The 53,533-nt window shown below is 65.3% G+C and carries 69 protein-coding genes and 1 tRNA gene (1 of these 70 cut by a window edge); 19 read left to right on the forward strand and 51 right to left on the reverse strand.

All coding sequences use genetic code 11. The annotated features are described in order from the left end of the window. Positions 1-153 precede the first annotated feature (153 nt). The 24 genes from GGQ96_RS05015 to GGQ96_RS05130 form a co-directional block, all read right to left on the reverse strand. Entirely contained in the window at positions 154-477 is a 324-nt protein-coding gene (locus tag GGQ96_RS05015; RefSeq protein WP_184112286.1) for a hypothetical protein, read from the reverse strand. Further along, positions 474-797, reverse strand: a complete 324-nt coding sequence (locus tag GGQ96_RS05020) for a hypothetical protein (RefSeq protein ID WP_184112287.1) — start codon at positions 795-797, stop codon at positions 474-476. Before GGQ96_RS05020 ends, GGQ96_RS05015 begins: the two co-directional genes overlap by 4 nt. Next, positions 794-1,255 (reverse strand): hypothetical protein, encoded by a 462-nt coding sequence (locus GGQ96_RS05025; RefSeq protein ID WP_184112288.1) that lies wholly within the window; start codon positions 1,253-1,255, stop codon positions 794-796. Before GGQ96_RS05025 ends, GGQ96_RS05020 begins: the two co-directional genes overlap by 4 nt. A 171-nt stretch (positions 1,256-1,426) precedes the next feature. After that, a complete protein-coding gene (locus GGQ96_RS05030; RefSeq protein ID WP_184112289.1) occupies positions 1,427-3,016 on the reverse strand; it encodes a hypothetical protein in 1,590 nt (529 codons plus the stop codon). 62 nt (positions 3,017-3,078) lie between these two features. Further along, positions 3,079-5,010, reverse strand: a complete 1,932-nt coding sequence (locus GGQ96_RS05035) for a phage tail protein (protein WP_184112290.1) — start codon at positions 5,008-5,010, stop codon at positions 3,079-3,081. Then, positions 5,010-5,399: a DUF6950 family protein gene (locus tag GGQ96_RS05040; protein ID WP_184112291.1), complete on the reverse strand. Its 390-nt coding sequence runs from the start codon at positions 5,397-5,399 to the stop codon at positions 5,010-5,012. Before GGQ96_RS05040 ends, GGQ96_RS05035 begins: the two co-directional genes overlap by 1 nt. Then, entirely contained in the window at positions 5,396-5,929 is a 534-nt protein-coding gene (locus tag GGQ96_RS05045) for a porin family protein (protein WP_184112292.1), read from the reverse strand. The genes GGQ96_RS05040 and GGQ96_RS05045 overlap by 4 nt, the downstream gene beginning before the upstream one ends. Further along, the gene (locus GGQ96_RS05050) at positions 5,926-6,585 is read right to left on the reverse strand and encodes a hypothetical protein (RefSeq protein WP_184112293.1); all 660 of its coding nucleotides are present in this window, start codon (positions 6,583-6,585) and stop codon (positions 5,926-5,928) included. Before GGQ96_RS05050 ends, GGQ96_RS05045 begins: the two co-directional genes overlap by 4 nt. Positions 6,586-6,688: 103 nt before the next feature. After that, entirely contained in the window at positions 6,689-9,046 is a 2,358-nt protein-coding gene (locus tag GGQ96_RS05055; protein WP_184112294.1) for a phage tail length tape measure family protein, read from the reverse strand. 105 nt (positions 9,047-9,151) lie between these two features. Further along, positions 9,152-9,598 carry a GTA-gp10 family protein gene (locus GGQ96_RS05060; RefSeq protein WP_184112296.1) on the reverse strand — a complete coding sequence of 149 codons (447 nt, stop codon included), beginning with the start codon at positions 9,596-9,598 and terminating at the stop codon, positions 9,152-9,154. Positions 9,599-9,642: 44 nt separating this feature from the next. Beyond that, a complete protein-coding gene (locus tag GGQ96_RS05065) occupies positions 9,643-10,086 on the reverse strand; it encodes a hypothetical protein (protein ID WP_184112298.1) in 444 nt (147 codons plus the stop codon). 57 nt (positions 10,087-10,143) lie between these two features. Next, positions 10,144-10,362: a hypothetical protein gene (locus GGQ96_RS05070; protein ID WP_184112300.1), complete on the reverse strand. Its 219-nt coding sequence runs from the start codon at positions 10,360-10,362 to the stop codon at positions 10,144-10,146. An 82-nt stretch (positions 10,363-10,444) separates the two neighbouring features. Next, on the reverse strand, positions 10,445-10,759 hold the full coding sequence (locus GGQ96_RS05075; RefSeq protein ID WP_184112302.1) for a hypothetical protein: 315 nt from the start codon (positions 10,757-10,759) through the stop codon (positions 10,445-10,447). A gap of 9 nt (positions 10,760-10,768) precedes the next feature. Continuing rightward, a complete protein-coding gene (locus GGQ96_RS05080) occupies positions 10,769-11,215 on the reverse strand; it encodes a DUF3168 domain-containing protein (protein ID WP_184112304.1) in 447 nt (148 codons plus the stop codon). Further along, positions 11,215-11,652: an HK97-gp10 family putative phage morphogenesis protein gene (locus GGQ96_RS05085; protein WP_221239830.1), complete on the reverse strand. Its 438-nt coding sequence runs from the start codon at positions 11,650-11,652 to the stop codon at positions 11,215-11,217. Before GGQ96_RS05085 ends, GGQ96_RS05080 begins: the two co-directional genes overlap by 1 nt. A 429-nt stretch (positions 11,653-12,081) precedes the next feature. Further along, the gene (locus GGQ96_RS05090; protein ID WP_184112306.1) at positions 12,082-12,447 is read right to left on the reverse strand and encodes a hypothetical protein; all 366 of its coding nucleotides are present in this window, start codon (positions 12,445-12,447) and stop codon (positions 12,082-12,084) included. Further along, positions 12,444-12,818 (reverse strand): DUF4054 domain-containing protein, encoded by a 375-nt coding sequence (locus GGQ96_RS05095; protein ID WP_184112308.1) that lies wholly within the window; start codon positions 12,816-12,818, stop codon positions 12,444-12,446. The genes GGQ96_RS05090 and GGQ96_RS05095 overlap by 4 nt, the downstream gene beginning before the upstream one ends. A gap of 41 nt (positions 12,819-12,859) precedes the next feature. After that, complete coding sequence (locus GGQ96_RS05100) at positions 12,860-13,591, reverse strand: hypothetical protein (protein WP_184112310.1); 732 nt, start codon at positions 13,589-13,591, stop codon at positions 12,860-12,862. Beyond that, the gene (locus GGQ96_RS05105; RefSeq protein ID WP_184112312.1) at positions 13,588-13,965 is read right to left on the reverse strand and encodes a hypothetical protein; all 378 of its coding nucleotides are present in this window, start codon (positions 13,963-13,965) and stop codon (positions 13,588-13,590) included. The genes GGQ96_RS05100 and GGQ96_RS05105 overlap by 4 nt, the downstream gene beginning before the upstream one ends. Further along, complete coding sequence (locus GGQ96_RS05110) at positions 13,962-14,402, reverse strand: hypothetical protein (protein ID WP_184112314.1); 441 nt, start codon at positions 14,400-14,402, stop codon at positions 13,962-13,964. The genes GGQ96_RS05105 and GGQ96_RS05110 overlap by 4 nt, the downstream gene beginning before the upstream one ends. Before the next feature lie 72 nt (positions 14,403-14,474). Further along, positions 14,475-14,678, reverse strand: a complete 204-nt coding sequence (locus GGQ96_RS05115) for a hypothetical protein (protein ID WP_184112316.1) — start codon at positions 14,676-14,678, stop codon at positions 14,475-14,477. Positions 14,679-14,681: 3 nt separating this feature from the next. After that, positions 14,682-15,626 (reverse strand): DUF2184 domain-containing protein, encoded by a 945-nt coding sequence (locus GGQ96_RS05120; protein ID WP_184112318.1) that lies wholly within the window; start codon positions 15,624-15,626, stop codon positions 14,682-14,684. A gap of 15 nt (positions 15,627-15,641) precedes the next feature. Then, complete coding sequence (locus GGQ96_RS05125) at positions 15,642-16,109, reverse strand: structural cement protein Gp24 (protein WP_184112320.1); 468 nt, start codon at positions 16,107-16,109, stop codon at positions 15,642-15,644. A 15-nt stretch (positions 16,110-16,124) separates the two neighbouring features. Further along, a complete protein-coding gene (locus tag GGQ96_RS05130) occupies positions 16,125-17,270 on the reverse strand; it encodes a DUF2213 domain-containing protein (protein WP_343058928.1) in 1,146 nt (381 codons plus the stop codon). Positions 17,271-17,337: 67 nt separating this feature from the next. On the opposite strand from GGQ96_RS05130, the gene GGQ96_RS05135 reads away from it, so the two are divergent. Next, positions 17,338-17,538 (forward strand): hypothetical protein, encoded by a 201-nt coding sequence (locus tag GGQ96_RS05135; RefSeq protein ID WP_184112324.1) that lies wholly within the window; start codon positions 17,338-17,340, stop codon positions 17,536-17,538. Here the strand turns inward: GGQ96_RS05135 and GGQ96_RS05140 are convergent. From GGQ96_RS05140 to GGQ96_RS05230, 19 genes are all read right to left on the reverse strand, one after another. Beyond that, positions 17,531-18,382: a hypothetical protein gene (locus tag GGQ96_RS05140; RefSeq protein WP_221239831.1), complete on the reverse strand. Its 852-nt coding sequence runs from the start codon at positions 18,380-18,382 to the stop codon at positions 17,531-17,533. The two genes, GGQ96_RS05135 and GGQ96_RS05140, sit on opposite strands and share 8 nt — an antisense overlap. A 3-nt stretch (positions 18,383-18,385) precedes the next feature. Then, entirely contained in the window at positions 18,386-18,997 is a 612-nt protein-coding gene (locus tag GGQ96_RS05145; RefSeq protein ID WP_184112326.1) for an HNH endonuclease family protein, read from the reverse strand. 61 nt (positions 18,998-19,058) lie between these two features. After that, positions 19,059-20,459 carry a phage portal protein gene (locus GGQ96_RS05150; RefSeq protein WP_184112328.1) on the reverse strand — a complete coding sequence of 467 codons (1,401 nt, stop codon included), beginning with the start codon at positions 20,457-20,459 and terminating at the stop codon, positions 19,059-19,061. A 199-nt stretch (positions 20,460-20,658) separates the two neighbouring features. Beyond that, complete coding sequence (locus tag GGQ96_RS05155) at positions 20,659-21,876, reverse strand: PBSX family phage terminase large subunit (RefSeq protein ID WP_184112330.1); 1,218 nt, start codon at positions 21,874-21,876, stop codon at positions 20,659-20,661. Further along, positions 21,845-22,189, reverse strand: coding sequence for a hypothetical protein (locus GGQ96_RS05160; RefSeq protein WP_184112332.1), 345 nt, complete (start codon positions 22,187-22,189; stop codon positions 21,845-21,847). Before GGQ96_RS05160 ends, GGQ96_RS05155 begins: the two co-directional genes overlap by 32 nt. Continuing rightward, complete coding sequence (locus GGQ96_RS05165; RefSeq protein ID WP_184112334.1) at positions 22,186-22,428, reverse strand: hypothetical protein; 243 nt, start codon at positions 22,426-22,428, stop codon at positions 22,186-22,188. The genes GGQ96_RS05160 and GGQ96_RS05165 overlap by 4 nt, the downstream gene beginning before the upstream one ends. After that, complete coding sequence (locus GGQ96_RS05170) at positions 22,421-22,957, reverse strand: hypothetical protein (protein WP_184112336.1); 537 nt, start codon at positions 22,955-22,957, stop codon at positions 22,421-22,423. The genes GGQ96_RS05165 and GGQ96_RS05170 overlap by 8 nt, the downstream gene beginning before the upstream one ends. After that, positions 22,957-23,286, reverse strand: coding sequence for a hypothetical protein (locus GGQ96_RS05175; RefSeq protein WP_184112338.1), 330 nt, complete (start codon positions 23,284-23,286; stop codon positions 22,957-22,959). The genes GGQ96_RS05170 and GGQ96_RS05175 overlap by 1 nt, the downstream gene beginning before the upstream one ends. Next, complete coding sequence (locus GGQ96_RS05180; RefSeq protein ID WP_184112340.1) at positions 23,283-23,492, reverse strand: hypothetical protein; 210 nt, start codon at positions 23,490-23,492, stop codon at positions 23,283-23,285. Before GGQ96_RS05180 ends, GGQ96_RS05175 begins: the two co-directional genes overlap by 4 nt. Continuing rightward, the gene (locus GGQ96_RS05185; RefSeq protein WP_184112342.1) at positions 23,489-24,232 is read right to left on the reverse strand and encodes a hypothetical protein; all 744 of its coding nucleotides are present in this window, start codon (positions 24,230-24,232) and stop codon (positions 23,489-23,491) included. Before GGQ96_RS05185 ends, GGQ96_RS05180 begins: the two co-directional genes overlap by 4 nt. Further along, positions 24,229-24,420: a hypothetical protein gene (locus GGQ96_RS05190; RefSeq protein WP_184112344.1), complete on the reverse strand. Its 192-nt coding sequence runs from the start codon at positions 24,418-24,420 to the stop codon at positions 24,229-24,231. The genes GGQ96_RS05185 and GGQ96_RS05190 overlap by 4 nt, the downstream gene beginning before the upstream one ends. A gap of 17 nt (positions 24,421-24,437) precedes the next feature. Continuing rightward, positions 24,438-24,587 carry a hypothetical protein gene (locus tag GGQ96_RS05195; RefSeq protein ID WP_184112346.1) on the reverse strand — a complete coding sequence of 50 codons (150 nt, stop codon included), beginning with the start codon at positions 24,585-24,587 and terminating at the stop codon, positions 24,438-24,440. Between the two features lie 289 nt (positions 24,588-24,876). Next, positions 24,877-26,067, reverse strand: a complete 1,191-nt coding sequence (locus tag GGQ96_RS05200) for a virulence-associated E family protein (RefSeq protein WP_184112348.1) — start codon at positions 26,065-26,067, stop codon at positions 24,877-24,879. Continuing rightward, positions 26,060-26,380 (reverse strand): hypothetical protein, encoded by a 321-nt coding sequence (locus GGQ96_RS05205; protein WP_184112350.1) that lies wholly within the window; start codon positions 26,378-26,380, stop codon positions 26,060-26,062. Before GGQ96_RS05205 ends, GGQ96_RS05200 begins: the two co-directional genes overlap by 8 nt. Then, positions 26,377-27,756, reverse strand: coding sequence for a DEAD/DEAH box helicase (locus GGQ96_RS05210; RefSeq protein ID WP_184112352.1), 1,380 nt, complete (start codon positions 27,754-27,756; stop codon positions 26,377-26,379). Before GGQ96_RS05210 ends, GGQ96_RS05205 begins: the two co-directional genes overlap by 4 nt. Further along, positions 27,753-28,082 carry a hypothetical protein gene (locus GGQ96_RS05215; RefSeq protein WP_184112353.1) on the reverse strand — a complete coding sequence of 110 codons (330 nt, stop codon included), beginning with the start codon at positions 28,080-28,082 and terminating at the stop codon, positions 27,753-27,755. The genes GGQ96_RS05210 and GGQ96_RS05215 overlap by 4 nt, the downstream gene beginning before the upstream one ends. A gap of 184 nt (positions 28,083-28,266) precedes the next feature. Then, positions 28,267-28,842, reverse strand: a complete 576-nt coding sequence (locus GGQ96_RS05220; protein WP_184112354.1) for a hypothetical protein — start codon at positions 28,840-28,842, stop codon at positions 28,267-28,269. Further along, entirely contained in the window at positions 28,839-29,297 is a 459-nt protein-coding gene (locus tag GGQ96_RS05225) for a hypothetical protein (protein WP_184112355.1), read from the reverse strand. Before GGQ96_RS05225 ends, GGQ96_RS05220 begins: the two co-directional genes overlap by 4 nt. Then, a complete protein-coding gene (locus tag GGQ96_RS05230) occupies positions 29,294-29,467 on the reverse strand; it encodes a hypothetical protein (RefSeq protein WP_184112356.1) in 174 nt (57 codons plus the stop codon). Before GGQ96_RS05230 ends, GGQ96_RS05225 begins: the two co-directional genes overlap by 4 nt. A gap of 101 nt (positions 29,468-29,568) precedes the next feature. Here GGQ96_RS05230 and GGQ96_RS21750 point away from each other — a divergent pair, with 101 nt between their 5' ends. From GGQ96_RS21750 to GGQ96_RS05300, 14 genes are all read left to right on the forward strand, one after another. Next, entirely contained in the window at positions 29,569-30,411 is an 843-nt protein-coding gene (locus tag GGQ96_RS21750; RefSeq protein ID WP_184112357.1) for a S24 family peptidase, read from the forward strand. A gap of 92 nt (positions 30,412-30,503) precedes the next feature. Continuing rightward, positions 30,504-30,851, forward strand: a complete 348-nt coding sequence (locus GGQ96_RS05240) for a hypothetical protein (RefSeq protein ID WP_184112358.1) — start codon at positions 30,504-30,506, stop codon at positions 30,849-30,851. Beyond that, the gene (locus GGQ96_RS05245) at positions 30,848-31,048 is read left to right on the forward strand and encodes a hypothetical protein (protein ID WP_184112360.1); all 201 of its coding nucleotides are present in this window, start codon (positions 30,848-30,850) and stop codon (positions 31,046-31,048) included. Before GGQ96_RS05240 ends, GGQ96_RS05245 begins: the two co-directional genes overlap by 4 nt. Beyond that, positions 31,045-31,305 (forward strand): hypothetical protein, encoded by a 261-nt coding sequence (locus GGQ96_RS05250; RefSeq protein WP_184112362.1) that lies wholly within the window; start codon positions 31,045-31,047, stop codon positions 31,303-31,305. Before GGQ96_RS05245 ends, GGQ96_RS05250 begins: the two co-directional genes overlap by 4 nt. Further along, positions 31,302-32,042, forward strand: a complete 741-nt coding sequence (locus GGQ96_RS05255) for a YqaJ viral recombinase family protein (RefSeq protein WP_184112364.1) — start codon at positions 31,302-31,304, stop codon at positions 32,040-32,042. The genes GGQ96_RS05250 and GGQ96_RS05255 overlap by 4 nt, the downstream gene beginning before the upstream one ends. Beyond that, on the forward strand, positions 32,039-33,124 hold the full coding sequence (locus GGQ96_RS05260) for a DEAD/DEAH box helicase family protein (protein WP_184112366.1): 1,086 nt from the start codon (positions 32,039-32,041) through the stop codon (positions 33,122-33,124). The genes GGQ96_RS05255 and GGQ96_RS05260 overlap by 4 nt, the downstream gene beginning before the upstream one ends. Next, on the forward strand, positions 33,121-33,315 hold the full coding sequence (locus tag GGQ96_RS05265; protein WP_184112368.1) for a hypothetical protein: 195 nt from the start codon (positions 33,121-33,123) through the stop codon (positions 33,313-33,315). Before GGQ96_RS05260 ends, GGQ96_RS05265 begins: the two co-directional genes overlap by 4 nt. Further along, positions 33,312-33,665 (forward strand): DUF6197 family protein, encoded by a 354-nt coding sequence (locus GGQ96_RS05270; RefSeq protein WP_184112370.1) that lies wholly within the window; start codon positions 33,312-33,314, stop codon positions 33,663-33,665. The genes GGQ96_RS05265 and GGQ96_RS05270 overlap by 4 nt, the downstream gene beginning before the upstream one ends. Beyond that, entirely contained in the window at positions 33,662-34,066 is a 405-nt protein-coding gene (locus GGQ96_RS05275; protein ID WP_184112372.1) for a hypothetical protein, read from the forward strand. The genes GGQ96_RS05270 and GGQ96_RS05275 overlap by 4 nt, the downstream gene beginning before the upstream one ends. Then, positions 34,056-34,418: a hypothetical protein gene (locus tag GGQ96_RS05280; protein WP_184112374.1), complete on the forward strand. Its 363-nt coding sequence runs from the start codon at positions 34,056-34,058 to the stop codon at positions 34,416-34,418. Before GGQ96_RS05275 ends, GGQ96_RS05280 begins: the two co-directional genes overlap by 11 nt. Then, complete coding sequence (locus GGQ96_RS05285; protein WP_184112376.1) at positions 34,415-35,287, forward strand: hypothetical protein; 873 nt, start codon at positions 34,415-34,417, stop codon at positions 35,285-35,287. The genes GGQ96_RS05280 and GGQ96_RS05285 overlap by 4 nt, the downstream gene beginning before the upstream one ends. A 163-nt stretch (positions 35,288-35,450) precedes the next feature. Next, entirely contained in the window at positions 35,451-35,939 is a 489-nt protein-coding gene (locus GGQ96_RS21315) for an XF1762 family protein (RefSeq protein WP_184112378.1), read from the forward strand. Positions 35,940-35,983: 44 nt separating this feature from the next. Then, entirely contained in the window at positions 35,984-36,175 is a 192-nt protein-coding gene (locus GGQ96_RS05295; RefSeq protein WP_184112379.1) for a hypothetical protein, read from the forward strand. After that, entirely contained in the window at positions 36,159-36,365 is a 207-nt protein-coding gene (locus tag GGQ96_RS05300) for a helix-turn-helix transcriptional regulator (protein ID WP_184112380.1), read from the forward strand. The genes GGQ96_RS05295 and GGQ96_RS05300 overlap by 17 nt, the downstream gene beginning before the upstream one ends. Here GGQ96_RS05300 and GGQ96_RS05305 read toward each other — a convergent pair. The 4 genes from GGQ96_RS05305 to GGQ96_RS05320 all read right to left on the reverse strand — a co-directional run bounded on the left by GGQ96_RS05305 (position 36,353) and on the right by GGQ96_RS05320 (position 39,861). Further along, entirely contained in the window at positions 36,353-37,651 is a 1,299-nt protein-coding gene (locus tag GGQ96_RS05305; RefSeq protein WP_184112381.1) for a tyrosine-type recombinase/integrase, read from the reverse strand. The genes GGQ96_RS05300 and GGQ96_RS05305 overlap by 13 nt on opposite strands. A 155-nt stretch (positions 37,652-37,806) precedes the next feature. Further along, positions 37,807-37,882 (reverse strand) — tRNA-Ile (locus tag GGQ96_RS05310). A 139-nt stretch (positions 37,883-38,021) separates the two neighbouring features. After that, on the reverse strand, positions 38,022-38,288 hold the full coding sequence (locus tag GGQ96_RS05315; protein ID WP_184112382.1) for a hypothetical protein: 267 nt from the start codon (positions 38,286-38,288) through the stop codon (positions 38,022-38,024). A gap of 130 nt (positions 38,289-38,418) precedes the next feature. Then, positions 38,419-39,861, reverse strand: coding sequence for a M20/M25/M40 family metallo-hydrolase (locus GGQ96_RS05320; protein WP_184112383.1), 1,443 nt, complete (start codon positions 39,859-39,861; stop codon positions 38,419-38,421). Between the two features lie 186 nt (positions 39,862-40,047). On the opposite strand from GGQ96_RS05320, the gene ettA reads away from it, so the two are divergent. Continuing rightward, entirely contained in the window at positions 40,048-41,727 is a 1,680-nt protein-coding gene (gene ettA / locus GGQ96_RS05325; protein ID WP_184112385.1) for an energy-dependent translational throttle protein EttA, read from the forward strand. Between the two features lie 219 nt (positions 41,728-41,946). On the opposite strand, the gene GGQ96_RS21320 is transcribed toward ettA, so the two are convergent. The 3 genes from GGQ96_RS21320 to GGQ96_RS05340 all read right to left on the reverse strand — a co-directional run bounded on the left by GGQ96_RS21320 (position 41,947) and on the right by GGQ96_RS05340 (position 46,747). Further along, positions 41,947-44,400: an alpha/beta fold hydrolase gene (locus GGQ96_RS21320; protein WP_184112387.1), complete on the reverse strand. Its 2,454-nt coding sequence runs from the start codon at positions 44,398-44,400 to the stop codon at positions 41,947-41,949. A 56-nt stretch (positions 44,401-44,456) separates the two neighbouring features. Beyond that, complete coding sequence (locus tag GGQ96_RS05335; RefSeq protein WP_184112389.1) at positions 44,457-45,293, reverse strand: TrmH family RNA methyltransferase; 837 nt, start codon at positions 45,291-45,293, stop codon at positions 44,457-44,459. A 116-nt stretch (positions 45,294-45,409) separates the two neighbouring features. Beyond that, entirely contained in the window at positions 45,410-46,747 is a 1,338-nt protein-coding gene (locus GGQ96_RS05340) for a dicarboxylate/amino acid:cation symporter (RefSeq protein WP_184112391.1), read from the reverse strand. Positions 46,748-46,856: 109 nt separating this feature from the next. On the opposite strand from GGQ96_RS05340, the gene GGQ96_RS05345 reads away from it, so the two are divergent. Continuing rightward, positions 46,857-48,113, forward strand: a complete 1,257-nt coding sequence (locus GGQ96_RS05345; protein ID WP_184112393.1) for a M24 family metallopeptidase — start codon at positions 46,857-46,859, stop codon at positions 48,111-48,113. Positions 48,114-48,252: 139 nt separating this feature from the next. Here GGQ96_RS05345 and mqo read toward each other — a convergent pair whose 3' ends face one another. Beyond that, positions 48,253-49,962 (reverse strand): malate dehydrogenase (quinone), encoded by a 1,710-nt coding sequence (gene mqo, locus GGQ96_RS05350; RefSeq protein ID WP_343058929.1) that lies wholly within the window; start codon positions 49,960-49,962, stop codon positions 48,253-48,255. Between the two features lie 310 nt (positions 49,963-50,272). Between mqo and alaS the strand changes: the two genes are divergently transcribed. Together alaS and GGQ96_RS05360 are read left to right on the forward strand one after the other, a co-directional pair. After that, complete coding sequence (alaS, locus tag GGQ96_RS05355; RefSeq protein WP_184112397.1) at positions 50,273-52,933, forward strand: alanine--tRNA ligase; 2,661 nt, start codon at positions 50,273-50,275, stop codon at positions 52,931-52,933. A 129-nt stretch (positions 52,934-53,062) separates the two neighbouring features. Next, positions 53,063-53,533, forward strand: partial view of a hypothetical protein gene (locus GGQ96_RS05360; RefSeq protein WP_184112399.1) — the 5' portion only. It continues 204 nt past the right edge of the window; only the first 471 of its 675 coding nucleotides appear in the window; the start codon lies at positions 53,063-53,065; its stop codon lies off the right edge, out of view.

Genomic DNA, 53,533 nt, shown 5'->3' on the forward strand with positions numbered 1-53,533 from the left:
CCCCCCGACAGCACGCCGGGGTGAGGTTGAGACACGGGTCACTTCTCGGTGGAAATTTATGCCTTCGCCGGGTCAGCTCTCAGTGGAAATCAACATTGCTAAAGCTCTTGCCCGGCGCGAAAGGCCGAATAGCGTCGAAGAGAGCGGGGCGGGTCATAGCTTGCCCCTCGCCTGGAGCCACCGTTCGGCCTGCTCATTAGCGCGAGCGTTGGCATGATCGTGCTTCCAGTCCCGCACGGTGCGGCCGATCAGGAAGCCGACAGCGCCGAAGGTGACGAGCGTTGTCGCCCAGCCGTCGAACGGGCTAGATTGGCGCTCCCAGATCACGGCGATCGTTAGAAAGCTTCCGCCCCCCATGGCTCCGAGGCTGACGCGCTCCATCGCATTGAGGGTGCCTCGGAAGCGGGTGATCTTGACGACCACGATCAGCGTCAGGACCAGCCGGCCCAGGGTGTTGACGATGTCCCAGGCGATCATGCCGCCCCTCCTTCACCCAGCAGCTTCTCAAGCCAGCGCTTGCCCCAACGGATGATGACCGGGACAAAAGCATTCGCGCCGGTCGCGCCGATGTACGTGAAGAAGCAGATTGCCCGCAGGTTTGCGATCTCGATCCCGGCGACATCACCGACGAGATACGGCACTCCAAATGCAGCGAAGCCCGAGCCGACGAACAGCGTCATCACGATCTCGGACCAGCGCATGGTCCGCCAGGGCATAAAAGACAGCGCGGTCACGGAGCCGGCTAGGGCTGCCATGGCTATATAGACCATCCGCGCATGTTCTTGCTGTTCATTCACGGCCGCGCCGCCTCGCTGGCAGCGCGCACCAGCCTGCGAAGATCAAAGCCAGCAAACAGCCGATCGCGTACCCCATTTTGCCCCACCATGAAAAAGCACGCGAGTTGCGCGAGCAGCAGCTTGTCCAGCCAGAAAAGGTATGTGCTGGTGCTCAGGAGCGGGTGGACGAGGTGAAAGCACACCTGCGTCGTCGCGAGCGCCCAGATGGTCCATCCGAACCAGAAGCGGTTGACGAACACGATCGCCGCCATCCCTAACAGCGTGTCGATCATCATCCAGATTTCGACGGCATGACGCTGGACAACGGCCGGCGCGTGGTACGTCCACTCGCAGAGCAGCCAGTTGCCCAGCACCATTGCCGCCAGCGTCACAGCAGGACGCCGCTGATCTACACGCGCATGCGCCGCGAACCCGAGGGCCGCGACGCACAGAGCGAGATAGATCAGCTTCTCAGCCATGGCCGGGAAGGCCGGGGCCGTGGCCGCCGCTGTCGTCTGCCGGCGGGTCCGTCTTCACAGGCGGAGTGGGGGCCGGGGCAGGCGTGGGCGAGGGGGCAGGTTCGTCAGCCATGACGCAAATCTCCTGTTCGCTGGGGTGCGCCAACACGCATTCCTGGATGGGGAAGGGGGTCACTCGTCACCTCGAAAGTACCGGGTGCGGAGATTGCCCGAGAGGATAGCATTGACGACCGACGACGTGACGCGGCCGTAACCAGCCTGATAGCCAGCGCTGCTGAAATGGTTCTGGTCGCTGCCGGCATAGAGCGCGTCCAGCTTCTGCGAGGTGTCGGCAGGCTCGACCCCGTAGCGAAAGAACGCCCACTCAGCGTCGGCAAAGATCGCGGTCGGGAACTGCGCGACGAGATCGCGCATCGCGGTGTTGTAATGGCTGAACGTCGGGCATCCCAGCACCGCCTTGCCGCCCCCAGTCCAGTCGCGCAGGATCGTGTCTGGATTGCCCGAACCGGTCAGGCCGAGCGAGGCGCGGATCGTGGATGCCAGGACTGGAGCGCTGTTGTAGACCGGGTACGACTGCGGCACATCGGTGCGGAGTTGATCGGCCAGGTTGACGCGACCGCTATGCGGGTGGGGGCTGCTGTAGACCACCGAAAGACGGCCTGCGTCAGCGTCGGCCTTCAGCATCTCACGCATCCGGGAGATCATGAGCGGCAGGGTGTGCGCCATGACGAACAGCCGGAAGTAGGCGTCGTTCATGCCCCCGACGTACGTGCGGATCTTTTCAGGCGCGCTGCCCTTCGCATTGGCGAACTGCGCGGGCATGTCGAGCGTGCCAGTGCCAGCTTGGCCAACAATTTCACTGACGTAGGTCACACCAGACTGGCGCTTGCGCGCGTTAAGCAGGTCGACCAGGATGCGATTGGGGGCGTCAGTTTCGGTGCCGCCCTGTGCGATGCTGATCGACGATCCACCGCCGAGCACACGCACACTGCGGCTCGCATAGGGGTCCGAGACGAGATAGGGGACCAGTGGGGCCAGTGTATCGACCATCGCAGTCGACCCGCTCGCCATCGCCGCATCTTCCACAGCGGTAATGACGATCGAACCGCCACCTGCTGAATACATCGCCGTGAAGATCTTACCCGCCGCCAGCGTGCCCTTGCCGATCGGCTGGCCGCCGCCATTGACTACCTGGCGCGAGAAGTCGCTGCCGTCCGTCGCTTTGCCCGCAAGGGTCACGACATCGGCGGTGTTGGTGACTATGCTGACAAACTTGAACAGGTTGCCATCGTTGATGTTGGCAATGTTGGTTCGCAGGGTATTCGGGTCGCCGTTGACCGGGATCGCGGGCGTGTTCTTCAGAACCAGCGCGACCAGCAGCGACGAAACCACAGCAGCGCTTTCGGCGCGGTTAACCAGCGGCTGCACGACGGTGGTGACGCCCTGATAGAACGATACCGCCAGACGCGGACCGCCCCCGACATATTCATAGACCCCGTTTGCTGAATCGGTCGCAGAGCCGTTGTTGTTGTTGACGTACACCAGCTTTCCGCGGTTCGCGGTGTTGCTGTAAAATGCGTCGCGGTCGGCAGTGGTGGCGACCATCGTCAAACCGGCAGATGCGGCGGCAACGGCGAGGTCGATCAGCGCGAAAAGCGCACGGATATCCGACTTGGCTGGATCGTTGGGACCGGAAGCGGGCACGCCATCGGTAGCGAAGTCCCGAAACGCGTTAGCCCCACCGGTCTTGATATCGCCCACGTCTTTCTCCGGTCCAGCGTCGCGGTCACGCTAGGCAGGGGAGGGTGCGCGGCTTACCGCCGTCAGCCCGTGGTGGTGTCTACGACTGCGCTCGCCGACCAAGGCGATAGACGGCCGTCACCAACGCTGTAGGCGACCTGCACGTTGATCTGGTTCGACAGCGGCACGAACTCGGTCAGGAACGATACGCCAGGGCCGGGGTCGGCATCGGCATACTCGCGCTCGTTCCAGCTTCCTGAGGTGCCGACGCGCCACCGGGCCGACCATGTGAGGTCGTCGCGATCGGGTCCGGTGGCTGCGATCAGGACGCGGGCACCGGTGGCTGTCTGGCCCGGCGTGGGGTCGACGGGCTCATCGCCCTCTGGCGTCTGGCCCACTGCGCTGTACTGAGCCGTGGCGCTGATGATCACGGGCATGTCGAGGGGTTCGCGGGCGATCGTGTCGCCGGTCGGGGCCGGCTCGCCTTCCTCGCGCGCCGGGTCCCACTCGTCGATGTCGGGTGTGGCGGCTATCCATGATGCCTGGATCGCCCCGCTCTGTAGATCACGGGACAGACCAGTAATCTCCGCCGGGCCGCTATAGGCCACGATCTCGTCCTCGGTGCCCAGCATCTCGGCCGCGATTAGGTTGACGTAGCGCTCGCTGAGTATGGCCGAGCCCGCCGCCAGCGTCGTGAAGGTGCCGCGCTTAGGGGCCATAGTCTGCATCATGCGCCGCTTACCAAGTCGGCGGGCTTGCGAGTGAGACGGCACCTGATTGGCCAAGTCCTCGGACCGCACCGCCCCACGCGCCAAGATGTCCGCCTCATCGGCCCAGGGCGTGGTGTCGACGGCGTTGAAGTCGTGATCCGCAGAGATGTACGTCAGGCCGATCTCATTGACCGCATTCTCGTCCTCGATCCCGTCTTCGTCGGTGTAGGCAGTGATGATGTCCGGCCCGACCGTAACACGCGGCTCGTAGTAGCGGCCGGAATAGACCACCAGCGCGCCATCCTCGCGTGGGCACATCCAACCGTCGAAGCAGGCTAGCAGCGCGGCAATGACGGCCTTGTGCTCGGAGCCATCGCCGGCATGGCGGTGCGATACGCAAGACCTGTAGCGCGGCTCAGTGCCGCCATCGCGCAGCGGCATGGCAACGTCCGCGTCATTCGCTGCGGCTGTCCAGTAGGAGAGGGTAGGGGCGAAGTGACGTGCCCACGTCTTGCCGTTTCGAACGAGCTGGTAGTGCGCCAGATGAAGCACTGCATTCTCGGACCACCGCCACGTCAGGGGATCGTCGACACGTTGCGCCGGATCGCGCCAGTCGAACACCGGTTGCGCGCGGATCACCAGTCCAAGCGGCGTGTTATTTGGCCCGCCGTTAGCATAGGTCGCGCTGAAATTCTTCTGCTTGACCGCAGCGGACAGCATGTACCCGGTGACCACGCCATCCCCGCGATGCGCGCTGGTCCAAACCTCGGGCACCTTGGCGATGACAAGCGCGTGCGCTGTCTCCGTCGCCGCGCCCAGATTCGCACCGATCTGGATGATGTTGCTGTCACCATAGAGGCCGTCAGCCTCACCTTGGACGTACCCGTTGGCGAGGCGCGTGACCTTCTTGTCCCCAAGATACCACGCTTCGATGCCGTCAATGCGACCGTCGTGGAAGGCCCACACATCGACTGCGGTGCCGTCCTTTGCGGTCTCATAGAGGGTATAGGCTCCGTAGAGCTTGAGGCGGCCATATGCCGACACGCGGGGCGGGCGTTCGGTCTTCAACGGCTGGCTTGCAGTCTCAGCCCTTGGTGCCTTTGGCGTGCCTGCGAACAACTGCGCGGCCGTCGTGGCTGTGGCGATCGCAAGCGTGCCCGTCGACACTCCCAGCACGCTTGCCACGCCACCAAATGACGCAGCGACACTGAAGCCTCCCGCCACACCTAGCGCGACACCACCGGTCACGGCCGCCAACCCAGCGAAGGCGCTAACCCGCAAGATCGATGCCACCGTCTTGCCCATTAGACGCTCCAAGCCTTGAGGTGACCGGCAGGGGCATAGTCTAGGCCGCGCAGGCCGAGCGTGACCCAGCGTTCACCGGTCCAGATGGCCGCGGCCTCGTCCTGACTACAGATGGTCGAGCGCTGGATCACGCCAACCGCGCCGACCGTCAGCACGTCAGTCGGCATGATGCCGAGCCGCGCCATGCCGTCTTGCCAAAGAACCGCCAGCCCGCCGCTTTCTGCAATCCGACGCATGGCGCTGCGCTCGCTATCGTAGATCAGCCCCAGCGCAGCGATTGGGCTGCCGTGACCGTGCGTCTGCACCCAGCGATCGACCCAGCGACAGCAGTCGTGCTGGACCCAGTCCCACACCGGACGCGGCTGTGCGAGGAAGCCTGCGAGCTTCACTTCGGCCCAAACAAGCGGGATTTGCCCGCGTTTAGGCCGGACACCTGATCGAAGAACCGATCGTCAGGTGACCGGCGCTGCTGATCAGCCTGCGTCCAATAGGCGTTGAGGGTGCTCGACCGGCCCGTGTCGTCCGACCCCATCGACAGGCCAATCGTGCGCTTGTCGGTGCGCGTCGCGGTCAGTTTGTCGATGCGGTACTGCGCCGTCCACGTCACCGCCTGGATCTGCCACTGGTCGTCGAACTCAACGACGCCGATGTCAACGCGTGCGCCCTTCACGCCAGCGGTTTCGCCCATCAGCTTGACGGTAGCCGCGGTCACGCCGGATACGGTGATATCGAGCCGCGACGCCGTCCCGTTGATAAGTTGCTCGATCTCGCCGAAGTTCTCCAGCAGCTCGCCACCGCCCAGGTAGAGCGCGCCGTCCGTCGTCTCGATACCGTCGGCCGGCAGGTAAAGCGGCCCCGGCCCAGACCAGATCCGCGCCGTATCCGGGCAGTCGATGCGTAGCAGGAGATTACGGTTCACGGCTGCACCGGCGGACGCATGTCTTCCTGAAAGCTGATCGACCCGCTGGAGAAGGCGCCCATGTTGAGCGGGTTGGAAGCCGGTGAGGTGCGCCGCATCTGACAGCGGATATTGTCGAAGTCGAGCGCGTCGCCAGCCTTGATGCCACCGCGGATCGGAGGCGAGATGGCTACCCGATAACCGCCGCTGATCGGCTCGATGCTGAATATCTCGGCTGCCCGAGAACCCCAGCCATTTGCTCCCTGGTAACTGAACCGCTCGCCACCAAGCAAAGGGCAGGCGCTCGTCAGAGCGATGTCGAGGATGGTCGCGCGATTGCCGCCGGTTTGCCCGTTGACGACGGCAAGCACCGTGCCCGATGCACCGGACGACCGATAGAGCGCATCGTCGCCGAAAGGTGTCTGGTCGCTATGGGGCACGCGGCTGCTACCGGTAACCGGCTGGTGCAGGGCGTCGCAGAAGATCAGGTCAACCGCCACGGACCCGCCTTGCATAGCCGCGTTGATAGCGCGCCAGGCCAGGGTTGCGGCCCGGCCCTCATCATCCCGATCGCCGAAATCCGCGTTCGTGAGGTCGGCCCGCCAGATGCCGCCGCCACCGGTGCCAATCACATCCTCGTAGCCGGACAGGGAGACACCGCCTGAGGTCGTGGTCACGTCAACGCGGATATCCTGGTCAGCGAAGTTGAACTGACAGGGATGGAATACGCGGAGCGCCATGCGGGGAGGGTAGGGATGGGGTAGACGGGGCTTACCGCCGTTACCCCGTCGTCCCTAACTGTCCGAAGCGGCGTTGCGCGGCGGGGAGTCCCTTGCGCGCGGCGTCGTTGGTGGCTTGCACGACCTGTCGCGCGTCCTGGCCAGCGCGGGTCAGGATCTGTGCGGCGAACTGATCGTTCATCACCGCGCCTCGGGCATCGACCTGGATCGTCTGTAGGACGGTCGTACCCGCTACCGCCTGCGCTGCTGCCTTCTGTCCCAGCGGAATGACAGTGCCGCCTTGGGCGCCCATCCGCAGCAGTTCAACACCACCGCGACCCTCATTGACCCGCACAGTCTGGCCAGGCGCTACGTAGCCGCCGGAGGCGCGGCCGAACAGCTTGCCGATCGACGAGAATAGACCCCCGACGGCACCACTAGTCGAACCGTCAGCCTTGCCAAACAGGCTGTCAGCAAGCGGACCGATAATCTTGCGTTGGATGCCAATGCGGATCAGCTCGCCAACGATCTGCCCGAACGCGCCCTTGAGGCCCAGTGCGGCGGTAGTCGCACGGGTCAGCTCGTCAGTGACCGCCTCAAGAGCATCAACCTTGACCGCGTCAATACTGGCGTTGAGATTGTCGACACCATCTATGGAACGGCGATAACGCTCATAGGGCGACCGGTAACGCTGGTCGATAGCGGTCCGGCCGGCGCTCTCAAGGGCCGGCAAGGAATCCTTGGTGATCTGCGCCTGCTTGCGCTGGGCATCGGAATATCGCCCCGTCGTATCCTTGAGGATTGCATCCTGCTCAATGCGTAGCTGCTTGAACCTGATGTCCAGCAACTGGCGCTCAAGCCGCTTCCGCTCATCCAGGCTTTCAGAAATGCCAAGGGTCGCCTGTAGCTGGTCCGCGTCGGCATTGAGCTGGGTCTGCGCAATGGCCTTCTGCTCGTCCGCACGACGACGCACTTCTTCGCTGTTGATGTTCAGGAGCTGGATGTCGGCTGCCTGCTTGGCCAGGCGCCGCAGATTGTCGGCCTGCTCAGCGGAGTACTTCTTCGCGCTCTCGTCTGCGTCGATCTGAGCATTGCGCTTCGCCAAGGCGCTTTCCACCTCCTGCCGTGAATATTCTGCGAGCTTGCCGGCGTCGACCTCCTGCAACCGGCTGGCCTGAATAATGGCCTGGTTCAGAGACTCCATCTCTGTGTTGTAGGCTTCGTTGTTACGCACCTCACGGACACGCTGAGCCTCGGCTCGTCGGGCGAGCACCTCTGCCGAGGGCCCGCGCTTCTTGCGCTCGCTTTCAGCAATAGCCTTCTGCTCGGCCGCGAGATTAGTATCGATCCGCGTTCGCCCCTCTCGGTATCGCCGCGCGGCTGCCTCTCGCTGCTCATTCGTTTTGGCAGCCGTCTGAGCGGCTACGTAAGCGTCTCGCAGCCGGCCCAGCGCTTGAGCATGGCGGTCGGTCGCTGCGGCGCTTTTGTCCGACGCCGCGGCTGCTCGCATGTCCAGAAGCGGGATTGATGCCTGGACCACTGCACCTTGAGCCTCAGCGACAGCTCTACGCGCCAGAGCGACACGCTTATCCGCATCTGCCTCACGCTGCTTGGCTGCGAAATAGCGCTGAGAGTTTGCAGCGGCCGCACCAGCACCACCCGCCGTAGCCGCTGTCGAGAAACCGCCGTTCTCTCGACGAACCTCGGCTTGGGCCAATGACGCTTGAGCCAACTCCGCGCGCAAGTTCTGGATCGTTGTCTGCCGCAACGCTGCGGCCGCGGCTAGCGCCGACTGCGCAACCTGAAGCTGAGTTTGGTTCTGCTCCTTCAGTTTCTCGTTCAGTTTGGCGCTCGCATCGGCTGCGCCTTCCAAGCTGCGAGCGAAGATGACTTCCGCCTGCTCTGCCATGCGGCTGGATTGCGCGGTGTCCGCCAGCTTTGCCGTCAGGCTCTCAATCGTCTCGCCACCCTCAAGCGCTTTGCCAAGCAGGATGCCAAGAGCCGATCCGGCCGCGAGCAGCGCAGCGCCCCAAGGGCCTGCGAAGAACGTCGCTACAGCCGCAGCCTTGCCGCCAGTATCCGCCAATGCGTCTGCGACCTGGGGAGCCTGCTGAGACAGGATCAGGAACGGGTTTTGCCCGCCGGTAAGCCCGACACCGATGTCGCTGATCTGTCGGCCTAGGTTGCGGCTGGCGTTGGCGGCTCTGGCGGAACCGGCTTCAATGTCGTTTGCCGCTCGCTTGAATGCCCCGCCCATCGCAGCAGCAGACTCCTGCACCTGCGCTTCCGCCTGAGCCGCGGCCTTCTCAATCTTCGACATGCCGGACTGCGACGTCGAGGCCGCACCGTTGATGTTAGCAGTGTAGCCGTCCGTCTTGGCCAGCAACTCCACAACGACGCTATCAGCAGTGACCGCCATTGCGAGCCTCCATCAACTTGTTCAGGCGCACCGGGTCTGCCGGGGCGCGGGTGGTGTCATGCGCGTCGTTCCACCACCAAAGCCGCGCTTCGTATTCCCACCACGTCAACTCTCGCCAGTCGGCTCCGATGGCGCTGGCGTTGGCGATGACCCGCGCGAAGTCGATCTTTTCGGCCGGGTCTGACGCCTTACCGGCTGCGCTTTTTTTTTAGGCGGCTGATACCCTTCGATCCGCGCGCCTAGAATGGCCGCAGCGGTGGCCCAGGCTTCGCGAAGGGGTGCGTGGTGGCTGTAGCGCTCGACTAGCAGCTTCGCTGTCAGCGCGGACACAGCGACGGGCTGCCCATCTACGACGCCCTGGCCTCCGCCAATCAAGGCAAGCCGGATCGTCTCAAACAGATCCTCGACGAACGCCTCCCCCTCGGCAGGGACGGCGATTGACTGACCGTCGAGCAGGTAGCGACCTTGCAGCACCCGACCGTAAATCTTGAACACGCCGGTTCCGCGCTTCTCCTGCAACTCGGCAAGCTGCGGAAGCTTCAGGTCGAACAAGTACTCACCGTCGCCATAGTGGAGCGTCAGGGCAGTGGCTGGCGTCACGCAGCCGGCGTCCAGCCCAGATCGCCTTCACCCGCGATGGTGATCTCGGAGCCGCTGTCGCCCGAGCGCTGGAGGTTGAGGTTCTTGGCGGTCATGACGCCCGTACCATCGAACGTGCCCAGCAGGTTGCCTGCGTCCGTGCCGTCATACTGGATCGCGTCGATCTCGTACTGGCGATGCTGGCCCAGCATACCCTTGAGAGCGGTGATCTGATCGGCGTTCGACAGCCCCGAGCCGGTCACATCCCACTGAATGCCGGTAGTGCGGATGGAACGGGTCGGCACCTTGCCGGGCTTGTCGCATTCCGTGCGGAAACGGTCGCTGGTGTTCGCCGTCTCGTTGATGGTGACGTTCTCAATCCCGCAGAGGATGACGCGAGCGCCGCCACCGGTCGGGACCGCGTAGATGATCGCCGCATCAATTTCAGTGGGATAGGACATGCAAGCCTCCGGAGTTTACCGAAGGCTAAGGCTGGCTGGGTCAGCGGCTTACCGCCGTCAGCGCCCCCTACTTGGTGGCATGCTGGTGAGATCGTCGCCTGTAGGAATGGCGCTGCCTGACCCTAGGTCAGTTTTGAGCTTGTCGTTCAGGCAATAAGCCTCGGCAGCTAGGTGCGCGCTACGGTAATTCCGCTCGTCATTCTCAACAAGGTATGCCTGCGCCACACGGCGTTTTGCCTCGCAGGTGGCCGCCGTGTCTCCGGTGCGCTCGACCATCCCAGCCTGCTTCTCAGCCACTGCGGATTGCTTCTCGCAGCCTACAACCATAAGCGCCAACGATAGTGACAGCACGGCTAACCTACGCATTGTCAGTGTCCTTGGCCTTCCGAGCTATCATAGCGGTTCGCAATCTGATCTGCTCACGCTGGAACTGCGCCTCAAACTCGCGAGCGGGGTCTACAGCAGGCGGCGGATCAAGGTCGAGCAATACGCAGCGAAGCCTGTGTGCTACCATCTCGTGCACGCCGACCTCATGTTGCGGCGCACGCCCGGCTAAGGTGTCGTACTCCGACGCTATGGCGAGCACATCATCCTCGCTGACGACGCCCGCCCGGACGATCAGCTTTAGGACTGCCTCGCTTACGCCAGCGGTGATGCGATCTTCGTCGTCCACTCTGCTTGTTTAAACGGTCTGGCTGGTCATGCAACGGATGCGGAAGTTCTGCACGGTGTGAAACGCATCGGAATCACCGCCGTCGACTAGCAACTGCGAACCGGTCCACCGGAATGCTGCCGTGCCGCCTGGGATGTCTGCTAGGTATCCGTCTAAGGCCGCAGCGATTGCGGCACCGAGGCGAGATGCGTGATCCTCAGCCCATTCAACCTCGCGCCCGTCCTCCTCTCGCTTCTTGGCGAACCCATGCACAGCCACCACGCCCTCAGAGCCATCTAGGCACGAGGCTCGTAACGGGGTGAGCGTGATTGCGCCCCAGAGAGTGAACGGGAACGGCGGGTCTTTGGGCGGCGTCTGACCGTAGACACGATTGCCTACGATCAGCGTAACCGCTTCCGAAGCAAGCAGCCGGGCCCGGGCGGCTCGCCGAATGTTGAGTGTGCTGTCGATCGCCATCAGCCCGTTACCTTCCCGCCCTTAGCGATATGAGCGACTGCGCGCCGGACCAGTTCTGTTACAGCGTCCCGCGTAGCAGCGACGGCAGGCCGCATATACGGCCGCTCGGCCATCTTGCTGGTCCCGAACTCCAAGGCGGCTGCATAGGGCGCGTTTGACGATACCTCTACGCGCAGCAGCTCAAGTTGGACATTCTCGATGTCCCTGCGCAGGCCTCCAAATTCCTCATTTGGGGGCTGCCCCGGCAAGCTGCGGACATGCTGGTGCTTGCCGCCCTTCTGCCCGCCGGCAGACCCCCGCGTAATGCTACCTTGCGCTTCATCCTTGACTAGATCGCCACCTGCGAACAGCGCAGCACCAACCTGCCGCTGCGCCTCTGCGCTCACCATAAACTTGAGGCGTGCGGCATGGGCCTTGCCGCCGGTGATCTTAGGCACGCCGCGTTGCTCTCTGAGTAATAAACCGCCACTGTTCAAACGGAGAAACGGCGCCACGTGCCTGCATCGCAGTGCCTACGCCTGCGATCTCGTGGCCGAGATGGCGGTGACTCGACTCTTGCGCTCGTTTAGCCGCACAATGGCGGGATGCGCGATTCACCGACAGACCACCAAGGACGAATGAAAGCCCTGCTATTGCGAGGGTGGGAACTGAAAGAAAGCGACCACGGAGCCGCGATGATTCTGGGGCTTGAAGTGACGACCCCAGAGGGTGAAACGCTGGTTGTTGGTCAGCCGCCGGTACTTGTATCGATAGAGCACTGCCGCCAACTAGCGGCGAACCTTCTCGAAGTTGCAGATCGATTGTCCGGGAACGTAGGCCGAGCATAGGGCGCAAGTCAGTAGCAAATGAAGCCGAACCACTAATCATCACACCCTCCGCCCCCGACAGTCCCAATACGCCTCCATCGGATCGAGCACAGCAGTCTGGATAGACCACCGCCGCCCGCCAACCTCGACCGTCGCATCCGTATCGATCGCGCGCGGCAAGCCGGCCGCCAGGATCAGCAGTCGGACGTCCGTGTCGATATACCCCTCTGCCGACCGCATCGCCTCCGTAGCGCTGTCGACCTGGCACAGGCAGGGCATCTCGTAGGGGATGCCCGGCTCGACGATCGATCCGCCATCGTCGACCACGGGCTCGCCAGGCCAGCGCGCAACCGCGTCCTTGTGTGCGCCCAGGCCAGCACGGGAGAACCGGTCAGCGATGCCGGCGAAGGCGCCAGCGATGGTCACAGGCAGCCGACCAGCATGGGCCCGCCAGCGTTCCGGCGAAGCATGATGGCGAAGTCCTGCCCGTAGCGCGTCGAGGCATAGCCGGCAGTCAGCGAACGGTTCGCCGCGGCGTCGGACACAGACACATCCATGCTGGCGCTTTTGAACTTGGTCACGCCGGCCGGGAGCTGGTCAGCCTCGCTCTTGGCGATCCCCGGAACGTCGTTGACCGCCATGTTGTGCGCAGCCAGCGCCAGCAATGCCGGGTCCTCGTCAGGTCCCCATGCTACCGTCACGATCCGGCGCGCGTCGTCCAGCCAATAGTCGATGTCGTCATTCGCGACACCGGCGAATTCCCGATACCGGATGCGGAGCTCGCGTGCTGTGACCATGCTCTATCCTGTGGGCAGGGAGGGCGAGGGGGTTACCGTCGTCAGGTGACGCGGTAGACGGCGATCGGCATGGAGTAGGCCGCAGCGATGCCAAGCGCGGGTGTGTAGTAGCCAACGCTGACGTTGCCTGCGCTTGCCGGGTAGACATTTACCACCTCACAGCCGCTGGACGGCGCGGCCGTCGGAGCAAATACGAGAAGGTCGGCCGCCTGGACGCCTGCTAGCGTGAAAGTCTTGCGCTTCATGCCGACAGCGAGCGCGACGAGCAGCGTTTCCGCCACGTTCAGGTTGCCGATGAACTCCATGCGCCCGGACGGCAGCGGGTGAACGTGATCCTCGCGCGCGGCATTGCTGGAGGTGCCAGCCGTGACAGTGCCGAGCGCCTTGGGTGCCGCGGTGCCAAGTGGCGTCGGCGCCGGTATCGTGGGACGGTCCGTTATGTCCGTCCAGACATGGGTATGCGCAGCGGGTGGGAACGTCGCGGGCTTGCCGGTGATCTCGGTCCACCCGTGCGTGTGAGCCGAAGGAGCGAAGGTTGCCGGTTTGTCGGTGATGTCCGCCCAGAGGTGCGTGTGAGCAGCCGGCGGGTACAGGTTCGGCTTGCTCGTGATGTCGCCCCAGGCGTGAGTATGGGCGCTAGGCGGAAAACTGGCTGGGACGTTGGTCAGGTCGGACCATGGATGCGTGTGGGCAGCAGGCGGGAACACAGCAGGGCGGCCGGGCAGGGTAGCCCACGTCACCCGCACACCGATGCCGAGGGACCGGAGCGTCACTGCCCCATCCCGTACCAAAGCCGCAAACTCACCAGCGCGCTATCCGCCGGCACGTCGGGCGCGATCGGCATCGACAGCGCGATAGCCGACATGAAGAACGGGTACTGCGTCGAGAAGACGCCCCAGAAGCCAGGCGGGAGAAGCCAGTCCAGGCCATCAGCCTGCGCGAGCAACGGCTTGGTCGGGTCGGGTGATCCGGTCGGCCGCGACGTGCCTCGCAGCCCCACGCAGCAGGTGTTCGGGTTGAACACGGCGAACGCGTTGTAGGACGGCTGGATGAAGCCGGCAGGCACGGTTGTTGCGTTCGCCTCGGTGGGCGCGTTGACGACGGCAACGGCGATGGCGCGCGTCATGCGGCGGAAGGCGATGCTCATGGCGCATACCCCAGATTGAGGCCCTGAATATCACCGGCCATCAGGCCCGGCGCGTCATCCGGAATGAGCGCGAACGCCAGCCCCTGCGTGAAGCGGATCCCGGTCGGGTAGACGCGGTTCGCTGGCGTCAGGCCAGGCACGTAGACCGTCCACTTGGGCTCGTCCGTGCCGACCACCGGCACAGCCGCCTTGTCGTAGAACTGGATCGACACGCCGGACGTACGCGCGTTGTAAGCATCAACGCTGACCAGCGAGTGAGAGCCGGTTGCTACCAGCTTGGCGTTCGTACCGTCTACCGCAGGCGGCATGCTGTAGGTCGAGGTGATGGCGGGGGCGCTGGCGGTGGTCGACGGGCTGCTAGGAGCGGCCGCGACCGGCAACTCGCGCAACACCCCAGCGCTGTCCCGGTAATATTCGATACTGCCCACATCGGCCATATTCCGCCCTCCTACGCAAAAGGCCGCCGCACCCATCGGTGAAGCGGCCCTTCGTGGACTATGATCGTCGGATCAGTCAGCCTTGGCGCGAGACCCCGCGCCGCTGATGTCGAACCACTCGGTCTTGCGGGCCAGAGCCAACTGCGATGGGCTCAACTCCACGTCCTCGGACGTCGCGCCGGGCTGGAGCACCAGCAGCGTGCCGACGTCCTTGGTCTCGTCGTTGCCCCCGACATAGACACCGCGGGGGCCTTCGCTCACGTTCTTCAGCTTCATGGCTTACACTCCGTCGACGTAGCGCATGGCAGCCGGGCGACGCACTTCGGTGCCGCCGGTGCGGAACAGGCCCAGGACCTCCCAGGTCATCGACGACTTCTGGAACGCCGGCTTGAACTGGAACGGCATCGGCAGGTGGAAGCGAACGACGTCCGGATTGCGGTTGTAGACCACCATGCGGGTGGCCGAACCGGCGCCGGCGTTGGTCAGCAGACGCTGCGAGCGAATGGTCAGCGGCTGGCCCGTCTCCGAACTGTAGACATTGTTCTCTTGCAGGAACGACAGGATCGTCTTGTCGGAACCGGTCGCACGGGGCGTGGTCGCCACGTACTGATAGGCAGCGAACGGCAGCAGTACCGTGTCCGCCGTCTCGATTTCCTGCGTCGAGGTATGCACCGCCGACAGCGCGTTGTTGATCTCAGCCAGGATCTGGTCGGGCGTACGAGCCGTGAAGGCGCCCGCCGCGGTGACAGCGGTCACGTTCGGGTCGTTCAGCAGGCCGGTCCAGTTCTTCTCCGACGACTGCTGCTGCTGCGGCGTGCGGCCATTCATGGCGATGTAGAACAGGAACTGCTCGGCGATCTTGCGCGCCGCAGCCGCCTTGTCGGCGCCTAGGTCACGGCCCTCGATCGCGGCGGTTTCCAGCTCCTCCAGGGTCCACTCATAGCCGGTGCCGGCGAGTTCGAAGCGCTTCAGGTACTGCGAGCGCGCGATGTCGGCATAGGGACCGTCGAAGCCCTTGCCAGACAGGAACTGCGCTTCACCCGCGGCATCGGCCGTGTAGAAAACGGTGCCACGGCCCCATGGATTGCCCTCGGTGATGACCGGAACGAGCGACGCATAGTCGAAGCTCGGATACCGAATCTCGTAGACCTGCCGCTCGATGTTGTAGAGCTGGGGGGTCAGGAACCCCAGCGCCTGGCGAGCGTCGTTGAAGTCAGTACGCATATTCGTCGCTCCCCCTTAGCGCTTGGCGATCTTGACGAGCGCGCCGGCAGTGGCAGGCTCATCGAACTTCCAGCCGGTCAGCACGCCGGTGTTCGTGTTGCTGATGTCGCCGTTGGTCGCGACATAGACGTCAGCCCCGGCCGTGGCCGTGCCGGCAGCGATGACCCACATGACGCCTTGGGTCATGATGCCAGCCGTCGAGTTGAGCCCGTAGACGTCAGCTCCGGTATCGCCGGCACCCGGCAGCACGAAAGCCGTGTGCGCCAGGTTCGCGATCGCGAAGCCGAGGAAGTTTGCAGCGCCGCCCGTGGTGGCGCCGGTCGCACCGTGCAGGTTGGCCCCGCGGAACACGGCCTTGCCGTATGCGATACCTGCCGCATCCTCGACGGTCCGGCTGATGCGGTTGCTGGTCTCGCCGTTAGCGACCATGCCGGGGAAGCCCCGAGCGAAGGTCGGCGCGTAAGTGGCCTGAGAAATCGCCATCGCCTCTGCTCCCCGTTATGCCGCGACCGGACGCTTCCAGGCGTCGCGCAGGTGGTTGTTCCGATCGTTGAACGCCTTGTCGCGGTCGCTGCTGTCCGAGACCACGGTCGGCGAGCCGAGCAGCTGGACGGTCGTGTCGGCGACCTTAGTGTCCTTCGTCAGCGAGGCGAACGAGGCGTCGACCTGGCTGTCGTTCCAGCCCTTGGCGAGGTCGCCCAGCGCCTTGTCGACCACCGCGCGCTTGATCGCCGGCTCGTCCATGCTGTCGGCGACAGTGACGCCCAGCGCCTGCGCCTTGCCGACGACCGTAGCGTACGACTTGGCGGCGTCGCGAAGCTGCTGCGGGGTCAGAGCCGCGTCGGCGACCTGCTTGGTCAGCGTGACCTTCTCGGCTTCCAGGGTGGCCTTGTCCGTGGTCAGCGTGGCAACGTTGGTCTCCAGCGTCGCCTTGTCGGTCGTCAGGGTCGCGATCTGCGCCTGTAGCTTGCCAATGGCCGCCTCTGCGGCATCGGTGACGAGCAGCGGGAGCCCGTCGAACGTGATGGTCTTGGTGGTCACGATGGACTCTCCGTTGTTGGTGAGGCTGTCGAGGATGCTAGAGGGAAGGGAAGTGCAGGGGGCGGCGTCACCGATACGGCAGGTCGGACCCGCGCGGCCTCGGTCGACGATCGCGATATGATTGCCGGTGATGCTGGCCTGACGAACGGGGCAGGCCTCGCCACCAGGGCCCTTGAAGTCGCCGAACTCGAGCGCGGCGCTGTAGCCGTTCGACAGCTCGGCCTTGCCGCTCTCGACCTTGGCGATCGTGGCAGCGTCCATGAGGATCAGGTCGAACGCGAGGTGATCGCCGTCGCGGATAGCGCCCATGATTGCGCCCCGGCTGTGATCGCGCCAGTTGTCCGCCGTCACTGGCTCGGTGGGGTGATCGTCGGTGATGGGCTTGCCGATGAAACTATGGACCGCGCGCTTGTCGAAAACAGCCGCATCGTCGCGTAGGACGTTGACGACTGCCTGATCGCGCAGGCCATGCTTGTTGTCGGGGTCGACCTCCACGCCGCTGTACTGGTATACGCCAGTGCGGGCAGACTTGGCGCGCACGGCCATGTAGCCGTCAGCGGTGCGGCGCGGCGCGTCGAGGGTAAGGCGGTCTGCTACATACACCCTGCCCGGTTATGCGGGCTAGACGGAGGGCATTACCGCCGTCAGTATTAGAACAGAGGAGATTGATATGGCACAAGTGAGCATTGACGTAACAGGCTCCAGCACTGCGGCTCTCATCCTGTCCGCGCACACGCTGCAAACGTTGGTCCACAAGGGCATTCTCACCCCGGACGATCAGATGAATATACTGAACGCATCGTATCAGCAGCTTGCTGACGACGGGCAGGCCGCACTGAAGGCGGTATACCCTAATTTTACCTTCAGCTGAAGGTAAGCACGGCCCTGGACCTGCAACCGCAGAAGGGCGGGATACCAGGTTGGTCATCAGCCGGGGGCGAGGCCATCACGGTCTTGCCCTCAACCACTTCGCCCACCCGATCGGGATTGTCCGTGTAGAGATTGCCGTCCCGCGCCAGATGCTCGCGCCGCGGATGCAGCTTCGCGCTATGCCGCCACTCCCAAACATCCAGCCCCGCCGCCCGACGCCGCTCTGCCGCAAGCTGGCTGCTAAGCGACGATAGCTGGTGCGAGGCGATCCGCATTGACCGATCACGCGCGAACCCGGTAGCCGAGCGGATCTCCTTGGCCACGTCAGCCGCAGGGCGCCGCCCGGTCAGCCCGGAGAACACGGCGTTGGCGATCTTCTGCCGTGCCTGGTCGTTTACGTCACGGATCAGGTTGGTGTTCCACTCGATCACCTGCTCAAGCGTCTGCGCCACGTCTTCGGGACCGATCAGCGTCGATAGGTCAACGCGGCTGGCGGACAGGACTGCGCCGATGAACTTGCCGCGTTCCCACCGCTCGACTCTCAGAACCCACGATCGCAGGGCAGGGGTGAGCAACAGCAGCAGGCGGTTGAACTCGCCGCTTGCCTCGTCCAGCACGCGGTTTAGATCAGCCGGCGAGTCCGTCGTCAGCGCCGATAGGGAACGCTCGTATTCAGCCAAGATGCGGGTGGTGTAGCGCTGCCACATTGTCACGACGTTGAGGAACGTCGCCCGATATAGGTCCGTCGCCAGTGTGGCCGGCGGGATGATGTCTCGGAGGGTCGTTGTGCGCTTGCGGCGGCCGGGGTTCGCGCGGGCTGCGAGGGCGCTGAGGTCTATGCGCACGGATCACGTGTCCTTCCACGTCAAGCGCTGCTTGATCATGCCGACATTAGACGTGCTAATGCCATACTGCTGCGCGATCTCGCGGTAGACACGAGGATCCGCGATAATCGCCTCGACCTGCGCTTTAGTCAGCCGGTGGTTTCCGCGATGCCGCCCCCGCGTCATTTTGTCAGAGACATTATCCGCTGCCGTGCCCGCGTAAAGATGCTCTGGGCGCACGCAGGCCGGGTTATCGCAGTGGTGACACGCCATTCGAGGGTCATCATGACCATTCAAACCAAACAGCGCGATCCGATGCGCCTTGAGCATCTTGTAGTTGAACCCGAGGCGCCCATAGCCTTTCGAACAAAGGTTGCCGGTCCACTGCCAGCATTCGCCAGCGGGCCCTTGCCCTGGTCGCTTATCGACCTGTCGCTCGAATATGTCGGCAGATTGAACAACACGCTGTTCCGCCTTACGTCGGCTGCCGCGCTTACTCGCGCACGCCAGACTGCAAAGCTCAGCTTTGTGCCAACGGTCATGACCATAGCCCGGCGGGCGCATAAATTCGCTACCGCACTCAGGACAGGTCTTGCTTTCTGGCAGATTGAAGTATTTTCTATGCGCAGGCATCATCGCACCTCATATGCGGTTCTTGCTCAGGCCCGGCGCGGTGTTACAGCACTCGTCGGGCCGCTTAATTTCTACCATCCGCTCTGTTCTTCGGCAAGTTATTCTCAGCCGAGGCGGGCTGATCACCCCCTTCCCGGGTCTGCGACGAAGATGGATTTGAGCCGTCATCGTCTGGGTTCAAACCGAAACGTTCATCCTCCGGCAGTTCTGCCAGAGCGGCATCTAAGCCGGGTATCCATGCGCGCTCGCTTACAAGGTTCTGAAGGCCCTTGTTGAATGCGACCTCTGGAATAGAATTCAATTCACGTAGGGCGGTTACCGCCTCCATCATTGTCTTGAAGGTTGCCGCAAGCTCATTCTCGCTCGGTGTGTCGAGCGGCGCGAATTCCCACCATACCCCATCTGGACTGACGCCAGCCGATTGAATGAGAGCGCGGTCAAGCTGTTCAAGACAAGGCCGCAGTTCTAGCTTCTGACCTGTAATGATCGCACGGTTATGGTTGTCCATATCGTGCTGCCCGGTCGCATTCATACCGGCCGGCGAGCGGCCCATAAGGCGGGTGAACGGGATGTCAGCAACCGCAGCGACGCGCTGGTCGAAGGCATCCATCATGGCGGGGATGCCGTTCCACGTGACCTGATAGTCTGTGACCGTTTCGGCTGGCGTTGTGCCGTCGCCACTGTCGAACACTGTGGCGTTCAACACGCTCTCGCCCGTGGCAATAGCCGCCATGCGCCTCTCAAGCCGGCCTTGGCCCTGCTCGGTGGCGGCATACTCGGTCAGCTTAGGAATGCCGATCCGCAGCAGCTTTGCCTTCTTCACCAGCGCCGCGAACCAGCCCTGCGCATTATCCGAACGCTCGACATCACGCCACACGCGAACAAGCCGCGACTGGCCCCAAAATAGCTGATCGCCGGACACGCCATAGCCGGCAGGCAGGGGGTCGCCACGGAAGCAGATGACGCGGCTGGGATGGACGCGGGTCGCGTTGCGATCACTGCTGATCCGCCACATGCGAGGCGTGCCATAAGCCGGGTCGGTCAGCTCATCGACGTAATCCTCGCCGGTAAGCTGCCAGCGGGATACGACGTTGACCGCCTGAAGCTGGCCTTTGCCGATGTCTCCGAGCGGCTGGTCAGGGCTGCCCGGCGCCGCCAGGATCAGCGCGCCGCCCCCGATGCCGCGCAGCACCTCGGCCTGCTTGACCTTGGCCACCAGACCCAGCCGGCGTTCCTCCGCCTCAATCGCCTCGATCTGCGGCTTCTCCGCCTGCCAGTCGCGCCACTCGCGGACACGATCCGACGCTGGGATCTCGATTACCTTCTGAAGCATCCCGCTCGCCAGATACGCGGCGAAGGCGAGCTGCGGCGCGAACAGGTACGTCATCGCGCTGTGCTGCTGCTGGAAGGGATGCACCGTGGCGGCGGACTGGATGGCGGAGGTCACGCTGTCCATCGCCAGCATGGGGTTGCCGCGACTGTCGAGGATTGCGGAGCCGGCCATAGTGCCGGGGTATGGTGGCGGGGTGGTGGGGATTACCGCCGTCAGTGGCTCATGGCTCGCATGGGTATGCCCGAATGAGCCTGCGGTTTGGCGACGGCGTTCTGCGGGTTTCCGGTGTCTAAAATAGCCACCTGCGCCGGCCCAACCCTAAATAGCCAGGTCAGAACGCGTCGAGGTTGTAGCGGCTACCCTTGATCATCGGCGACACGGCATAGCGCAGCGCGTCGATGTAGTGGTTGTTCGCGTCGACGAGGATCGGCAGCACATCGCCGGTTAGCCGATCGACCTTGTAGCTGTATAGCCGCGCCTCGTTGATCGTGGCCTTGCAACGCGGATGGATGACGATCTCGCGAAAGGACCGAAGGTAACGAATGCCGTCATCGACCGAGCCTTGCCACTTCGGCGCGCCCTCTGCCCTTGACACACCCGACCGGGTAAGGATGCTGATTGAGCCAGGCGACGCGCTGTCCCACCGGCTGACGTAGCTGTCAAAACCGGGGATCGCATCTTTGACCTTGGCGCCGATCGCGTCCAGCTCGATCGCGCGGCCGCCCGCTTCATGGCTGACGTAAAGCGTGTCGCCATGAATGTAGCAGCGGACGGCTGCGGTCGGATCCTGCGCATAGCCGAAGTCACCGCCCTGATATGGGCCATCCCAGCTATCGGACGGCTCGAACTCTGCGACCCGCCACTTGCCTGCGAGCACTTGTGCGTCGCTGTTGACGAGGTAACCGCCCTCCCAGACGTGGTGATAGGTCGCGGGGTCCAAGCGTTCCTGCTCGCGTCGACGCAGCGTATCTAGGCCAGCCGGGAAGAACGGGTTGTCGTAGTGGTTGACCTCGGCCGTGATCGCGTTGGCAGGCGGATGCTTGCGGAAGCGATTGTCGACCGGGCTACCCTCAAGGCGCGGGTTCCACAGGTTCCACATCTCGGACTTCGGCTGGCGGAACACGGTCGCTTCCAATGCGAGGTACGACGTTTCCGGCACGTCCTCGGCTTCCTCGACGATTGTCAGGTCGATCTTGGCGAGCGACTTGACGGACTGGACGTTGCGTCGCAGCCCTCGGAAAATGAACTGCGTGCCGTTCGCGCCCTTGAGGTAATCGACGCCAACGTCGTAATGCGCCTCAAGCCAAGGCTCGGACGCGATGGCCGCCTTGAGCTCGGCATGGAAGCTCTCCGATATGCTGGCCTGGAACTCGCGCGTGCACAGGATGCGCAGCGGCTCAGCATAGCCCCAGACAGCCGCCATCTTCGCCGCGTTGAACGACTTGCCCGATCCGCGACCGCCGTGAAGGTTGCGATACTGGAACGAGCCACGTGGCGGAGCGAATACCGGGATCAGCTTAGGCGGAAGGCGTATCGTCGCTTCGGTCATCTGCTGCCACGATGCGAACGACGGTGGGCTGCTGACGCAGTGTCCCGTCCGGGTTGCTGTGTTGGACTTGGGTCGGCAGCACCTTGCCAAGCAGAGTCATGAAGGCAGCCGGCTGCTCCTTCGCCATGGTGGCGAGGTAGTCCGAACCGCCGACCTGCTCGAATGCCTGCTCGATCGCTTCCTTAATGCTTCGCGTCAGCTTATTCGGCACGCCTTTGGCGCGACCGCCCCTGCGCTCGCCTGGCTTAGACCCGCGATTGGGATTTGAGGCGCGACGGCTGTCCTCACCTACTTTAGCCGTTGGCTGGGTCATGACAAACCACCATTGTCGCTGCGGTTCGCCCGCATTCCCCCCGTCACCCGACGCCGTGACCGCTTCGGCATACGCACCTTGGCGCCCGACATGGCGATCCATTTGAGGTGCAGGTCGGTGCGGCCGCCATAGACCCGCTCCATCATCTCCCATCCGCCCTTCTCGACCACGGAGACGAACTCGGGCGGCACGGGCGGGATCGCCTTCGTTGACGGCGGACGATAGCTCGCGTTAGGCATCGATCACCCCCAGTTCTGCTTCTGCTGCCAATTCCAGGAACTCTGCGCGCACGTCAGGCCGGGCCCGGTTCCAGGCGCGCTGGATCGCCATGAGTTCGTGATGCTCCCAGTCGTCGTCGATGAACGACGGCTGCTCAATTTCCGCCCGACGCTTTACGGCCTGAATGCGCGTCTCGCGATCGTCGAGATGTTCGTCGCGCGCGGTCTTGAGCACGTCGAGCGCGTCGGAGGTCGGCAGGTTCGCGACGGCCTCGTGATGCTCGTAGGTCAGGCTGGCGTCGCGCATGTGCGGCGGGAACGCAGTCGCCACCTTCGCCGCGGCCTTGAGCGCCTTTGGTGCGATGCCCAGCTCGTCCGCCAGGAAGTCGAACTCCGCCTGGTGGCCGAATTGCTCCTTGCCGGTCGCAATCCAGTCGGCGAGCTTCCAGTCGAGCGCCGTCCGTTCATGCAGCAGATCCTTGCCAGTCGACAGCCAGTCAGCAAACCCGGCGGGCGGTGATGCCGCCTCTATCGTCGCAAGCGCATTCATCATTTCCTCCCTTCATGATTGCGGAGAGCGGTGAGGGCGGCCTGCTGCTCGGTGATCACGCCAGCCGCTACGGTCATCAGGAACTGGATGTTGGTCGTGCGGTCGGGGTGAACACGGCGAGGCCATGCCTGCAACTGTTCGACCAGCCAGCCGTCCATCACACAGTTCGGCACCGTCCATCCAGCTGCTTGTGCATCGCCAGCAACACCGAGCTTCACGAGCCCGCCGTTCTCCTGATAATGTTCGGTCACGTCCGCGAACGTCATGCCCTCGTTCGAAACGACGACGCCGGGTTTTGCCTCGTCATCCTGTGTCTGGGGGTGGGTCATGGGCGGGGTTCCATGTAAAGATTTTCCGGTTTTCTTTGCACGTCTGGGCGATCTGCAAAGTTTTTTGCCATTTCTTGGCCTGCGGCGTATTCAGCGCGCGCCACATCGAGGCTGATGCGATGCTCGGTGTAGAGGCGAAGGAATGCCCGTCGGTCTCCAGAGACTCCAGCCGCATGAATAGCCTTTAGGACATCCGCGCGCTTCACGCCTCCTTCTCCCCGGCAAGGGCGAGGGCACGGCCGCGAGCGATGGCAGCACGGGCAACCCTCACGAAATCGCCGTCGTCCTGATCGCCGGCACGCACCTTTTCCTTGAACACTCCGGCCCAATCGCCATCGTCCAACGTGACAGCTACCACCTCCCGCGCTTCGATTAGGTCGGAGTCGACGGGCTCGGAAAGCAGGGCGACGATGCCGTTGGCAGCCGCCGCGTCACCCGCGTCCCCGAACGATCCATCCCACTTTAACATCCGCCGCAGCAGTGCGACGGCTTCACGCCCCGCAACCTCCGTCAGGTCAGGCTTGGTGTCTGCCTGGGGGGTGGGCTGGGGGGTGTAGGCGACAACGCGAAGCAGCTTGTGGCCATAGGCAGTGACCGGCTCACGCGACCAGTCCCAGCGATGCCCGTAGCGAATACTGACCTTGCCGTCGTCAATGACCGCAATCGGCTTTTCACTGTCCCAATCGGCCGGGGCAGCGTCGCCGCCATGCCACGGCTTCATGCCCTCAGGGATCACCGCCTCCGTCTGACGGTAATGCGGGTGGTCGGCGGGCAAGCGGATGCTGGCGACATGCTCCCAGTGGAATTGCTTGGCGAGATAGGTGTCATCGCCAATCCACGGATATCGCCCGTGGTTGTAGGTGCCTCGGATCGGTTGCCAGTCTTGAAGCCACCCCGGCCGCTTACCATCCACGGCGATGGCAGGGCCCCATTCGATGTCGGTCATGCTGCCAACTCCCCGTTGCGGTCCTTGGTCAACTTGTGGCCGTCCGAGAACACGGCGTATCGGTCGCCGGCGTAGTAGGCGCCGTACCACGCCATGATCGGGGCGATGCTGGCGCGCTGGCAGTGTACGACGGCCTCTTTCGGCCGCGCGTCACTGTTCACGAACTTCAGCTCCACGATGTCGGTCATATCGGTTGCTCCAAAGGTCACGAGGCAGCCAGCCACGATGACAGGTAGAAGGAAGCCCAGCCGGCGGGGATGCCGTACCGAGCCGCGAGTTTGTCGGGTGAGGCAGTGCGCAGACGGTCGCGCGGGGTTGCCATCATCGCCAGGAGGAAGGGGGTTAGGCCGGTCATGCGGCGGGCCTGTCTACGCCCTGGGTGTCTACACCCCTGGTCCAAAACGCAAAACGTTCTGAAACCCCCTCAGCTACCCCTGTTTTACAGCCTTTCCTTTTATTTACCTTATAGGGTGTAGACAGTGTAGACAGGGGGGTAGAGGCCGCAGAAAACAGCCGTTTTTGGTGACTACACCCTAGCGTAGACAAGGTGTGGACAAGGGTGTGGACGTAAGGCCGATACGGGCCTTTGTGTCTACGGCTGGACCACGAATGTCTACGCTTCGGAAGGAGGGGTGTGGACACCTTCATGCGGGCAGCCTCCACATACGGGCGCTGCGCCGAGTGCCGTCTGACAGGCGTTCCTTGCCGACCGTCTGAACCCACCCGAGGTCGGCCATTACCGCGGCGATACGATCCTTTGAACGCTGATCGTGCTGCGCGATCGGCATCTTGAGCGCCTCGGTCAGCAGCTGCGCCGAGGTGTAAGCGAACCCGGGCGTCAGGAACGCGGAGATGGTGTCTTCCCAGACATCGCCCTGCATCCGGCTGTCCTGCTCGCGGATCGCCAGCTTCGACTCTTCGTCCGTCAGCCACCATTGCTCGCCATCGCGGAAACGGGCCACGGCCTCGGCCCAGAGCTGGTCACGCTTGCGCTCGATGCGCGGCAGGTCGATCGCGGTGCAGGCAACAGGCCAGAAGCGCCGGTTGCCCGTGCTGTCGGTCAGGTAGCCTTGCCCGGCCTTGGGGTTGACCGACGCGGCAAGCACGCACTGGCGGGGGTACTCGACGGTATGCCGCCCATAGGACGGTCGCGTCTTGTCGACCTGCATGGTGATGATCGCTTTGACGAGCTCAACGTCAGCCTTGCGCAGCGCGGAAAGCTCGGCGAACTCGACAACCCACTTGCCGGCGATCTGCTCGACGAAACGTTTATGATCGCGCAGCTCGTTGACCATCTCCGTGAAGTAGGAAGCGCCGAACAGCGACCGGAGCGCGGTGGATTTCTTGAGGCCCTGTGGCCCCTCGAGCACCAACATCGTGTCCATCTTGCAGCCAGGCTGGTAGACGCGCGCGACCGCACCGATCATCCACTTGGCGCCAACAGCGCGCTCGTAGGGCGTGTCCGCAGTACCGAACAGAATGTGCAGGAATCGGTCGAGCCGCTTGGTGCCGTCCCATTTCAGCGCGTCGAGATGCTCACGCACCGGATGGTACTTATTGAACAGCGCGGTGCGCGCGACAGCTGCAGGAATGTCGGTCTTGCTCGGCTGGAAACCGGCCTGTTCGATCATGGTCTGGATGTCGACGTAATCGGCATCGCCCAGCGGCTCACCGCACCATTCGACCTGGCCCGTCAGCTCGTTATGGCGGATTTGCTTGCCCAGACCGGGCAGGTTCCGCATGTACTGCATCAGGTTGTAGAGCGTCTTCTTCTCGCCCTTCGACCCGATTTGCAGCTGCCCGCGCCATGCATTGAGGGGGATCGGCTCACCCATTGATCCGCTCCAAGGTGAGGGCCACCGCATCGTCACCGGTGCCATCGGTGGAGCGAGCCAGGATGTAGATGCCGCCCGCCCGGGTAAGGGCTTCGGCGAACGCGCGCTGCTTCGGGCGCCAAGCGTCGCGGCCGACCTTGGCTTCGATGCCGAACATGCGTCCGCCGACGCACGCCAGGATGTCGGCGCTGCCGGGCAGGCCATAGCGAAGCATCCGGCCGTCAACCTTGGCGGCGCCAGTGGCGTTGCTCCAGGCAAGACCCATGGGGGAAACGGCAAGCAGCAGCTTGTTCACGAGGTCGGCGTGCGTCATGCGCCGGCCCTCCACTGCTGACGCTGACGCATGATGTGGCCGGCCCAGGCAGTCGGGTATTTGTACCGCCGCTGCTTGCCGAGCTCGATCAGTTGCTCGAGCGTCCGCGCCGACTTGAGCTCGTGGCGCTTGCGGGCGCGGATGGCGTCAAGGTCCACAACCTCAAGTTCACCCTCTACCTGTTCGATCTCCCTGCTCTGCACCGCATAGGCGTGACCGCAGCCCGGGCACTCAGGCGCCGGCGAGTGGACGAGGAAGCAGGTCGGGCACTGCTTGACCGGCACTTCAGATTTCGCGCCGCGCTTCTTTTTCGGCCGATCCTCCAGCGACCATTCCCGGTCGTCGTCGGGCAGACCGTGCCGCATGGCGTTGCCGGCATGATCGAGCACGATCGCGTGCGGCTTGCCTGCAGCTGGACGAAGGCCGCGGCCGATCTGCTGCAGGTGCAAGGACAGCGATTGCGTAGGCCGCAGGAGGATCACCGCCTCGACTGCAGGCACGTCGAAGCCCTCGCCGAACAGATCGGCGTTGGACAGCACCTGAATAGCGCCGCTGGAGAAATCGGCCACGATCGCATCGCGCGCGCCGCTGTCCATGCTGCCATCGACATGGGCGGATGGGATGCCCGCAGCCTGGAACTGCGCGGCGATGTTGCGGCTATGCTCGATCGACACCGCGAACACGATCGCGCGCTTGCCAGCTGCCAGCCGCTGATAGTGCTGCACTGCGTCGCCGACGATGGACGGCTTGTCCATCACCCGGGCGAGATCCTCGCGCTTGAAGTCGCCGCCCTGCATGGCGACGGAGGCAACGTCAGTGGTCGTTGGTGCGTAGAGCCGATAATCGCACAGCGCGCCGCGCTCCATGAGGTCGGCGACCGATGGCCCCTGAACCATGCTTTCGAACCAGGCGCCGAGCCCGCGGCCGTCCAATCGCCAAGGGGTAGCGGTCAGGCCGATGATCTGCGCGCGCGGACACGCCTCGTAGATTTGTTGATACTGCGCGGCGCCCATGTGGTGGCACTCGTCGAAGATGATCAGGTCAGGCGCGGGCAGCTTGCCCAGTCGCCGGCTCAGCGTCTGCACCGAGCCGACCTGCACCATGGCGTCGCGGTCGCCGATTGATCCGCCCATGACCAGGCTGTGCGGGATTTCCATCGACCAGAACGTGCGGCTGGCCTGCAGGATGATTTCGCGGCGGTGGACAACCCACCAGCAACGCCGGCCGCGCTCGGCCGCGGTCTTGACCATATACGCGCTGGTGACGGTCTTGCCCCCGCCCGTTGCCAGCTGGACCAGCACGGTGCGATCCATGCTGCGGAACTGCGTCCGGATGTCGGCGATCAACGCCTGCTGATAGTCGCGAAGCTCGATCATACGGTTGCTCGCTGGATCATCTGCGCCGCGAAGATCATCGACTCCACGGCAACCCGGGTGAACGCCAGCGAGCGGGCTGACGCGGCGGAAAGACAGGCGAGGCCAGCGACGCGCGCAGCTTCCATCAGGATAGGCTCAGCCTCGGGCCGGCAGCGGCGTAGAGCAGCTGTCGCACGATCGCGCAGCGACATGAGCTCAACCCGAGTTGCCAGAGACAGCGGGTCGCTGTTCGGGTAGTGGACGCTGACTGTGGCTCGGTACGCGGCGTCCAGATCCGGTGTCGGCCGGATCGGAACGACGTTGGTCTGGCGCGGCGCGGCGGTCATCGCCGCAAATCCCGACCGGCGCGCTGGTGACGATCAGGCCCACGCACGGTGCGAACAACCGGGCTTTCACGCCGCCAGCGCTGTATGATCGGCTTGCACACGCCGTAATGGTCGCAGAGATCAGGCTCGATACGGCCGGGAGCGACCGTCTGCCAATCCTCGGGAACACTGAGGAAACGCGCGCTCACGCCGCCATCCTCCGGTTGCGCATCCATTCGGCGCGCTCGATGATTTCCGGATCCGACAGCACAGCATGGCCACGCCGCCAGAACTTCCCCTTGGGGTCAGGACGGCCGGTTGCGGTGCAACGCCAAACTGCACCGAACTGGCGAAGATAGTCAGCTGCCTGCCCTGCCTCGGACATGTCGCGATGGAACGGCGTCGCTGCGCCGACACCAGTGATTGTGCGGCTGACTGGCAGCTGGATTGGCGCCGGCCGTGCCTTAGGCGCGGGCTGCACCGGCTCCTTCTTGACCGGAACATAGCCGGCCTCGATGCGCCAACGCCGCAGCACACCGACGGCCCGGCCATACATCTCGGTCAGCTCTTCCAGCTTCAGGCCAGCATGTTCCGCAAAATCCGCCGGCATCGGCGCAGGCTGACGAGAGGCATTCGGTCGGCGCTCCCGACCCACTTCCTTGTTCCATTGCGCTACTTGCTCACTCGAAGCGTGATAGTGAGTCCGCAGCTCACGACACGTCATGCGGGCAGACGTCTCGGCGTAATCAGCGGGCCGGAAGCGAGATTTGGGCCGGCTCATGCCGCGCGCCCCTGACTGGAGAACGGCATCAGTTCGGCAATGATGATGTCGATGGCTTCGGTAGCCGGCGCCTCCTCGGTGTGATCGATGCGCTTGTCCGCCGCAAAGCCCATGAAAACGCCAAGAGCCTGCATCGCGTTGACCGCGCTATCCAACGGGCAATCGGCGTCGGCCTCTTCGGTGGGCGTGCCGGTGTAGCCAATAGTCGCTAGGATCGCCTGAACAGCTGGCTGTCCCAGCACCACGGCAATAGACAGCGCCACCGACAGCGGCGGCTCCTTGTCCTCGACCCGGTAGGCCTTGATACGACGCGGCTTGTAGCCGGACGCTTCACCGAGCGCTTCGTCCGTCCACCCGGCGAGCTGCGCGCGGCGGAGGATCGACTTAAATACCGATTGGACGCGATCAGGGCTGACAATGCCGCGATCGTCTGCTGAACCGATGACGTAGGTCATGCGATAGCCTCGTTATGGGTGGAATTGGAAAAAGCGGCGGGACGAAAGGGGATCGCCCCGCCGAGGTGCTGAACCGCGGCGGATTGCGGCACAGGGAGACGGTCGGCGACCTGCCGCGCAGCGTCGTGTTCAGCGACGCGAAGGGTGCGCAGGCGGTCGAGCCAGGTCATGCGGCGGCTTGGACGTCGGTAGGGACGTGCAGCTCAAGCGCGATCAGCGTTGAAGCGCTGGGATTCCAGCGTGGGTCATCAACCCCCTGCAACGTATTCGGGTGAAGACCGGCTTGTTCAGCGAGAGCCTTCTTCGTGACGCCGGGGCGTTTAAGATACGCACGGATGCGTTCGATCGTGCTGCTAACCATGAGCAACGAATAAACACATCCGGATGTGATTTACAAGGGCACAATCACATCACGATGGGAAAAGTGCGTGGTAGTTGGTCAAGTATGGACCGTACCCCTGACGAACGTCGCCAAATCCTCCGTACCTTCATGCAGGAGCGAGGGCTGAAAGCGGCGGGGTGGGCGCGCCAAGCTGGTGTGTCTGCCAACTCGATATATAATTTTCTGAACGATCAGGGCGCTGACAGCCTCCGCCCGGAGACATACGCGGCCTTGGCTAAGGTTGTCGGTGAACCTGTGTGGAAGCTGAGCGGCGACGAGCCGGAAGCTATGAGCCCGACCGCTCTATGGGTGGTGGGCTATGTTGAGGCCGGGTCTTTCCGCGATGCGGTTGAGTGGGACCGGTCTCGCTGGTATGCCATTGATGTGCCTGTGCAACCTCGATTTCGAAAGAACGCCAAGGCTTTAGAAGTCCGTGGCCCTTCCATGAACCTCGACTATCCGCCTGGATCGGTGGTCATATGGGTCGACATGCTAGACGCGCGTCCACCACGAGATCGCGACCATGTGATTGTCTATGCTCATTCACTGGATGGCGAGATTGAAGCCACCGTGAAGGAATTGCGGGTGGTGGAAGGCAAGCAGTGGCTGTGGCCGCATTCGAACCACCCCGACCATCAGGCGCCGCTTAATGTCGAGGCTCCCGGCGATCATGTGTCTTGGATCGAGATCAAGGGACTCGTGATAGGCGACTACCGGCAGCGACACATATAATTCACACCGCAATGTGATTTAGGGGTTGTGGTTCACATCAGGATGTGATTTATGGTCCCCATCGGCGCCCTCCGCGCCATGGGAGACACACCGTGTTCCACACACCAATCCTAGCGAGCTGGACCAGCGACCGCCGCGTCCGCCGCATCCTCAACAGCTTTCGCACTCGCCCGGCTCCGGTCGTCACCATCCATGCCTGGGATCGCTGGGACGGCCGTGACATCACCTATGCCGGCTTCCGCGTCGATTGTCTGCGCAGGCTGCGCACCGCGATCCTCGATCCGATGTTCCTGGCGGCTGAGGCTGCTGGGGATCAGGTGGCGATGCGCCGCATCATGGACCAGCCGACCGTCGAGCAAGCGATCGACCGGGCTGAGGCTCGCTGGCTGCCGCTGACGGGGGCGGTGGTCTCGGCTGATAATCGGCAGGTGGCGGCATGAGCCACCAGCTCCACCACAACCCGGCGGTCACCGAGTTCGCCGAGATCCAGCGCTACTGGAACGACCCGGCCTATGCCGCGAAGTGCCACGTTGAGCGCATCACCGAGCAGCGTCGCATGGACAACCTGTTCGCTCCCCACACGGCCGCCTGGCGCGCCGAGCAAGCCGCCCGTTGGGCGCGGGAAGGTGATGCATGACCCTCGAACAACAGATCAGCGACATCATGTCCTCGTCCGCAATCGACACGATGCAGATTTGCGCGCAGCGTGAGTCTGACGGCAGTGTCCGTTTCTACAGCACGGTGCACGATGGCCTTGGCCTGTGCGCTATGAGCGACCTGATCAACCTTCCGACCGTCCGCGAGGCGATCGAGAGCGGCATCAAGAAGCTGAATGAGAAGCGGCTGGCGGTGCCTGTAGTGGCTGACCTTGTGCCGATGGAGCGGGCGGCATGAACGCGCCCGCTTCCTTCACCAGCTACAGCCCTGCCGGCAAGCCGCACATCGTGCATCACGCCGAGGTCGAGCAAGGTTCGCTTGATTGGTTGCAACTGCGCTGCGGGCTTCTCACCGCGAGCGAAGTCAAGCTGATCCTCAACCCGCCGCCCAAGCCGGAAACGCGCGTCAAGAAGAACGGCGAGCCATATGCGCAGCGCGAGTGGGTCGTCGTGGCCGACGACGACAAGGCCAAGATGCACATCTACGAGCTGGCAGCGCAGCGGCTGACGAAGTTCGTCGAGCCAATGTTCCAGAGTTTCGACATGATCCGGGGCCAGAACGACGAGCACGAAGCCCGCGCCCGTTATTCGGAAACTCGCGCGCCGGTTCGTGAGGTCGGGTTCATCACCAACGATCGCTGGGGCTTCACGTTAGGCTATTCCCCGGACGGGCTGGTCGGCGATGACGGCGCGATCGAGGTGAAGTCGCGGAAGCAGAAGTACCAGGTCCAGACCGTTGTGGAATACGCCCTCAGTGGCGGCATCCCGGCTGAGTTCGTAATGCAGCATCAGACCGGCTTGCTGGTGTCCGAGCGTCAATGGATCGACTTCTGTAGCTTCTCCGAGAAGCTGCCGATGGCCGTGATCCGCGTCCATCCCGACGACGTGATTCAGGCCGCGATCATTGAGGCCGCGCAGGCTGCCGAAGCCAAAATCCAAAAGATTATCGCTACCTATCAGGAGCAATTCGCATGAAGATCCAGTTCATCCCGGTCACGCAGATCACCGATCCCCGCACGATCGCGCTGGGTCTGTCGGGCGGGTCCGGTACCGGCAAGACCTTCACGGCGCTGCGGGTTGCTCGGGGCATCGCCGAGCGCGTCACCGGGAAGAAGGGCGCGCCGATCGGCTACGTCGACACCGAGAACAAGCGGGCGCTCCACTACAAGGAGGCGTTTCCTGAGATGATGCACTTCGACTTCACCGCTATCGATGATGCGGGCGAGGTCGTCGGCTTCGGGGTGCAGCGGTGGATCGAGGTGATCGACGCGGCGGAAGCGGCTGGTCTGCCGGTCCTGATTATCGACAGTTTCAGCCATGCTTGGGAAGGCGTTGGCGGCGTGCTTGACGAACACGCACTGGCGCTCGACCGGCTGGTCCAGGCCGCAGAGAAGCGGGCGAACGGCCGCTATGAGGTGGACCCGTCGAAGTTCAGCCAGCTCGCTTGGGCTGAGGTGAAGCCGAAGTATCGCCGACTGATCGACCGCATCATCCGCGCCAAGACGAACATCATCATCTGCACTCGCGCCAAGCCGGTGATGCAGAAGGGGTTTGGCGACAAGGCCGAGAACGCCCGCGCGACCAAGACACGCCGCAAGGATGTGCCGTGGGATCCCGCCAGCGACGGCGATCTGATGTTCGAGATGACCGCGATGGTGATCCTCGACCCGTCCGCGCCTGGTTGCCCGGTTCACCAGATCAAGGTGGCCGACCAGTTCAAGGGGCTGTTCGATCCGCGCCGGCCGATGGGCGAGGGCACCGGTTTTGCGATGGCTGAGTGGGCTTATGGCGCCGGTGAAGCGCAGAAGCAGAAGGAGACGATGGACGCGGCGCGTGAGATTGCCCGCGGTGGCACCAAGGCATTCACCGACTGGTGGGCGGGCGAAGGCAAGCCGCATCGCGCGGTGGTGAAGCCGATCATGGACGAGATCCAGGGGCTGTGTTCGGCTGCTGACGACTTCGCCAAGCTGTCGGATGATGTGCCGTTCGGGCGCGGCGATGAGGACCACGGTGAGGCGCATACTGACGCCACCGCTGACGAACGGGTGCCCGCATGATGGACAGCATCAAGCACGGTTCTGTCACGTCCATGCAGGACGAGATGGCCTATCGGTTCGCGCGCATAGCCCCGCTTCCGTTCACCACCAACGCCTACCGCAACCGGGTGGACGGCCGTCGCAAGGCCGCGGCCCTTATTGCCCTGGTGCTGGTCTGTGCCGCCTCTCTCTATCGTGGAGGCTTCGCATGACCGCCCCTCAGACTGTGGCCGATGTGCTGGATGCTGCGGCTGATATCTTGGAAGCTGAGGGCGCATGGATTGGCGGCCCCGACATTGGCGAGGAAACGCTAGCGACGACCGAAACAGGTAAGGAGGTGTCTCCGACATCCAGCTTGGCGCGCCACTTCTGTTTGTATGGCGCGATAGAAGCTGCTGCTCAGGGCAGTAGGATCGAATTCGACGCTCATAGCGCCCTTTCAGGCGTCATCGGCACGTTCCGCCTTGCCGAATGGAACCATCGTGAGGGCCGCACCCAATCCGAGGTAGTCGCCGCCCTTCGCGCAGCCGCCACCTACGCCCGTCAGGGAGAGAAGGCATGATCTGCAATCGGTGCAATGGTCGCGGCGTAGTCGAGACCGGGCAAATCATCAAAGGCCCTGGTGGCTACGGCTACGACACTGAGACTTGCGGCTGCGAAGAGCGACAGGCTTACCGCGATGCCGCCGAAGAGGCGGGATGGTATATCGAAATTGTCGGCGAGGAAGGTGTTGATGAGGGCGAGCTGACGACAGCTTGGGCATCTGACGGCGCTTACACCTTCGGGCCACTTATCTCCCGCGAGATGGTGCCGCCGGGCGCTGTCTACGAACATGCGCGGGCACCCGGAAAGCTGTGGCTGAATGAGGAGCCGCACCTCATGACGCCGGATGATAGCATATTTGCCACGACATTCCGTGTCGCCATCCTCTCCGCCCGTCAGGAGACGCGCCATGGAGAGTGAGAAGCTGAAGGGCTGCCCGTTCTGCAATGGGCCGGCCGTGAACGTTGCGGGTGAGTACGTCACCTGTGGCTCGCCTACGTTCCTCGATTGTGCCGGGCGTTCGGTCAAAGCTGAACCCGCCGCCTGGAACACCCGCGCACCGGCTGATCTGCGGTCGGCGCTGGAGGCGGAGACGATCGAGCGGTGTGCGAGGCATCTGCGCGAGCGGGCAAAGTCTTTCCGCAAAGCTGCTTTCGACCAAGGCAGGCGCGCCGGCCCGATGGCGTCTTCCTTCGAATATGCCGCTGACGAAATCGAGAAGTCGAGCGCCGCGATCGCCGCCCTCGCCCCGACCACCGGAGACGCATCATGACCGACACGACCACCGATGCCGCAGAGGCGCGGGCGACAGCTTGCACGCTTGGCGTAGGCTGCGATCAGTATGGCGTCTGCTATGCGCAAGCCCATGGCCAGCCCGATCAATGCGGTGCGACGGAGACCAGGCCTGCCAGCTTGCGGGTGGCGTTGGAAAGATCGCTGGCAAAGCGGTCACAGGGGGGCATGGACCCGCCTTGGACAGCAGCGTTCAATGCAGCGCTTGATATGGTGGCACGTGACGTAGCGCCATTCCTCGCCACCGCCGAAGCCGCGAGCGGGGCGGGGGAGCGGGAGGGCTATGTTCTGCCGTGTGACGTGCATCTTCCTCCCGCGACAGTGATCAAGGCGGGATGCTCATTGGCTGCCCTGAAACTGGCAATGGAGGTCGAGCATCGGCCACGCCACTTCAAGGCCCACCCTCTCGCCTCCCTCCCGCCCGCGACTGACCCCGCGATGGTGACGGTGCCGAGGGAGCCGACAGAGGCGATGATCGCAGCGTGGGAAAGCGCGTCTCCGGCGGCCGGATGGGACGCTTTGCAGGACATGAGCGACGAAGACGCCAACCGCGCACTGGTTCGCGCAGAGTGGTCCGCCATGCTCGCAGCCGCCCCGACCATCCCAGCTACGGGGGAGGCGGTGCCGGAAGGCATGAACCCGTGGCATGGTGGGGATACAGCCCCCAGCGATTGGGATGGTGGACCAGTCATGTGGATTGAGCGCGCGGGTCTCGTACGTGTCGGCCTCAAGCAGGCAGAACAGCCGTGGACTCATGGCGCTGAAAATTGGTTCGACATCATCGCCTACACCCCGAAAGCCACCATCCCAGCTACCGGCCATGCAGCGACCGAGGGGGAGGGGGCGTGAGCAAGGTTCATGTGCTTGTGCCGTTCACCACTCGAGTGGTCTGCGGAGAGCCTGGTTTCTACCAAACCGCCGCTTATCGGGAGCAGGTCACCTGCAAGCAGTGCCGCCAATCAGACCAGTACAAGGCACTGGATAATCTGCCGAAGCGATACAGGAAGCACCCATGACCCCGCCAGACCCCCAGCAGGTAGCCGAGATCGCGGGGCGCTTGAGCAAGTTACAAGCGGCACCGATCGCATTCGCTGATGCGGCTGTATTCGTGCAGGAGCATCATCGGCACCACACCCCGCCAGCTGGGCACAAGTTCAGCATCGCAGCCGTAGCAGCCGACAGGCTGGTCGGCGTGGTGATTGTCGGACGCCCGGTATCGAGGCATCGAGACGATGGCCTGACGCTGGAGGTTACGCGCCTCTGCACAGTCGGGCATCCGAACGCGTGTTCTTTCCTCTACGGCGCAGCTGCACGGGCGGCTTTCGCGCTCGGTTATGCGCGGATCGGGACGTACACGCTTAAGAGCGAGCCAGGCACATCGCTGAAGGCAGCCGGCTGGCGGCTAATCGGCGAAACGCCGGGGCGTAGCTGGTCGGTACCGTCGCGACCCCGCGCGGACAAGCACCCAATCGAGCCGAAGCTATTGTGGGAGGCAGCATGACGTATTTTATCACACCGGCTACAGCGCCCACCAAGGAACCGCCCATGTTGAACAGTGAGATGGTGCAGCCGACGCAGGGGGCGGAGTGGAAGAACGACCAGCCTGCGGGCGAGTTCTTCGGCATGATGCGCCTGCACGTTTCCGGCGATCGGTGGATCCACTCGGTTGGATCCGGACCAGCGGTAGAGGCAGCTATCCTGAGGAAGAAGGAGGAAGACCATGGCATCCGCGCCTGACCGCCGGGGGGACAGCCTCCTGCGCATCAAAGAGGTCCGCAAGCGCACCGGCCTGTCGACCGCGACCGTCTATCGCCGGCAGGATGCGGGCACCTTCCCGAAGAAGGTCCCGCTCGGCCCGAAGATGGTCGCCTGGTACGAGAGCGAGATCGAGCGCTTCATCGCCGATCCGATGGGCTATCGCGCTTGACCGTCGAGGATCGCCATCGGGTCGTCCAGGCCATCGGCGATCATAGCCGCCCACGTCTCCGCCAGCACGCGGCGACGGGCGGTGCCCTTGACGCGCATGTAGACCAGTTCGGACGAGGATACGCCCTTAGGGATGTGCGCCAGCATCAGGTCGATCAGCATCCGATCTCCCTCCTTGCCGTGCTCGATGGCCCACTCGTTCATGATGGTGGAAAAGGCAGCGCGCCAGCCGTGCGGGACATGGCGCGTCTTGTACCGGCCGCCGTCGATGCGCTTGTAGAGCGTGCTGATCGCGGCGTCGCTCATGGGCAGCCGCGCCGAGTGATGGCCCGGGAACAGCAGCTTGCCGCGCCCGGTCAGCCGGTGCAGCGCGCGCAGGGCATCGACAGCAGGGCCGGGCAGGGGCACGTCAAAGTCGAACGCCTGGTCGCCCTTATGCTCCAGCACCAGCTTCATGCGCTCTGCCGGTATGCGCCAGATCGCGTCCGGGCTGGGGGTATGCGCCTCCCACTCGATACCCCCAATCTCCGCCCAGGTCGCGGTGCGCAGGACACCAACGCGGACAGCGGTCAGCGCCAGGAGGCGCGAAGCCAGCTTCGTGGGCGGGCCCGCCGTCGAATTGTCGACCAGCCGCTGGAGGGTGTGCAGATCCGCCAGCGTGGTGAGCGCCGGTTGCTTGGCACCCTTGGGCGTGGGCTTGAGCGCGTGGATCAGGTCGACCGTGGGATTGGTCGTGACCAGATGCTCGCCCTTGGCGCGGATGAAGATTGCGGAGATGTAGCCCATCACCCGCTTGGCAGTCTCGACCGCCCCACGCCGCTCGATCTTACGCAGCGTGCGCAGGATCATGGGCCCGGTAATGTCGGCGATCGGCAGCTTGCCCAGGTCAGGGAAGACATCGCGTCGCAAGGCGAACAGCACCACCTGCGCATGGCGGGGCGACCAGCGCGGCCGTTCGTCTTCGTGCCAGGCAAGGGCGGACGCCTCAAACCGCGCGCCGGCCGCCTCGATGGCCGCTTGCCGCTCGCGCTCGGCTTCGACGCCGGGATCGCGGTTGGCGCGCAGGTGAGCTCGGGCAGCGTCGCGCCGCTCGCGCGCCTCGGACAGCGACACTTCCGGATAGCGGCCGAAGGTCAGCAGCTTCTCTTTCGGGCCGAAGCGATACTTGAGACGCCACGACTTCGTGCCGCTTGGGGCGACGTGAAGGAACAGGCCGCCACTGTCGAAAAGCTTGCGGGGAGCCGATTCGGGCTTGGCGTTCTTCACCTCGGCATTGGTCAGCGGCATCGTACCCCCAAACGCTCCGATTCGTACCCCACGGATACCCCCAAGTGCATTGCGCTACGGAGATACCATATGAGAACGAATGAGAAACAAACAAGGTATGTACTAAGCACGCCAGCAGGCGTAAGATGCCGTATGTCCAGCATGATACGTGGTAGTGGTGGGCCCGGCAGGACTCGAACCCGCAACCTAGCCGTTATGAGCGGCCAGCTCTAACCATTGAGCTACAGGCCCCACCTGTGCTTTCCGCTAGCGCAGGCGGAGGGGGATAAAAAGAGCGTGCGCAACAAAAAAGGGGCGCTTCCCATGACGGGAGGCGCCCCTTCGGCCGTAATGGCATGCGGCAGGCCGAACAGACGGCCCGCCACAGGCATTACTGCATGTTGTCGGCCTTCTCCTCGCCCGCGTCGCGGACGTTGTCGGCAGCGGCGTTCATGTTGTCCGCGGCGTTCTCGAGCACCGCCGAAGCAGCGGCGTTCGAGGTGTTGTCCGCCAGCGCGTCCATGTTGTCGGCCTGCATTTCCATGTTGTCCGCCAGCGCGTCCGCGTTGTTCTCAACGGCGGCGGCCTCAGGGGACTTCGAGCAGGCGGCCACGGACATCAGGCCGGCGGCAGCGAGAACGAAAGCGATCTTCTTCATTCAAATGCTCCCAAGCATAGCAAATCTCGCGGCCGACCCGATAGCCGTCGCGAACGGCCGCAATAGCGGACCGGTCCGTCCGGTCAATCGCCAAAATTCATCCCTTGGTAACGTCCCGTCGCAACAGAGATTAACGGCGCGGAGGCACGGGTTCGATCGACTCGGGCGCGTTGGCGACGATCTGGAGCATCGTCGTCCAGGCCGCGACGTTCTGGCGAAGCTGGGCCGGATCGACCCGGTCCAGCGTGTCCTCGGGCGTGTGATGATAGTCGAAATAGCGCAGGCCCGACTGGTTGAGGTCGACGCCCGCCACGCCGGTCTTCACCACCGGAGCGATGTCGGTGCCATCGCCCGCCGTGCCGGTGCCGCGCACAATGCCGAGGGGGGCGAGCGTCACCGCCAGCCGGTCGCCGATCGGCTTGGCGGCGGGACCGAAATTCGTCTCGAAGCGCCACACCCGGTCCGCGCCGAAATCGCTCTCGCTGGCGGTGGCGTGATATTCGCCGGCATGCGCCCTGGCATAGGCCTCACCGCCGAAGCCGCCGATCTCCTCGTCGCCGAACCATACCACGCGGATCGTGCGGCGGGGGCGACCGGCGTCCATCACCAGCTTGGCGGCGGCGGCGGTGATCGCCACGCCCGATGCGTCGTCGATCGCGCCGGTGCCCAGGTCCCAGCTGTCCAGATGCCCGCCGACCAGCACGATTCCCGCCCTGGGGTCGGTGCCCGGCACCTCGGCGACAACATTGCCGGATTCGCGGTCGCCGACGAAGCGCGGGGTCAGGGTAAGCTTCATCGTCACCGGCTTGCCCAGCTTCAGCATTCGTTCCAGATTCTCGGCGTCCGCGACCGACAGCGCGCCCGCCGGGATCGGTGCGACGCCCGCGTCGAAATTGGTCGTGCCAGCATGCGGCCCGCGGCCATGGTCGGTGCCGATCGAACGGATGACTAGCGCCGCGGCGCCCTTCTGCGCTGCGACATTGGGGCCGACGAAGCGCGCCGAGCCCGCGCTGCCATAGCTGGAGCCGTCCTGCGTCGGTTCCATCGCATTGGAGACGAAGGCGATCTTGCCCGCCAGGCTGCCAGCGGGGGCGAGCAGCAGGTCGTTGAAGGTCGGGAAGTAGACGACCGGCGCGGTCAGTCCCGCGGCCGGGGTCGCGCCGGTGTTGCCGAGCGCGGTGACATGGAGCGGCTGGGCATAGAGGCCGACGATCTCCGCCGTTTCGGCTCCGCGCTCCCAGACATTGTGGAGCGTATAGGGTTCGATGCGGACATTCTTGAAGCCCAGCGCCTTCAGCCGGGCGACCGCCCAGTCGCGGGCATAGGCCTGGCGCGCCGAGCCGCCGGTCATGCGTGGGCCGACCTCGGTCGTCAGCCCCTCGACCAGGGCATAGGCGGTGTCGTCGCTCATCGCCTGGTCGCGCAGGCGCGCCGCCTTGGGGTCGGGCGCGACGGGCAGCGGCGTCGCGCGGGGGCGGGTGGCGGTGGTCGGACCGCCCGGCGGCGGCGCGACGGGCTGCTGCGCGGCGAGCGGGCTTGAAGCGAGCAGCAGGGCCAGGAGGGCGGATTTCATGGCATTCCCTTTTTCGTGTTCCGGTACAGGGCGTAAGGCGCGCACTGCCGGTCCGACAAGCCCCCGTTTCGCACCGGCCCCGCCCCAGACCCGACCCCGCGTTGCCCCCGCGTTGCCAAGGTGCGGACGGATCGCTATCTCTGGCGCGACATCCCGCACAATCCAACACGGAGCCGCGCGCCCATCATGGCCGTTCAGTATACCTACGTCATGAAGGGTCTGACCAAGACCTTTCCGGGCGCCAACAAGCCCGTCCTCAACAACATCCATCTCCAGTTCATCCCCGGCGCCAAGATCGCGATCATCGGCCCGAACGGCGCGGGCAAGTCGACCCTGATGAAGGTCATGGCCGGCCTGGACACCGATTTCGTCGGCGAGGCGTGGCCCGCCGAGGGCATCCGCGTCGGCTATCTGGCGCAGGAGCCGCAGCTCGATCCGTCCAAGGACGTAATGGGCAACGTCAAGGACGGCGTGCGCCCGGTCGCCGACCTGGTCGACCGGTTCAACGCCATCTCGGCGGAAATGGGCGATCCCCAGGACGACACCGATTTCGACGCGCTGATGGAGGAGATGGGCGATCTCCAGGCCAAGATCGACGCGGTCGACGGCTGGTCGCTCGACAGCCAGCTCGAACAGGCGATGGAAGCACTGCGCTGCCCGCCGGGCGATGCCGACGTCACCCGCCTGTCGGGCGGCGAGAAGCGTCGCGTCGCGCTCTGCAAGCTGCTGCTGGAGAAGCCGGACATTCTGCTGCTCGACGAGCCGACCAACCACCTGGACGCCGAAAGCGTGTCGTGGCTGGAGAACTATCTGAAGGAATATGCGGGCAACGTCATTCTCGTCACCCACGACCGCTACTTCCTGGACAATGTCGTAAACTGGGTGCTCGAGCTCGATCGCGGCCGTTACTATACCTACGAGTCCAATTATTCCGGCTATCTGGAGAAGAAGGCCAAGCGGCTGGAGCAGGAGGAGCGCGACGAGGCCGGCAAGCAGAAGGCGATCGCCGACGAGCTGGCCTGGATGCGCCAGACCCCCAAGGCCCGCCAGACCAAGTCGAAGGCGCGTATCCGCGCATTCGAGGAGTTGATGGAGAAGCAGGAGAGCCGCGTCGCCGGCAAGGCACAGATCCTGATCCAGATCCCGGAGCGGCTGGGCGGCAAGGTGATCGAGGCCAAGGGGCTGACCAAGTCGTACGGCGACAAGCTGCTGTTCGAGGGGCTGGACTTCATGCTGCCGCCGGGCGGCATCGTCGGCGTGATCGGACCGAACGGCGCGGGCAAGTCGACCTTGTTCAAGCTCATCACCGGGCAGGAACAGCCGGACGGGGGCACGATCGATATCGGTTCGACCGTGAAGCTCGGCTATGTCGACCAGAGCCGCGACCATCTCGATCCGAACAAGAATGTCTGGCAGGAGATTTCCGACGAGCTGGAGGTCTTCCGTTTCGGCAAGCAGGAGCTGGGCACGCGCGCCTATGTCGGCGCGTTCAACTTCCGCGGTCCCGACCAGCAGAAGAAGGTCGGCCAGCTCTCGGGCGGTGAGCGCAACCGCGTCCACATGGCCAAGATGTTGAAGGAGGGCGGCAACGTCCTGTTGCTCGACGAGCCGACCAACGATCTGGACGTCGAGACGCTGCGCGCCTTGGAAGAGGCGCTGGAGACCTTCGCGGGTTGCGCCGTGGTCATCAGCCACGATCGCTTCTTCCTCGACCGGCTCTGCACGCACATCCTGGCCTTCGAGGGCGACAGCCATGTCGAATGGTTCGAGGGCAATTACGAGTCCTACGAAGAGGACAAGCGCCGTCGCCTGGGCGATGCCGCCGATCGCCCGACACGCCTGGCCTATAAGAAGCTGACGCGCTGATTTAGCCGGCTTTCGATCCCTCCTCCCCCGACGGGGAGGGGGGCACCGTCTCGCTCGGCCCTATCCGTAGGATGGTGGAAGAGATCGTCGCGAAACCTACGATACCACCCCGGCGAAGGCCGGGCCCCGGTTGGGGGACGTTGGTAAGCTACCCCGACCGGTCCGTACCTGGACCCCGGCTTCCGTCGGGTGGTGCGGTGTGGGGCGATGTAGTGGGCTTCACGACGACTCCGTCAAACGCGCAGTTGCGAGTCGCCGCCTGATCCACGCCGCCACGTCGTCCGGCTTGGTGACCGGGATCATATGCCCACCCTCGATCAGCGTCAGTTCCGCGCCCGGCACCGCGGCAGCGAGACGTTCACCGTGCAACACCGGGTCGAGAATCCGGTCCCCGTGGCCGTAAAGGATGCCAAGCGGCATCCGCAGCGTCGGATAGCGGCGCATCATCTCCGGCAAGTCGATGTTCGCGGCCGCCATGTCGGCGGAGGCCGACTCGAACGTCCCCGGCCGCGTCACCAGCGCGCCGCCGCCACGCGTCGCGAAATCCGCCGGCACCGGATCGGGCGCGAAGATCAGATCGCGGCCCCTGGCGCCCGCCAGCAGCGTCGCCGGCGTCGCGATCGTCCAGGCCGCCGCCCGGCGCAGCGCCCGCGAGCGGATGGCCAGGCCGCGAAAGGCGGGCGGCACATCCTCGATCGTCTGCGTCAGCGGCGCGATGAGCGCGAGTCCGCCGACCAGGGCGGGGTGATCGAGCGCCAGCGCCAGCGCGACCGCGCCGCCCAGCGAGTGGCCGACGATCAGCGGCCGTTCCACGTCCAGCCGCTCCAGCAGCTTGGCGATTACCGCCGCCTGCGCACGGACGGCGTTCGCGCCGATCGCTTGCGAATAGCCCGAGCCCGGCCGGTCGATCAGGATGACGCGGTGATCGGCCGCGAGCCGGTCGAGCAGGCCGTGGCTGAAGTTGCGCATCTGTCCGCCCAGTCCGTGGATCATCACGATTGCCGGGCCAGTGCCGCCGTCAAGGCAGTGCAGCCGCACGCCATCGACCTCGACGAAGCCGCCGTCCGGCGGCACCAGCCGCTCGACCCGCCGCCGGTTCCAGGCGGCGAACAGCGCCAGCGCGCCCACCGCTGCGACGCCGACGCCTGCCGCGACCACCGGCCGCGGCATCGTACGGGCGGGTACTGCCCTGGCCGGCGCGCCGCTGACGGTGCCGCCGAACTGCATCACGCCATCCGCCACCGATCCCAGCGACAGCGCGGCCAGGTCGAGCAGGTAGTTCTGATGAACCCGCCACGGCGCCTTCGATCCTTGGTGCGGCAGCGTCGCGGCCGCGCGCTGCACATAGCCGGAGGTGAAGCTGAGCAGCGGCTCGGCCGTGATGTCGGGATCGTGCTGGCGCGGCACGCACCAGCCATGGCCCTGTTCGTCCATGTGCCGGATCAACCGGCAGGCATAGCGCGCGGTCAGATCGCATTTCAGCGTCCAGGAGGCATTGGTGTAGCCGAAGGCGAGCGCCAGGTTGGGCACATCCTCCAGCATCATGCCCTTGTAGACCATGCGGTCCTGTGGCCGGACGGCCAGACCGTCGACGATCAGCTCGACCCCGCCGAACAGCTTGAGCGTCAGGCCGGTGGCGGTGACGACGATGTCCGCCGGCAGCAGACTGCCCGATTCCAGCCGCACCCCCTCGGCCACGAACCGGTCGATCCGGTCGGTGACGATCGTCGCCCGGCCCGACCGGATCGCGGTGAACAGGTCTGCGTCCGGCACCAGGCAGACGCGCTGGTCCCAGGGCGCATAGTCGGGCGAGAAGTCGCGCGTCACCTCGTAGCCTTGGGGCAGTTGCGAGCGGACGTTCTTCAGGATCAGCGCCTTGACCCGCTCGGGCCGTCGGCGGGCCAGGGTGAAGGTGGCGATGCCGAGCAGGATGCTCTTCCACCGCGCCGCCGCACCCGCCGCGCCGCCGGGCAGCAGCGTGGCGGCGGCGCGGGCGAAGCCGTCGCGCGAGGGACGCGACACGATATAGCTGGGCGAGCGTTGCAGCATCGTCACCTGCGCCGCTGCCTGGGCCAAGGCGGGGACCAGCGTGACGGCGGTCGCGCCGCTGCCGATCACGACGATGCGCTTGCCGGCATGGTCCAGCCCCTCGGGCCAGTGCTGCGGATGAACGAGCGTGCCGCAGAAGTCGGCCAGGCCGGGCCAGTCGGGGCGATGGCCCTGGTCATAGTCGTAATAGCCGCTGCCCATGTAGAGGAAGCGGCAGGTCCATGTTTCCGTACCGGCCTCGGCCGCCACGTCGAGTGTCCAGCGCGCCTCCGCCGACGACCACCGGGCCCGCGCCACCCGGCGGCCGAACCGGATATGCCGGTCGATGCCATATTCGCGGGCGGTCTCGGCGATATAGTCGCGGATCGCCGCGCCATCGGTGATCGCGCGGTCGCCGCGCCATGGGCGGAAGGGGAAGCCGAGCGTGTACATGTCGCTGTCCGAGCGGATGCCGGGATAGCGGAACAGATCCCAGGTCCCGCCGATCGCGTCGCGCGCCTCCAGGATCGCATAGCGCTTGCCGGGGCACTCGGTCTGCAGGCGGTAGGCGGCGTCGATCCCCGACAGGCCGGCCCCGACGATCAGCACGTCGACATCGCGGCCGGGGGGTGAGCTGTCGGTCATGCGCCTGTCCTGTCCTGCTGCCGGTGGTCCGCGCCACCGATCCGTCATACGACGTGCTATCGAGGCTGGTTCCCCGCCGCAACCGCGCTGTCCCGCGTCGCCAGATGGTGGAGAACGATGCCGCTGGTGGTCGCCACGTTGAGCGAGTCGAAGCCGTCGGCCATGTCGATCCGCACGCTGCGGGTGCGCGCCAGTAGGGCGGGGGACAGGCCGGGGCCTTCCGCACCGAGCAGCACCGCCTGCCGCCCCTGCGGGCGGAGGTCGGCCAGCCGCTCGGCTCCGTTCGGGCTGAGCGCCAGCGGCGAGAAGCCATAGGCGTCGAGCAGCGCCAGCGCGTCCGCGCCGGCCGCCAGCCGTGCGAACGGCACCAGCAGCGTCGCGCCGACCGAGACCCGGATCGCCTTGCGATAGAGCGGGTCGCAGCAATCCCGGTCGAGCAGCACCGCACCGGCGCCGAAGCCGGCGGCGTTGCGGAAGATACCGCCCATATTGTCGTGGTTGGCGATGGCGGACAGCAGCAGCACGTCACGCCCGGCGGCGGCGGCAGCGGCCAGCGCCTGGTCGGGCGTAGGCGGATCGACCCGCCGGCCGATCGCCAGGATGCCGCGATGAAGCGGAAAGCCGGCCACCGCGTCCAGCACAGGCTGGTCGGCGGTATAGACCGGCAAATCGTCGGGCAGCCGTTCCATCAGCGTCGCCAGCGCCGCCACGCGCTTGTCGGCGATCAGCAGCGACTGCGGCCGGGCCTGCGTGCTGTCGACCAGCTTCTCCAGCACCACCTTGCCCTCGGCGACGAACAGGCCGTCGCGCCCGACCAGATCGCGCTCGCGCACGTCGCGATAGGGCGCGATGCGGGCATCGGCCGGGTCGTCGATGGCGATCAGTCGCGGCATGGCCGGTCAGCGGCCGTGGCGCAGCATCCCTTGCCGAGGCGCGTCATTTCGGCGAGCCGGCGATGGATCCAAACCAACCATGATGCGATGCCAGGACCGCCAGCCATAGGCGCATGTCAGGACTGGCCCGGCCGGATGTCGTCGAACCGCTCGACCGCCACCGCCGGGCCGGTGCCGCTCGGCGCGGCGGGGGCGGTTGCGTCCGGGTCCTCGCGCGGGTCGAGCCCACCCTCCCATTTCGCGACCAGCGAGGCGGCGATGGCGTTGCCGATCACGTTGGTGGCCGAACGCCCCATGTCCAGGAAATGGTCGACCGCCAGGATCAGCAGCAGACCCGCCTCGGGGATCTTGAACATCGACAGCGTGCCCGCGATCACCACCAGCGACGCGCGCGGCACGCCGGCGATCCCCTTGGACGTGACCATCAGGACCAGCAGCATGGTGACCTGCTCGCCGATCGACAGTGGGATGCCATAGGCCTGAGCGATGAACATCGACGCGAAGGTCATGTACATCATCGAGCCGTCCAGGTTGAACGAATAGCCGAGCGGCAGGACGAAGCTGGCGATGCGCGGCGGCACGCCGAACCGGTCGAGCGCCTCCAGCGTGCGCGGATAGGCGGCCTCCGAGGAGGCGGTGGAGAAGGCGAGGATCAGGGGGTCGCGAATGTAGCGGATCAGCAGGCGCGTGCGCCCGCCGACCAGCAGGAAGGCGATGCCGATCAGCAGCGCCCAGAGCAGCACCAGCCCCAGATAGAAGCTGCCCATGAAATAGCCCAGGTCGCGCAGCACGCCCGGACCGCGCTCCGCCAAGGTCGAGGTCACCGCCGCGAACACCGCGACAGGAGCGAATCGCATGACGTAATTGGTGATCTGGAGCATTACCGCGACCAGCGCCTCGACCGCGCGAGTCAGCGGCGCGGCCTTCTCGCCGACCGCGGTGATAGCGACGCCGACGAAGATCGAGAAGACGACGATCTGAAGGATCTCGTTGGTCGCCATCGCCTCGACCATCGATTGCGGCACGATATGGCTGACGAACTTGGTCGCGTCGAAGGCGGTGCGCGCGACGCCGCTCGCCTCGTTGGCCGGTGGCAGCGGCAGGGCCAGGCCGACGCCGGGTTGCAGCACGTTGACCAGGATGAGGCCGAGCGTCAGCGACAACAGGCTGGCGGTGACGAACCAGGCCAGGCTCTTCGCGCCGACCCGGCCCAGCGCCGAGGTGTCGCCCATATGCGCGATGCCGACGACCAGGGTCGCAAAGACCAAGGGCGCGATGATCATCTTGATCAGGCGGAGGAACAAGGTGGTCAGGATCGAGAAATAGCCGGCGATCTCGCTCAGCCGCGCGGCCGAGGCCGGGCTGCCGTCGTCGATCGCGACATGCAGCCCCCAGCCGAGCACGAGCCCCGCGACCAGCGCCGCCATGATCCAGTACGTAAGGCGCTTGGCCATCCAACACTCCCGATTGCGCCGGACAGGAAGGGGATTGCGGCGTTCAGGTCAAGGGGGGCAGGTCAAGAGGGGCTGGCGTTCGGGGCTGCCGGCGGCCATCCTCTCGCCGATGACGATAATCTCCCGCCGCGCGCTGATCGCCGCCGCCACCGCCGCGCCCCTCCTGTCCACAACCGCGCTGTTGCGCGCGGCCGAGCCGGACCTGTCAAGTCTTTCCAACCTGACCAAGGACGCCGTGCCCATCCAGCCGGCCGAACGCGCCGCGCGGCTCGCCCGTGCGCAGGCGCTGATGAAGGCGAACGGCATCGGCGCGGTGTTGATCGAGCCGGGATCGTCGATGATCTATTTCACCGGCATCGCGTGGGGGCGCAGCGAACGGCTGACCGCCGCGATCCTGCCGGTGGAGGGGGCGCCGTGCGTCGTGACGCCCTTCTTCGAGGAACCTTCGGTCCGCCAGACGCTGGCCGTGCCGGCCGAGGTGCGGGTCTGGCAGGAGGATCAGGACCCGTTGGCGGTGGTGGCGGGACTTCTGCGCGACCGCAAGCTCGCCGGGCAACCAGTCGGGATCGAGGAGACGGCCCGTTTCTTCGCGTTCAACGGACTGGCGCGGGCGTTGCCGGGGGCGAAGCTGGTTTCCGCCAACCCCGTCGTGCGCGGATGCCGGATGCGTAAATCAGCGGCCGAGATCGCGCTGATGCAATTGGCGACTCAGGTGACGCTTGCCGCCTATCGCTGGACCTATGACCGGGTCGAGCGTGGCATGACCGGTGCGGAGATCGGCGCGCTGATGAACGCCGCCACCCGCGCGCTGGGCGGCGCGCCCGAATTTGCGCTGGCGCTGATCGGTCCCGCCGCCGCGCTGCCGCATGGCAGCCGCGAGGTGATCCGGGTCGCCGACGGACAGGTGGTGCTGATGGATTGCGGCTGCGCCGTGCAGGGCTATCAGTCCGACGTGTCGCGCAGCTGGGTGCATGGCCGCGCGAGCACGGCGCAGCGCCGCGTCTGGGATCAGGTCGCGCGCGGACAGCAGGTCGCACTGGCGGCAGCGCGGAACGGCACGCCCGCCGGTGCGGTCGACGATGCGGTGCGGCGTTATTACGAGTCGCTCGGCTATGGCCCCGGCTATCGCCTGCCCGGCCTGTCGCATCGCACGGGGCATGGCATCGGGCTGGACGGGCATGAGCCGGTCAACCTGGTCCATGGCGAGACCACGCCCCTGGCGGCAGGCATGTGCTTCTCCAACGAACCGGGGCTCTACTTGCCCGGCACCTTCGGTATCCGGTTGGAGGACTGCTTCCACATGACCGAGGCTGGGCCGCGTTGGTTCTCGACCCCGCCGACCTCGATCGACGCGCCGCTCGGCTGAGACGGTTCTTCGGGAGAGACACGCGCCGGCAAGGCGCATCGTACTAAAGCGCCGGCAGGCGTCTAGGGTCGCTGCGGAACGATGGTGTTGCGGCTGGCCCTGGGCGACCCGCCACCGCAGGAGCCCAGGGCCTTTCGCCTCACAGCGCCAGGTCGGGGTGGCGATCGACGCGGACGCGCGTCGCCGCCGGGCGCGGCGTGGTGGCGACATGGACGGCGGGGGAGGGGATGGCGAGCTGCAGCGTTTCCGCCGTCGCGTTCCACTCATGCGCCAGCAACTGAGGATCGTCGTTCAGCTTCACGCCATAGCTCGGCACGATCTCGCGCAGCTTGGCCTGCCAGGACGGGTTGGCCAGGCGATTGGCGAAGACCTGCTTGATCAGGTTGAGCATGATCGACGGCGCGGTGGATGCTCCCGGCGACGCGCCGAGCAGGGCGGCGATCGTGCCGTCCTTCGAGGCGACGATTTCGGTGCCCAGCTTCAGTACGCCGCCCTTTTCGGGGTCGCGCTTGATGATCTGCACGCGCTGCCCCGCCTGCCATAGCCGCCAGTCGCCGTCCTGCGCCTTGGGCAGATATTCGCGCAGCGCGTCCATCCGGTCCTTGTCCGACAGCATGAGCTGCCCGGCCAGATACTCGACCAGGTCGAAATCGTCCCAGCCGACCGCCAGCATCGGCCGGAAATTGTCGAGGGTGACCGACTTGGGCAGGTCGAAATAGGAACCCTGCTTCAGATATTTGGTGGAGAAAGTGGCGAAGGGGCCGAACAGCAGCGTCTGCTTGCCGCCGAAATAGCGCGTGTCGAGATGCGGCACCGACATGGGCGGCGAGCCCACCGCCGCCTTGCCATAGACCTTGGCGAGATGGCGGCCGGCGATAGCCGGATTCTCCGTGACCAGGAACGATCCGCCGACCGGGAAGCCGGCATAGGCGTCGCCCTCCGGAATGCCGGATTTCTGCAGGATCGGCAGCGCGCCGCCGCCGGCGCCGGCGAAGACGAAGCGTGCGGTGATGACCTGCCGCTCGCCGGTCTTGCGGTCGTGCGCGGTGACCCGCCACGTGCCGTCGGCATTCTGTTCGAGCTCGCGCACTTCATGGCCGGTCGTCAGACGAAAGCGGTCGCCCTTGCGCAGCGACGCGATATACTGCCGGGTGACCTCGCCCCAGTCGCAATCGGTGCCGAGCGGCGAGCGCGTCGCCGCCAGCGCCTGGCCGGGATCGCGCCCTTCCATCATCACCGGCACCCAGGCGGCGATCTGCTTGGGGTCGGTGGTGAACTCCATGCCGGAGAAGAGCGGGCTGGCGCCCAGCGCCGCATGGCGCTTGCGCAGGAACTCGACATTCTCCGCGCCCCATACCAGGTTCATATGCGGCGTGGAGTTGATGAATGAGCGCGGCCGGGCGAGCGTGCCGGCGCGCACCTGATGGCTCAGGAACTGGCGGGTGGTCTGGAACTGCTCATTGATGTCGATCGCCTTCTGGATCTCGACCTTGCCGTCCTTGGCGTTGACCGGCGTATAGTTGAGCTCGCACAGCGCCGAATGGCCGGTGCCGGCATTGTTCCAGCCGTTCGAGCTTTCGTCGGCGACTTGATCGAGCCGCTCGACCATCTCCTGCGTCCAGTCGGGCTCCAGCTCCCGCAGCAGCACGCCCAGCGTCGCGCTCATGATGCCGCCACCGATCAGCAGCACGTCGACCTTGCGCTCGGCGACGATGCGGCCGCCCGAGCAGCCGGCCAGCGTCGTCGCCGCACCGGCCGCCAGGGCGGAGCCGAGCAGTCCGCGTCGGGTCACGCCCTCGGCAACAGGGGTTTCGGGCTGGGGCGAAAGCGGCGCGTTCGATGGGGGCACAAGGCGTCTCCTCGGTGGCTGCGCCGCCGCGCCCCATCGTCCGCGATGGGACGGGAGGGTGGGGCGACGCCGCCAGATGGTCATGTCGACCCCGGATACCCGCCGACCTTCAGCAGACGGCGCGGGCACCCACGGTCGTGGCTGCAATCCTCGCCTTGTATGTGATGTTATATAGCATCTCTCCGCCGCATGATCGTGCGTGGCGGACGATGACATGCCCATGACAGCATGGCCGCTTGGGTGCAAGCGCGGGACGGCAAGCCACGCTTGCCGCTTGAGGGCGGAACGACACTCGCCTAAGCCCGCATCCATGACCTCGACCAACGACATCCGCCGCGGCTTTCTCGACTATTTCGGCAGCCAGGGGCACCAGATCGTGCCGTCCGCGCCGCTGGTGCCGCAGAACGACCCGACGCTGATGTTCGTGAACGCCGGCATGGTGCCGTTCAAGAACGTCTTCACCGGGCTGGAGAGCCGGCCCTATTCGACGGCCACGTCCAGCCAGAAATGCGTCCGCGCCGGCGGCAAGCACAACGACCTGGACAATGTCGGTTACACGGCGCGGCACCATACCTTCTTCGAGATGCTCGGCAATTTTTCGTTCGGCGACTATTTCAAGGAACAGGCGATCCTCAACGCCTGGACGCTGCTGACCCGCGAATGGGGTTTGCCCGCCGATCGGCTGACCGCCACCGTCTATCATACCGACGACGAGGCGTTCGACCTGTGGCGCAAGATCGCCGGCCTGCCCGAGGAGCGGATCATCCGCATCCCGACCAAGGACAATTTCTGGGCGATGGGCGACAGCGGTCCGTGCGGGCCCTGCTCCGAGATCTTCTACGATCATGGCGACCATATCTTCGGCGGCCCGCCGGGCAGCCCGGACGAGGATGGCGACCGATTCGTCGAGATCTGGAACCTGGTGTTCATGCAATATGAGCAGGATGCCAACGAGATCGTCGGCGAACTGCCCAAGAAGTCGATCGACACCGGCATGGGGCTGGAGCGGATCGCGGCGGTGATGCAGGGCGTCCACGACAATTACGACACGGACACGTTCAAGGCGCTGATCGCCGCCTCGACCGCGCTGACCCATACCGATGCGGAGGGCGAGCGCCGGGCGTCGCACCGGGTGATCGCGGACCATCTGCGCTCGGCCGGCTTCCTGGTGGCGGACGGCGTGCTGCCGGCCAATGAGGGGCGCGGCTATGTGCTGCGCCGGATCATGCGCCGTGCGATGCGCCATGCGCACCTGCTGGGCGCCAAGGATCCGCTGATGCACCGGCTGGTCCCGGCGCTGGTCGCGGAGATGGGCGCGGCCTATCCCGAGCTGGTCCGCGCGCAGCCGCTGATCGAGGCGACGCTGCGCCAGGAAGAGACGCAGTTCCGCAAGACATTGGATCGCGGGCTGAGGCTGCTCGACGAGGCGACGACGGACCTTCCCGCGGGCGGCACGCTGGCCGGCGAGACCGCGTTCAAGCTCTACGACACCTATGGCTTCCCCTTCGACCTGACCGAGGATGCGCTGCGGACGCAGGGCCTCCAGGTCGACCGCGCCGGCTTCGACGCGGCGATGGCCGAACAGAAGCGCGCGGCCCGCGCCGCCTGGAAGGGGTCGGGTGCCAAGGCGTCCGACGACCTGTGGTTCGACATCGCCGAGGAGAGCGGCTCGACCGAGTTCACCGGCTATTCGACCGATGTCGGCGAGGCCGAAGTGGTCGCGCTGGTCAAGGACGGCGCGCGTGTCGACCATGCGACGGCCGGCGACACGGTGGCGATCGTAGTCAACCAGACGCCCTTTTACGGCGAGAGCGGCGGCCAGGTCGGCGATGCCGGCACCATCGCCAGCGATGCCGGCCTGCGCGCGATCGTCACCGAGACGTCGAAGCAGCTCGGCCGCGTCTTCGTCCATCATGCGATCGTCGAGGCGGGCAGCATCAAGGTCGGCGACCCCGTGAAGATGGCGATCGACGTCGCCCGTCGCGCGCAGATTCGCGCCAATCATTCCGCCACGCACCTGCTGCACGAGGCGCTGCGCCAGCGGCTCGGCACCCATGTCGCGCAGAAGGGCTCGCTGGTCGCGCCGGAGCGATTGCGCTTCGACGTGTCGCACCCGGTCGCGATGACGGCTGAGGAACTAGCCGATGCCGAAGCCGCGGTGAACGCGCAGATCCGCGGCAATGGCAGCGTCACCACCCGGCTGATGAGCCCGGACGAGGCGATCGCGGAGGGCGCGATGGCGCTGTTCGGCGAGAAGTACGGCGACGAGGTCCGTGTGGTGTCGATGGGCACCGAGGATGGTGGCCAGACCTATTCGATCGAGCTCTGCGGCGGCACGCACGTGACCGCGCTCGGCGATATCGGCCTGTTCAAGGTGGTCGGCGAGGGCGCGGTGTCGTCCGGCGTCCGCCGCGTCGAGGCGCTGACCGGCGAGGCGGCGCGGCAATATCTGGTCGGCCGCGACGAGACGCTGCGCGCCACCGCCGCCGCGCTCAAGGCGACGCCGGACGAGGTGCCCGCCCGCGTCGCCGCGCTGATCGAGGATCGTCGCCGGCTGGAGCGCGAACTGGCGGACGCGAAGAAGGCGCTGGCGCTGGGCGGCGGGCAGGGCGGCCCGGTCGGTCCGGAGCAGGTCGGCGCGACCGCCTTTATCGGGCAGGTGCTGGACGGCTTCGACGCCAAGGGTCTGCGCGGCGCGGTGGACGAGGCCAAGCAGCGGCTCGGCTCGGGCGTCGCGGCGATCGTCGCGGTCAATGACGGCCGCGCCTCGATCGCGGTCGGCGTCACCGCCGATCTGGTCGGCACGTTCAGCGCGGTCGACCTGCTGCGGCGCGGCGTCGCGGCGCTCGGCGGGCAGGGCGGTGGCGGCCGGCCCGACATGGCGCAGGGTGGTGGTCCCGACGGCAGCAAGGGCGAGGCGGCGCTGGCTGCGATCCGCGCCGTGCTAGCTGGCGAGACAGTCGCCGCCTGATCCAGCCAAGCATCTGTGCATAGGCCTCTTTCCGCCGTCGTGCGTTGCCGATAGGCTGACGCGAAACAGGAGAGGGCAGGGCGTGACGGAGATCGGCGTGATGGCGACGGCTGTGCTTCGGACAGCGTGGTGAGGGCGGCCTGGCTGCTGCCGATGGCGCTGGCGGCGGCGATGCCGGTCGCGGCGCAGACGCCCCGCGACCTGCTGACCGCCGCCGCCTATCAGGACAGCGACAAGGCGGCGGCGCTCGGCAAGATCGATCGGGCGCGCAGCGTCGCGCTCGCCGAGCTGAAGACTGACGGTAGTGACCAGGAGGCGGCGATCATCGCCGCGATCGCCATGGCCTATCGCGCCAAATTGTCCGGCGCGCGCAGCGAGGCGTTGGCGGCGCGGCGCGAGATCGAGGCGCTGGTCGCTCGCTATCCCCGCAATGCCGAGGCGCAGCTGGCGCTGGGCGCCTGGCATCTCGGCATCATCAACCGGGTCGGCAAGATCATGGGGCGCGCCGGCGCCGGCGCGCGGCAGGATGTCGGCCTGGCGGCGCTCGACCGCGCGGTGGCGCTCGGCGGCAGTCGCGCGAGCATCGTCGGACTGGCGGCG

This window comes from Sphingomonas abaci, assembly GCF_014199625.1.
GTDB classification, from domain to species: domain Bacteria; phylum Pseudomonadota; class Alphaproteobacteria; order Sphingomonadales; family Sphingomonadaceae; genus Sphingomonas; species Sphingomonas abaci.

What these genes read in the sequence shown, in the direction of transcription:
- ettA (WP_184112385.1), top strand. Translation starts at nt 40,048, where the DNA reads ATGGCCGTTCAGTATACCTACGTCATGAAGGGTCTGACCAAGACCTTT.
- GGQ96_RS05025 (WP_184112288.1), bottom strand. Translation starts at nt 1,255, where the DNA reads ATGGCTGAGAAGCTGATCTATCTCGCTCTGTGCGTCGCGGCCCTCGGG.
- GGQ96_RS05150 (WP_184112328.1), bottom strand. Translation starts at nt 20,459, where the DNA reads ATGCTGGCGATGGACAGCGTGACCTCCGCCATCCAGTCCGCCGCCACG.
- GGQ96_RS05185 (WP_184112342.1), bottom strand. Translation starts at nt 24,232, where the DNA reads ATGACCGACATCGAATGGGGCCCTGCCATCGCCGTGGATGGTAAGCGG.
- alaS (WP_184112397.1), top strand. Translation starts at nt 50,273, where the DNA reads ATGACCTCGACCAACGACATCCGCCGCGGCTTTCTCGACTATTTCGGC.
- GGQ96_RS05110 (WP_184112314.1), bottom strand. Translation starts at nt 14,402, where the DNA reads ATGGCCGATGTGGGCAGTATCGAATATTACCGGGACAGCGCTGGGGTG.
- GGQ96_RS05340 (WP_184112391.1), bottom strand. Translation starts at nt 46,747, where the DNA reads ATGGCCAAGCGCCTTACGTACTGGATCATGGCGGCGCTGGTCGCGGGG.
- GGQ96_RS05105 (WP_184112312.1), bottom strand. Translation starts at nt 13,965, where the DNA reads ATGAGCATCGCCTTCCGCCGCATGACGCGCGCCATCGCCGTTGCCGTC.
- GGQ96_RS05265 (WP_184112368.1), top strand. Translation starts at nt 33,121, where the DNA reads ATGATGGACAGCATCAAGCACGGTTCTGTCACGTCCATGCAGGACGAG.
- GGQ96_RS05160 (WP_184112332.1), bottom strand. Translation starts at nt 22,189, where the DNA reads ATGACCCAGCCAACGGCTAAAGTAGGTGAGGACAGCCGTCGCGCCTCA.
- GGQ96_RS05315 (WP_184112382.1), bottom strand. Translation starts at nt 38,288, where the DNA reads ATGAAGAAGATCGCTTTCGTTCTCGCTGCCGCCGGCCTGATGTCCGTG.
- GGQ96_RS05195 (WP_184112346.1), bottom strand. Translation starts at nt 24,587, where the DNA reads ATGACCGGCCTAACCCCCTTCCTCCTGGCGATGATGGCAACCCCGCGC.
- GGQ96_RS05115 (WP_184112316.1), bottom strand. Translation starts at nt 14,678, where the DNA reads ATGAAGCTGAAGAACGTGAGCGAAGGCCCCCGCGGTGTCTATGTCGGG.
- GGQ96_RS05170 (WP_184112336.1), bottom strand. Translation starts at nt 22,957, where the DNA reads ATGAATGCGCTTGCGACGATAGAGGCGGCATCACCGCCCGCCGGGTTT.
- GGQ96_RS05295 (WP_184112379.1), top strand. Translation starts at nt 35,984, where the DNA reads ATGTTGAACAGTGAGATGGTGCAGCCGACGCAGGGGGCGGAGTGGAAG.
- GGQ96_RS05230 (WP_184112356.1), bottom strand. Translation starts at nt 29,467, where the DNA reads ATGACCTGGCTCGACCGCCTGCGCACCCTTCGCGTCGCTGAACACGAC.
- GGQ96_RS05220 (WP_184112354.1), bottom strand. Translation starts at nt 28,842, where the DNA reads ATGAGCCGGCCCAAATCTCGCTTCCGGCCCGCTGATTACGCCGAGACG.
- GGQ96_RS21320 (WP_184112387.1), bottom strand. Translation starts at nt 44,400, where the DNA reads ATGACCGACAGCTCACCCCCCGGCCGCGATGTCGACGTGCTGATCGTC.
- GGQ96_RS05120 (WP_184112318.1), bottom strand. Translation starts at nt 15,626, where the DNA reads ATGCGTACTGACTTCAACGACGCTCGCCAGGCGCTGGGGTTCCTGACC.
- GGQ96_RS05260 (WP_184112366.1), top strand. Translation starts at nt 32,039, where the DNA reads ATGAAGATCCAGTTCATCCCGGTCACGCAGATCACCGATCCCCGCACG.
- GGQ96_RS05245 (WP_184112360.1), top strand. Translation starts at nt 30,848, where the DNA reads ATGAGCCACCAGCTCCACCACAACCCGGCGGTCACCGAGTTCGCCGAG.
- GGQ96_RS05200 (WP_184112348.1), bottom strand. Translation starts at nt 26,067, where the DNA reads ATGGGTGAGCCGATCCCCCTCAATGCATGGCGCGGGCAGCTGCAAATC.
- GGQ96_RS05270 (WP_184112370.1), top strand. Translation starts at nt 33,312, where the DNA reads ATGACCGCCCCTCAGACTGTGGCCGATGTGCTGGATGCTGCGGCTGAT.
- GGQ96_RS05125 (WP_184112320.1), bottom strand. Translation starts at nt 16,109, where the DNA reads ATGGCGATTTCTCAGGCCACTTACGCGCCGACCTTCGCTCGGGGCTTC.
- GGQ96_RS05035 (WP_184112290.1), bottom strand. Translation starts at nt 5,010, where the DNA reads ATGGGCAAGACGGTGGCATCGATCTTGCGGGTTAGCGCCTTCGCTGGG.
- GGQ96_RS05190 (WP_184112344.1), bottom strand. Translation starts at nt 24,420, where the DNA reads ATGACCGACATCGTGGAGCTGAAGTTCGTGAACAGTGACGCGCGGCCG.
- GGQ96_RS05225 (WP_184112355.1), bottom strand. Translation starts at nt 29,297, where the DNA reads ATGACCTACGTCATCGGTTCAGCAGACGATCGCGGCATTGTCAGCCCT.
- GGQ96_RS05345 (WP_184112393.1), top strand. Translation starts at nt 46,857, where the DNA reads ATGACGATAATCTCCCGCCGCGCGCTGATCGCCGCCGCCACCGCCGCG.
- GGQ96_RS05255 (WP_184112364.1), top strand. Translation starts at nt 31,302, where the DNA reads ATGAACGCGCCCGCTTCCTTCACCAGCTACAGCCCTGCCGGCAAGCCG.
- GGQ96_RS05275 (WP_184112372.1), top strand. Translation starts at nt 33,662, where the DNA reads ATGATCTGCAATCGGTGCAATGGTCGCGGCGTAGTCGAGACCGGGCAA.
- GGQ96_RS05095 (WP_184112308.1), bottom strand. Translation starts at nt 12,818, where the DNA reads ATGGTCACAGCACGCGAGCTCCGCATCCGGTATCGGGAATTCGCCGGT.
- GGQ96_RS05335 (WP_184112389.1), bottom strand. Translation starts at nt 45,293, where the DNA reads ATGCCGCGACTGATCGCCATCGACGACCCGGCCGATGCCCGCATCGCG.
- GGQ96_RS21315 (WP_184112378.1), top strand. Translation starts at nt 35,451, where the DNA reads ATGACCCCGCCAGACCCCCAGCAGGTAGCCGAGATCGCGGGGCGCTTG.
- GGQ96_RS05300 (WP_184112380.1), top strand. Translation starts at nt 36,159, where the DNA reads ATGGCATCCGCGCCTGACCGCCGGGGGGACAGCCTCCTGCGCATCAAA.
- GGQ96_RS05285 (WP_184112376.1), top strand. Translation starts at nt 34,415, where the DNA reads ATGACCGACACGACCACCGATGCCGCAGAGGCGCGGGCGACAGCTTGC.
- GGQ96_RS05320 (WP_184112383.1), bottom strand. Translation starts at nt 39,861, where the DNA reads ATGAAATCCGCCCTCCTGGCCCTGCTGCTCGCTTCAAGCCCGCTCGCC.
- GGQ96_RS05145 (WP_184112326.1), bottom strand. Translation starts at nt 18,997, where the DNA reads ATGATGCCTGCGCATAGAAAATACTTCAATCTGCCAGAAAGCAAGACC.
- GGQ96_RS05135 (WP_184112324.1), top strand. Translation starts at nt 17,338, where the DNA reads ATGGCACAAGTGAGCATTGACGTAACAGGCTCCAGCACTGCGGCTCTC.
- GGQ96_RS05055 (WP_184112294.1), bottom strand. Translation starts at nt 9,046, where the DNA reads ATGGCGGTCACTGCTGATAGCGTCGTTGTGGAGTTGCTGGCCAAGACG.
- GGQ96_RS05205 (WP_184112350.1), bottom strand. Translation starts at nt 26,380, where the DNA reads ATGACGCACGCCGACCTCGTGAACAAGCTGCTGCTTGCCGTTTCCCCC.
- GGQ96_RS05080 (WP_184112304.1), bottom strand. Translation starts at nt 11,215, where the DNA reads ATGGCGATCGACAGCACACTCAACATTCGGCGAGCCGCCCGGGCCCGG.
- GGQ96_RS05070 (WP_184112300.1), bottom strand. Translation starts at nt 10,362, where the DNA reads ATGGTCGAGCGCACCGGAGACACGGCGGCCACCTGCGAGGCAAAACGC.
- GGQ96_RS05175 (WP_184112338.1), bottom strand. Translation starts at nt 23,286, where the DNA reads ATGACCCACCCCCAGACACAGGATGACGAGGCAAAACCCGGCGTCGTC.
- GGQ96_RS05215 (WP_184112353.1), bottom strand. Translation starts at nt 28,082, where the DNA reads ATGACCGCCGCGCCGCGCCAGACCAACGTCGTTCCGATCCGGCCGACA.
- GGQ96_RS05065 (WP_184112298.1), bottom strand. Translation starts at nt 10,086, where the DNA reads ATGTCCTATCCCACTGAAATTGATGCGGCGATCATCTACGCGGTCCCG.
- GGQ96_RS05305 (WP_184112381.1), bottom strand. Translation starts at nt 37,651, where the DNA reads ATGCCGCTGACCAATGCCGAGGTGAAGAACGCCAAGCCCGAATCGGCT.
- GGQ96_RS05280 (WP_184112374.1), top strand. Translation starts at nt 34,056, where the DNA reads ATGGAGAGTGAGAAGCTGAAGGGCTGCCCGTTCTGCAATGGGCCGGCC.
- GGQ96_RS05165 (WP_184112334.1), bottom strand. Translation starts at nt 22,428, where the DNA reads ATGCCTAACGCGAGCTATCGTCCGCCGTCAACGAAGGCGATCCCGCCC.
- GGQ96_RS05015 (WP_184112286.1), bottom strand. Translation starts at nt 477, where the DNA reads ATGATCGCCTGGGACATCGTCAACACCCTGGGCCGGCTGGTCCTGACG.
- GGQ96_RS05210 (WP_184112352.1), bottom strand. Translation starts at nt 27,756, where the DNA reads ATGATCGAGCTTCGCGACTATCAGCAGGCGTTGATCGCCGACATCCGG.
- GGQ96_RS05250 (WP_184112362.1), top strand. Translation starts at nt 31,045, where the DNA reads ATGACCCTCGAACAACAGATCAGCGACATCATGTCCTCGTCCGCAATC.
- GGQ96_RS05155 (WP_184112330.1), bottom strand. Translation starts at nt 21,876, where the DNA reads ATGACCGAAGCGACGATACGCCTTCCGCCTAAGCTGATCCCGGTATTC.